Source organism: Rhodoferax sp. (genome assembly GCF_028714215.1).
Classification (GTDB): Bacteria; Pseudomonadota; Gammaproteobacteria; order Burkholderiales; family Burkholderiaceae_C; genus Rhodoferax.
This window is the reverse complement of sequence record NZ_JAQTMS010000037.1, coordinates 1-52,155: the sequence shown is the minus strand read 5'-3', so window position 1 is coordinate 52,155 and position 52,155 is coordinate 1. Positions and strand designations below refer to the sequence as shown.

51 protein-coding genes and 1 pseudogene are annotated in these 52,155 nt (G+C 62.0%); 15 read left to right on the top strand and 37 right to left on the bottom strand.

Annotation, left to right across the window (positions count from 1 at the left end):
- The 3 genes from PHS32_RS16280 to PHS32_RS16270 all read left to right on the top strand — a co-directional run.
- On the top strand, positions 1 to 375 hold a 375-nt coding region (locus PHS32_RS16280; RefSeq protein ID WP_301080102.1), incomplete at its 5' end, for an FAD-binding protein.
- A gap of 122 nt (positions 376 to 497) precedes the next feature.
- Positions 498 to 2,285: an acyl-CoA dehydrogenase gene (locus PHS32_RS16275; protein WP_301080101.1), complete on the top strand. Its 1,788-nt coding sequence runs from the start codon at positions 498 to 500 to the stop codon at positions 2,283 to 2,285.
- Positions 2,286 to 2,297: 12 nt separating this feature from the next.
- Positions 2,298 to 3,266 (top strand): nitronate monooxygenase family protein, encoded by a 969-nt coding sequence (locus PHS32_RS16270; RefSeq protein WP_301080100.1) that lies wholly within the window; start codon positions 2,298 to 2,300, stop codon positions 3,264 to 3,266.
- A gap of 38 nt (positions 3,267 to 3,304) precedes the next feature.
- Here PHS32_RS16270 and PHS32_RS16265 read toward each other — a convergent pair whose 3' ends face one another.
- Genes PHS32_RS16265 through PHS32_RS16250 form a run of 4 tightly spaced genes read right to left on the bottom strand, consistent with a single transcriptional unit; the run spans position 3,305 to position 5,417 of the window.
- Complete coding sequence (locus tag PHS32_RS16265) at positions 3,305 to 3,652, bottom strand: TfoX/Sxy family protein (protein ID WP_301080099.1); 348 nt, start codon at positions 3,650 to 3,652, stop codon at positions 3,305 to 3,307.
- A 3-nt stretch (positions 3,653 to 3,655) separates the two neighbouring features.
- Positions 3,656 to 4,042: a DUF488 family protein gene (locus PHS32_RS16260; RefSeq protein ID WP_301080098.1), complete on the bottom strand. Its 387-nt coding sequence runs from the start codon at positions 4,040 to 4,042 to the stop codon at positions 3,656 to 3,658.
- A 33-nt stretch (positions 4,043 to 4,075) separates the two neighbouring features.
- Positions 4,076 to 4,663, bottom strand: coding sequence for a uracil-DNA glycosylase family protein (locus PHS32_RS16255; RefSeq protein ID WP_301080097.1), 588 nt, complete (start codon positions 4,661 to 4,663; stop codon positions 4,076 to 4,078).
- A 46-nt stretch (positions 4,664 to 4,709) separates the two neighbouring features.
- Positions 4,710 to 5,417, bottom strand: coding sequence for a VIT family protein (locus PHS32_RS16250; RefSeq protein ID WP_301080096.1), 708 nt, complete (start codon positions 5,415 to 5,417; stop codon positions 4,710 to 4,712).
- Between the two features lie 138 nt (positions 5,418 to 5,555).
- On the opposite strand from PHS32_RS16250, the gene PHS32_RS16245 reads away from it, so the two are divergent.
- Complete coding sequence (locus PHS32_RS16245; protein WP_301080095.1) at positions 5,556 to 5,951, top strand: hypothetical protein; 396 nt, start codon at positions 5,556 to 5,558, stop codon at positions 5,949 to 5,951.
- 46 nt (positions 5,952 to 5,997) lie between these two features.
- Here PHS32_RS16245 and PHS32_RS16240 read toward each other — a convergent pair whose 3' ends face one another.
- The 8 genes from PHS32_RS16240 to PHS32_RS16205 all read right to left on the bottom strand — a co-directional run bounded on the left by PHS32_RS16240 (position 5,998) and on the right by PHS32_RS16205 (position 11,233).
- On the bottom strand, positions 5,998 to 6,462 hold the full coding sequence (locus PHS32_RS16240; RefSeq protein ID WP_301080093.1) for a BON domain-containing protein: 465 nt from the start codon (positions 6,460 to 6,462) through the stop codon (positions 5,998 to 6,000).
- Positions 6,463 to 6,507: 45 nt separating this feature from the next.
- On the bottom strand, positions 6,508 to 7,311 hold the full coding sequence (locus tag PHS32_RS16235; RefSeq protein ID WP_301080092.1) for a shikimate dehydrogenase: 804 nt from the start codon (positions 7,309 to 7,311) through the stop codon (positions 6,508 to 6,510).
- Between the two features lie 13 nt (positions 7,312 to 7,324).
- A complete protein-coding gene (locus tag PHS32_RS16230) occupies positions 7,325 to 7,567 on the bottom strand; it encodes a hypothetical protein (protein WP_301080091.1) in 243 nt (80 codons plus the stop codon).
- A gap of 118 nt (positions 7,568 to 7,685) precedes the next feature.
- Entirely contained in the window at positions 7,686 to 8,609 is a 924-nt protein-coding gene (locus PHS32_RS16225) for an alpha/beta fold hydrolase (protein WP_301080089.1), read from the bottom strand.
- Positions 8,560 to 9,084, bottom strand: a complete 525-nt coding sequence (locus PHS32_RS16220) for a hypothetical protein (RefSeq protein WP_301080088.1) — start codon at positions 9,082 to 9,084, stop codon at positions 8,560 to 8,562. Before PHS32_RS16220 ends, PHS32_RS16225 begins: the two co-directional genes overlap by 50 nt.
- Before the next feature lie 16 nt (positions 9,085 to 9,100).
- On the bottom strand, positions 9,101 to 9,481 hold the full coding sequence (locus PHS32_RS16215) for a DUF1161 domain-containing protein (RefSeq protein ID WP_301080087.1): 381 nt from the start codon (positions 9,479 to 9,481) through the stop codon (positions 9,101 to 9,103).
- A gap of 170 nt (positions 9,482 to 9,651) precedes the next feature.
- Entirely contained in the window at positions 9,652 to 10,386 is a 735-nt protein-coding gene (locus PHS32_RS16210) for a nitroreductase (protein WP_301080086.1), read from the bottom strand.
- Positions 10,387 to 10,462: 76 nt separating this feature from the next.
- Positions 10,463 to 11,233, bottom strand: coding sequence for a glucose 1-dehydrogenase (locus PHS32_RS16205; RefSeq protein WP_301080085.1), 771 nt, complete (start codon positions 11,231 to 11,233; stop codon positions 10,463 to 10,465).
- A gap of 206 nt (positions 11,234 to 11,439) precedes the next feature.
- On the opposite strand from PHS32_RS16205, the gene PHS32_RS16200 reads away from it, so the two are divergent.
- Positions 11,440 to 12,489 carry a serine hydrolase domain-containing protein gene (locus tag PHS32_RS16200; RefSeq protein ID WP_301080084.1) on the top strand — a complete coding sequence of 350 codons (1,050 nt, stop codon included), beginning with the start codon at positions 11,440 to 11,442 and terminating at the stop codon, positions 12,487 to 12,489.
- 33 nt (positions 12,490 to 12,522) lie between these two features.
- Here PHS32_RS16200 and PHS32_RS16195 read toward each other — a convergent pair whose 3' ends face one another.
- The 4 genes from PHS32_RS16195 to PHS32_RS16180 form a co-directional block, all read right to left on the bottom strand.
- Positions 12,523 to 13,101 carry a DUF1579 domain-containing protein gene (locus tag PHS32_RS16195; protein ID WP_301080083.1) on the bottom strand — a complete coding sequence of 193 codons (579 nt, stop codon included), beginning with the start codon at positions 13,099 to 13,101 and terminating at the stop codon, positions 12,523 to 12,525.
- Positions 13,098 to 13,499, bottom strand: a complete 402-nt coding sequence (locus tag PHS32_RS16190; protein WP_301080082.1) for a VOC family protein — start codon at positions 13,497 to 13,499, stop codon at positions 13,098 to 13,100. The genes PHS32_RS16195 and PHS32_RS16190 overlap by 4 nt, the downstream gene beginning before the upstream one ends.
- Positions 13,500 to 13,681: 182 nt before the next feature.
- Positions 13,682 to 14,143, bottom strand: coding sequence for an SRPBCC family protein (locus tag PHS32_RS16185; protein WP_301080081.1), 462 nt, complete (start codon positions 14,141 to 14,143; stop codon positions 13,682 to 13,684).
- Between the two features lie 137 nt (positions 14,144 to 14,280).
- Positions 14,281 to 14,946: a TetR/AcrR family transcriptional regulator gene (locus tag PHS32_RS16180; RefSeq protein ID WP_301080080.1), complete on the bottom strand. Its 666-nt coding sequence runs from the start codon at positions 14,944 to 14,946 to the stop codon at positions 14,281 to 14,283.
- 69 nt (positions 14,947 to 15,015) lie between these two features.
- On the opposite strand from PHS32_RS16180, the gene PHS32_RS16175 reads away from it, so the two are divergent.
- On the top strand, positions 15,016 to 16,026 hold the full coding sequence (locus PHS32_RS16175; RefSeq protein WP_301080079.1) for a saccharopine dehydrogenase NADP-binding domain-containing protein: 1,011 nt from the start codon (positions 15,016 to 15,018) through the stop codon (positions 16,024 to 16,026).
- Positions 16,027 to 16,077: 51 nt separating this feature from the next.
- Here PHS32_RS16175 and PHS32_RS16170 read toward each other — a convergent pair whose 3' ends face one another.
- The 7 genes from PHS32_RS16170 to PHS32_RS16140 all read right to left on the bottom strand — a co-directional run bounded on the left by PHS32_RS16170 (position 16,078) and on the right by PHS32_RS16140 (position 22,589).
- Positions 16,078 to 16,554 (bottom strand): cupin domain-containing protein, encoded by a 477-nt coding sequence (locus PHS32_RS16170; RefSeq protein ID WP_301080078.1) that lies wholly within the window; start codon positions 16,552 to 16,554, stop codon positions 16,078 to 16,080.
- A gap of 77 nt (positions 16,555 to 16,631) precedes the next feature.
- Positions 16,632 to 17,015, bottom strand: coding sequence for a VOC family protein (locus tag PHS32_RS16165; protein WP_301080077.1), 384 nt, complete (start codon positions 17,013 to 17,015; stop codon positions 16,632 to 16,634).
- A gap of 398 nt (positions 17,016 to 17,413) precedes the next feature.
- Positions 17,414 to 18,748, bottom strand: coding sequence for an alpha/beta hydrolase (locus tag PHS32_RS16160; protein ID WP_301080076.1), 1,335 nt, complete (start codon positions 18,746 to 18,748; stop codon positions 17,414 to 17,416).
- Between the two features lie 254 nt (positions 18,749 to 19,002).
- Positions 19,003 to 19,968, bottom strand: coding sequence for a helix-turn-helix transcriptional regulator (locus PHS32_RS16155; protein ID WP_301080075.1), 966 nt, complete (start codon positions 19,966 to 19,968; stop codon positions 19,003 to 19,005).
- A gap of 460 nt (positions 19,969 to 20,428) precedes the next feature.
- Positions 20,429 to 20,764 (bottom strand): hypothetical protein, encoded by a 336-nt coding sequence (locus PHS32_RS16150; RefSeq protein WP_301080074.1) that lies wholly within the window; start codon positions 20,762 to 20,764, stop codon positions 20,429 to 20,431.
- A gap of 117 nt (positions 20,765 to 20,881) precedes the next feature.
- Positions 20,882 to 21,520 (bottom strand): hypothetical protein, encoded by a 639-nt coding sequence (locus PHS32_RS16145; RefSeq protein WP_301080073.1) that lies wholly within the window; start codon positions 21,518 to 21,520, stop codon positions 20,882 to 20,884.
- A 475-nt stretch (positions 21,521 to 21,995) separates the two neighbouring features.
- Entirely contained in the window at positions 21,996 to 22,589 is a 594-nt protein-coding gene (locus tag PHS32_RS16140) for a hypothetical protein (RefSeq protein ID WP_301080072.1), read from the bottom strand.
- Positions 22,590 to 23,087: 498 nt separating this feature from the next.
- Between PHS32_RS16140 and PHS32_RS16135 the strand changes: the two are divergent.
- Together PHS32_RS16135 and PHS32_RS16130 are read left to right on the top strand one after the other, a co-directional pair.
- Positions 23,088 to 23,225, top strand: a pseudogene (locus PHS32_RS16135) (integrase); the annotation flags it as partial.
- A gap of 53 nt (positions 23,226 to 23,278) precedes the next feature.
- Complete coding sequence (locus PHS32_RS16130) at positions 23,279 to 24,376, top strand: PA0069 family radical SAM protein (protein WP_301080071.1); 1,098 nt, start codon at positions 23,279 to 23,281, stop codon at positions 24,374 to 24,376.
- Between the two features lie 7 nt (positions 24,377 to 24,383).
- Here PHS32_RS16130 and PHS32_RS16125 read toward each other — a convergent pair whose 3' ends face one another.
- From PHS32_RS16125 to PHS32_RS16085, 9 genes are all read right to left on the bottom strand, one after another.
- On the bottom strand, positions 24,384 to 24,929 hold the full coding sequence (locus tag PHS32_RS16125; protein WP_301080070.1) for a hypothetical protein: 546 nt from the start codon (positions 24,927 to 24,929) through the stop codon (positions 24,384 to 24,386).
- 15 nt (positions 24,930 to 24,944) lie between these two features.
- Positions 24,945 to 26,309 (bottom strand): MBL fold metallo-hydrolase, encoded by a 1,365-nt coding sequence (locus tag PHS32_RS16120; RefSeq protein WP_301080069.1) that lies wholly within the window; start codon positions 26,307 to 26,309, stop codon positions 24,945 to 24,947.
- 123 nt (positions 26,310 to 26,432) lie between these two features.
- Positions 26,433 to 27,566 (bottom strand): molecular chaperone DnaJ, encoded by a 1,134-nt coding sequence (gene dnaJ, locus PHS32_RS16115; RefSeq protein ID WP_301080068.1) that lies wholly within the window; start codon positions 27,564 to 27,566, stop codon positions 26,433 to 26,435.
- Positions 27,567 to 27,660: 94 nt separating this feature from the next.
- A complete protein-coding gene (gene dnaK, locus PHS32_RS16110; protein WP_301080067.1) occupies positions 27,661 to 29,616 on the bottom strand; it encodes a molecular chaperone DnaK in 1,956 nt (651 codons plus the stop codon).
- Positions 29,617 to 29,718: 102 nt separating this feature from the next.
- Complete coding sequence (gene grpE, locus PHS32_RS16105) at positions 29,719 to 30,300, bottom strand: nucleotide exchange factor GrpE (protein ID WP_301080065.1); 582 nt, start codon at positions 30,298 to 30,300, stop codon at positions 29,719 to 29,721.
- A 128-nt stretch (positions 30,301 to 30,428) separates the two neighbouring features.
- Positions 30,429 to 30,782, bottom strand: coding sequence for an FKBP-type peptidyl-prolyl cis-trans isomerase (locus PHS32_RS16100; protein WP_301080064.1), 354 nt, complete (start codon positions 30,780 to 30,782; stop codon positions 30,429 to 30,431).
- A 43-nt stretch (positions 30,783 to 30,825) separates the two neighbouring features.
- The gene (locus PHS32_RS16095; RefSeq protein WP_301080062.1) at positions 30,826 to 31,137 is read right to left on the bottom strand and encodes a winged helix-turn-helix transcriptional regulator; all 312 of its coding nucleotides are present in this window, start codon (positions 31,135 to 31,137) and stop codon (positions 30,826 to 30,828) included.
- Between the two features lie 214 nt (positions 31,138 to 31,351).
- Positions 31,352 to 32,179 carry an SDR family NAD(P)-dependent oxidoreductase gene (locus PHS32_RS16090; protein WP_301080061.1) on the bottom strand — a complete coding sequence of 276 codons (828 nt, stop codon included), beginning with the start codon at positions 32,177 to 32,179 and terminating at the stop codon, positions 31,352 to 31,354.
- A gap of 49 nt (positions 32,180 to 32,228) precedes the next feature.
- Positions 32,229 to 33,587, bottom strand: a complete 1,359-nt coding sequence (locus tag PHS32_RS16085) for a S41 family peptidase (RefSeq protein ID WP_301080060.1) — start codon at positions 33,585 to 33,587, stop codon at positions 32,229 to 32,231.
- Between the two features lie 169 nt (positions 33,588 to 33,756).
- Here PHS32_RS16085 and PHS32_RS16080 point away from each other — a divergent pair, with 169 nt between their 5' ends.
- Positions 33,757 to 35,361, top strand: a complete 1,605-nt coding sequence (locus PHS32_RS16080; RefSeq protein ID WP_301080059.1) for an alkaline phosphatase D family protein — start codon at positions 33,757 to 33,759, stop codon at positions 35,359 to 35,361.
- 159 nt (positions 35,362 to 35,520) lie between these two features.
- A complete protein-coding gene (locus tag PHS32_RS16075; RefSeq protein WP_301080057.1) occupies positions 35,521 to 36,564 on the top strand; it encodes a choice-of-anchor A family protein in 1,044 nt (347 codons plus the stop codon).
- Between the two features lie 6 nt (positions 36,565 to 36,570).
- On the opposite strand, the gene serB is transcribed toward PHS32_RS16075, so the two are convergent.
- Both serB and mfd read right to left on the bottom strand, forming a co-directional pair.
- Entirely contained in the window at positions 36,571 to 37,287 is a 717-nt protein-coding gene (gene serB, locus PHS32_RS16070; protein WP_301080056.1) for a phosphoserine phosphatase SerB, read from the bottom strand.
- 14 nt (positions 37,288 to 37,301) lie between these two features.
- Positions 37,302 to 40,820: a transcription-repair coupling factor gene (mfd, locus tag PHS32_RS16065; protein ID WP_301080055.1), complete on the bottom strand. Its 3,519-nt coding sequence runs from the start codon at positions 40,818 to 40,820 to the stop codon at positions 37,302 to 37,304.
- Positions 40,821 to 41,021: 201 nt separating this feature from the next.
- On the opposite strand from mfd, the gene PHS32_RS16060 reads away from it, so the two are divergent.
- From PHS32_RS16060 to ispF, 3 genes are read left to right on the top strand one after another with little or no spacing between them, the layout of a single operon-like run.
- Positions 41,022 to 44,486 carry an MASE3 domain-containing protein gene (locus PHS32_RS16060; protein WP_301080054.1) on the top strand — a complete coding sequence of 1,155 codons (3,465 nt, stop codon included), beginning with the start codon at positions 41,022 to 41,024 and terminating at the stop codon, positions 44,484 to 44,486.
- 33 nt (positions 44,487 to 44,519) lie between these two features.
- Positions 44,520 to 45,248 carry a 2-C-methyl-D-erythritol 4-phosphate cytidylyltransferase gene (gene ispD / locus PHS32_RS16055; RefSeq protein WP_301080053.1) on the top strand — a complete coding sequence of 243 codons (729 nt, stop codon included), beginning with the start codon at positions 44,520 to 44,522 and terminating at the stop codon, positions 45,246 to 45,248.
- 37 nt (positions 45,249 to 45,285) lie between these two features.
- Positions 45,286 to 45,768: a 2-C-methyl-D-erythritol 2,4-cyclodiphosphate synthase gene (gene ispF / locus PHS32_RS16050; RefSeq protein ID WP_301080052.1), complete on the top strand. Its 483-nt coding sequence runs from the start codon at positions 45,286 to 45,288 to the stop codon at positions 45,766 to 45,768.
- Positions 45,769 to 45,781: 13 nt separating this feature from the next.
- Here the strand turns inward: ispF and PHS32_RS16045 are convergent, their stop codons facing one another.
- Entirely contained in the window at positions 45,782 to 46,690 is a 909-nt protein-coding gene (locus PHS32_RS16045; protein WP_301080103.1) for a CoA transferase, read from the bottom strand.
- A gap of 257 nt (positions 46,691 to 46,947) precedes the next feature.
- Here PHS32_RS16045 and PHS32_RS16040 point away from each other — a divergent pair, with 257 nt between their 5' ends.
- Positions 46,948 to 48,204 carry a nitronate monooxygenase gene (locus tag PHS32_RS16040; protein WP_301080051.1) on the top strand — a complete coding sequence of 419 codons (1,257 nt, stop codon included), beginning with the start codon at positions 46,948 to 46,950 and terminating at the stop codon, positions 48,202 to 48,204.
- A 17-nt stretch (positions 48,205 to 48,221) separates the two neighbouring features.
- On the opposite strand, the gene PHS32_RS16035 is transcribed toward PHS32_RS16040, so the two are convergent.
- Together PHS32_RS16035 and PHS32_RS16030 are read right to left on the bottom strand one after the other, a co-directional pair.
- The gene (locus PHS32_RS16035) at positions 48,222 to 49,136 is read right to left on the bottom strand and encodes a stomatin-like protein (protein ID WP_301080050.1); all 915 of its coding nucleotides are present in this window, start codon (positions 49,134 to 49,136) and stop codon (positions 48,222 to 48,224) included.
- Between the two features lie 43 nt (positions 49,137 to 49,179).
- Complete coding sequence (locus PHS32_RS16030; RefSeq protein WP_301080049.1) at positions 49,180 to 49,605, bottom strand: NfeD family protein; 426 nt, start codon at positions 49,603 to 49,605, stop codon at positions 49,180 to 49,182.
- Positions 49,606 to 49,733: 128 nt separating this feature from the next.
- On the opposite strand from PHS32_RS16030, the gene PHS32_RS16025 reads away from it, so the two are divergent.
- Positions 49,734 to 52,022 (top strand): arginine/lysine/ornithine decarboxylase, encoded by a 2,289-nt coding sequence (locus PHS32_RS16025; protein ID WP_301080048.1) that lies wholly within the window; start codon positions 49,734 to 49,736, stop codon positions 52,020 to 52,022.
- The last annotated feature ends 133 nt before the right edge of the window (positions 52,023 to 52,155 follow it).

The window sequence follows — 52,155 nt, the reverse complement described above, 5'->3', positions numbered from 1 at the left end:
GACCGCCCGGAACTGACCGCCGCCAAGATCATCGTGGCCGGTGGCCGGGCCCTGGGTTCAGCCGAGAAGTTCACCGAAATCCTGACCCCGCTGGCCGACAAACTGGGTGCCGCCATCGGCGCCAGCCGGGCCGCGGTGGACGCCGGCTACGCGCCCAACGACTGGCAGGTCGGGCAGACCGGCAAGATCGTGGCGCCCCAGCTCTACATTGCCGCCGGCATCAGCGGCGCCATCCAGCACCTGGCCGGCATGAAGGACTCCAAGGTCATTGTGGCCATCAACAAGGACCCCGAAGCGCCGATCTTCAGTGTGGCCGACTATGGCCTGGAGGCTGACTTGTTTGTCGCGGTGCCGGAGTTGGTGGCTGCGCTGTAGGTCTGCCATTGCGGCCTTGAGCCGCAATCCACGCTGGCGCGCCCCGCTGGATCCCGGCCTGCGCCGGGATGACCGGGTGATCAGGCGTTGGGTATATTTGCCTTCCTATTTGGAGATTCGACATGAGCTATGTAGCCCCCCTCAAAGACATGTATTTCAATATCAAATACCTGGCCGATATTGAAAAAATAGCCCAGTTGCCAGGTTTTGAGGACGCCGGTTTCGAGACCGCTCAGGCGGTGCTGGAAGAAGCCGCCAAGTTCAATGAAGGCGTGCTCAGCCCGCTGAATTGGGAGGGCGACAAGAACCCTTCGAGCTGGCACGACGGCAAGGTCACCGCCACACCGGGTTTCAAGGAGGCGTTTCAGCAGTTCACGCAAGGCGGCTGGCAAGGCTTGCAACACCCGGTCGATTTTGGCGGCCAGGGCTTGCCCAAAACCATAGGCGCGTCGTGCGGCGAGATGCAGAACTCGGCCAACATGAGTTTTGCCCTGTGCCCACTGCTCACCGATGGCGCCATCGAGGCGTTGCTGACGGCCGGCTCGGACGAGCTCAAAGCGATCTACCTGGAAAAACTGGTGAGCGGCCAATGGACCGGCACCATGAACCTGACGGAACCGCAGGCCGGCAGCGATTTGGCGGCCGTGCGCAGCCGGGCCGAGCCGCAACCCGATGGCAGCTACAAGGTGTTCGGCACCAAGATCTTCATCACCTGGGGCGAGCACGACATGGCCGAGAACATCGTCCATCTGGTGCTGGCCCGCATCAGCGGCGCGCCGGAAGGCGTGAAAGGCATCAGCCTGTTCGTGGTGCCCAAGTTCCAGGTCAACAAGGATGGCTCGCTGGGCGCGCGCAACGATGTGCACTGCGTCAGCATAGAGCACAAGATGGGCATCAAGGCCAGCCCGACGGCGGTGCTGCAGTTCGGCGATCATGGAGGCGCCGTGGGTTACCTGGTAGGCCAGGAGAACCGCGGCCTGGAGTACATGTTCATCATGATGAACGCGGCCCGTTTTGGTGTCGGCGTGCAAGGCATTGCGATTGCCGAGCGGGCTTATCAGACCGCCGCTACATTTTCCAGGGAGCGGGTGCAAAGCCGCCCGGTCGATGGCTCCATCATGGCCAGCGCCGCCATCATTCATCACCCTGACGTGCGACGCATGCTGATGACCATGCGCGCCTACACCGAGGGTTGCCGTGCCATGGCCACGGTGGCCGCCGCCGCCTACGATGCGGCGCACCATCACCCGGATGCCGACACGCGCAAGCAAAACCAGCTGTTCTATGAATTCATGGTGCCGCTGGTCAAGGGCTACAGCACCGAGATGAGCCTGGAGGTCACCTCGCTGGGGGTGCAGGTGCATGGCGGCATGGGCTACATCGAGGAAACCGGTTGCGCCCAGTATTACCGGGATGCCAAGATTTTGACCATCTACGAGGGCACCACCGCGATCCAGGCCAATGACCTGATAGGGCGCAAGACGGCGCGTGACGGCGGCCGGACTGCGAAAGCGCTGGCGGCGCAGATCGAAGCGACGGAAGGCCAGCTCATCAAGAGCGGCAGCGCCGACGCCCAGACGGTGGCGAAACGTCTGAAGGCGGCACGCGAAGCTTTTGTCGACGTAGTGGACTTCGTGGTCGGCAACAAGGCCAGCCCCAACGCGGTCTATGCGGGCAGCGTGCCCTACCTGATGCTGGCCGGCAACTTGATGGCCGGCTGGCAGTTGGCGCGTGCCTTGCTGGTGGCGCAGGAGGAGATCGCCAAAGGGATCGATGTGCCCTTCATGCAGGCCAAGATCGGCACCGCGCGCTTCTATGCCGACCACCTGCTGACCAAGGCCCCCGGCCTTCGCGACGCCATCGTCGAAGGCGCCGACAGCGTGACGGCACTGGCGCTTGATTCATTCTGATCGGAAACAACCATGTCAAGACTTCCCGCGCCGCTGGATCGATTGCCCTTTCCGGTGATCGGCTCGCCCTTGTTCATCATCAGCACGCCCAAGCTGGTGATCGCCCAATGCCTTGCCGGCGTGGTGGGCTCCATGCCGGCGCTCAACGCGCGCCCGGCGGCGCAACTGGAAGAATGGCTGATCGAGATCACCGAGACGCTGGCGGCCTACAACCAGGCCCATCCGGAGCGGCCGGCAGCGCCGTTTGCCATCAACCAGATCGTGCACAAGAGCAACGACCGGCTGGAGCACGACATGGCGCTGTGCGTCAAGTACCGGGTGCCGATCATCATCACCAGCCTGGGTGCGCGGGAAGACATCAATGCCGCCGCCCACTCCTATGGCGGTGTGGTGTTGCACGACATCATCAACAACAAACACGCCCACAAGGCGATCGAGAAGGGCGCAGACGGCCTGATCGCCGTGGCGGCAGGGGCTGGTGGCCATGCCGGCGTCAAGAGCCCGTTTGCCTTGATCCAGGAAATCCGCCAGTGGTTCGACGGACCGCTGGTCCTGAGCGGTGCCATTTCCACCGGCGACGCGGTGCTGGCGGCGCAGGCGGCCGGCGCCGACTTTGCCTACATCGGCTCCGCCTTCATCGCCACGCAGGAGGCGCGCGCATCCGACGCCTACAAGCAGGCGATCGTGGACTCCAGCTCGGACGACATCGTCTACAGCAACCTCTTCACCGGCGTGCACGGCAACTACCTGGCGCCCAGCATCCGCAACGCCGGCCTGGACCCCGAGCACCTGCCGGAAAGCGACCCCAGCAAGATGAACTTCGGCGGTGACAAGTCCAAAGCCTGGAAAGACATCTGGGGCTGCGGCCAAGGCATTGGCGCCATCAGCCAGGTCCAGAGCACGGCCGACTATGTGGCCCAGCTCAAGCGCGAGTACGCCAGCGCGCGCCAACGCTTGCTGGCAATGAACTACGCCGGCTGACTTGCCGGCGTGGCGGTCACGCTTCGCCGTCCCGATATTTAAGCGCTTGACCGGACCTGTCGAAGATCTGATTCATGGGTCTCCAGCGCCAGCAGAAGGCTGGTGCGCTGCTCTCTGGCCACCGTCTGCCACGGGACCCCGGTCAAGGCGCCTTCGATGGCCCACAGGAGATTGAGACTGACCTTGGCGCCGGAGCGCTTGGTCATGACATAGGCGGCGATGGCGCCCAGTTGCGCAAGGTGCTGGAACGACCTGATGCCAGCGGCCGCCGACTTGGGTCCCAGGTTCGCCAGTTCCTGCAATTCGGTGGCGGCATGGGTCGCCGGGAGCGTCGCCGGCCCGCTTTTAACCCGCTGTTCAGGGGCGGAAATTGGTTTCGTGCTCATCAACTATTCAAGCTTGGCGCCTTTTTCGACCAGCAGCGCTCGCAGCACCGAACGGTGGCAGTGCGCCTCGTTCTCGCAGTAGCAGCCGACCGAAAAGTTGGTCTGGTGCGACAGCTGGGCCAGCAACTCGATGGCGTGGGCGTTGTCCGGTGTTGCCATCTCGCTGCGGTACTTTTTGCCGAATGCCGTCCACTGCGCCGCAGTGCCGGCGTGCTGCCCCAGCTTCATGGTTTCAACGCTGGGCGCCAGGTTGGGGAACCAGACGTCGTACCAGTTCTGTGCCGCGAACTGGGACTTTGGAACCCCTCTGGGCGGACGCCGCACGGTACCGATGCGGGTGCCTTCGTCCGCCGTCCTGGCGCTACCCAGCCGAACAACGCGAATGACCATGATTCATCTCCTTTGCCAAAGTTCAAAATAAAATTATCCGGCTTGCGCCAGCACTGCGGCGACGCGCTCGCGCACCAGGGGCAATAGCTCCTGCTCGAACCAGGGGTTGCGCCGCAGCCATCGATTGTTGCGCGGGCTGGGATGAGGCAAGGCCACCGTATCAGGCCAGTGCCGGCGCCAGGCCTGGACCACCTCGGTGACGGAACGGCCCTGGTGCGGCAGGTGATAAGCCTGCGCGTAGCGGCCGATGACCAGTGTGAAGCGGATGTTTTTCAGGTGCGACAGCAGCGCCGCGCGCCAGGCCGGCGCGCATTCCGGTCGCGGCGGCAGATCGCCGGCCCGGCCGGTGCCGGGGAAGCAGAAACCCATCGGCACGATGGCGACTTGCCTGGCGTCGTAGAACACCTCGCGCGAGATCCCCAGCCAGTCGCGCAGCCGGTCGCCGCTGACGTCGTTGAAAGGCAGTCCCGTTTCGTGGACTTTTCTGCCCGGTGCCTGGGCCGCGATCAGGAAGCGGGCCGACGCCGATGCCTGGAGCACCGGGCGCGGGCCCAGCGGCAAATGCTCGGCGCAAAGAGTGCAGGCGCGGACTTCAGTCAGCAGAGTAGCCAGAGAGGTCATATCAGTGCGCTGTCCTCCAGTTGATCTTGCATGAAGGCATGGCTGCTTAGGGCAAATCAACCGCACCGAACAAGGCCCCCACGCCAGCTGTGATCGCCATCGCCAGCGCGCCCCAGAAAGTGACCCGCCAGGCGCCGATCAGAATGGCGGCGCCACCAACCCGGGCGGCGACGGCGCCCAACAAGGCCAGGAACACCAGCGAGGTCCCGGACACCCAGGCCATCAGGCCGGTCGCGGGTGCCAAAGCCGTTATGGCCAAGGGCAGCAGCGCACCAACCGCGAAGCTGGCGGCCGAGGCCAATGCGGCTTGAACCGGCCGCGCACTGAGGGCTTCGGAGATGCCCAGTTCATCGCGCGCATGGGCACCCAGGGCATCGTGTTGCATCAGTTGCTGGGCCACTTGCCGCGCCAGATCGGGTTCCAGCCCCCGCGCAACATAGATGGCGGCCAGCTCACCGCGTTCGGCGGCGGGATCAAGTTCAAGCTCGGCGCGTTCACGCGACAGATCGGCACTCTCGGTGTCGGCCTGCGAATGGACCGAGACATACTCACCGGCGGCCATCGACATGGCTCCGGCCACCAGCCCGGCCACGCCGGTCAGCAAAATGGCGCCATGGCTGGCACTGGCCGCCGCCACACCGACCACCAGACTGGCGGTGGAGACGATGCCATCGTTGGCACCCAGCACGGCGGCGCGCAACCAGCCAATGCGGTCGGTGCGGTGACGTTCCCGGTGATGGCGTGATGATTTCATGGTGCTGCGTCTGTCCTGGGTCGAGGAAATTCAAGAGCCGTGCTGATTATCGGTTCGCCACCCGTCGCACTCGGTACGCGAGCGCACAGACGACGCGGGATTCCCGCCCTAAGCTGCAAGCACACTCAGGAGTCCATCATGTCCAGCACTTCAATCATGTTCTACAACCTCGTCCTTGCCGCGGCCGGCACCTTGCTTTGCGTCAGCACGGCGCTGGCGGTGAACGCGGGTACCGCGTCCGATGCCCAAGCGCGCTACCGGCAGGACATCGCGGTGTGCAACAGCGGAACATCAAACCAGGACCCCGCTACCTGCCGCCTGGAAGCGCGCAACGCCTTGGCCGAAGCCAGGCGCGGTGGTCTGAACGACGCCCCTGGCCAGTACCAGCAGAACGCCCTGCGACGCTGCGAGGCCCAGAAAGGCGATGACCGCATCGATTGCGAGGCGCGCGTGCGCGGCGAGGGCCATGTCGAAGGCAGTGTCGCTGGCGGCGGTATCCTGCGCGAGAGCGTGACCGTGGTGCCGGCCAAATAAAAGTCGATTGCCGATATTTCGGCAATGCGGAAGAGGCGATGGCGCGCTACCGACCGATGACGGTAAGCTGGTTGATCACGGCCTCGACATCGTCGATGTTGCGCACCAGTTGCTCGACTGCCAAAACCTGCTCCGGCCGGGCGACGCAGCCTTTCAACCAGACCCAGCGCCGCTGCCCCTCGACCCAGATGCTGCTGTCGGTGAAGCGGCCATCGGCCAGGATCGCCTGCTTGACCCTTGGGATGATTTCCTTGTCGTACAGGTACGAGTTGGGCAGGCGGCAACGGCCGGATTGATAGCAACTGGTGCCGCGTTCGGCCCGCCAATGGGTCTGCGCCCGCATCTCGGCCAGGGTGATCTTCGGTCCCTCCTGCTTCGGGCAGGCCGCCAGTGCGCCGGTCACCTGCAGAAAAGGATCTTCAAAATAGTTCTGCCGCTCAGGCTCCTCGGCGCTGGCGCCGGCGGTTGCCAGCAGCACCGCTGTCCAGAGGGCCAGGTGCGGCAATTTCATGGAATCTCCATCGCCTTGGTGGAAGTGCAACGGTCCAACGGCAACTCAACCGGCACCCATGAACGACAGCATCAAGTCCATCTGAGCTGCCAGCGTGGGAATCCCGGTGTGGATGGTTTTCCCCTGGCCGGGCGCCAGTGTCAGCAACTGCGTCATCTCCGGTGCCAGAACACATTCGGCCAGCAGATCACAACGCCCGACCTGCGAGGCGGAAAGTGGCAACTCATCGCCAGCCTTCATGCCCAGAGAGGTGCCATTGATGCCCAGGCGGTAGTGCGCGGCCGGATGGTCTTGCGTGGCTACCTTGACCTGCGGAAAAGCCTGGCTGACGCGCTGCGCCAAGGCCTGCGCCCGGTGCGGCGTGCGGTTCAGCAGGCACAACGAGGCACAGCCGTGTTTGGCCAGCGCAAACGCAATGGCCGACGCGGCACCGCCGGCGCCCACCAGAAGAACATCGACTCCCTGCACCATGTGCCCGGCACGCGCCAGCCCGGCCACAAAACCTTCGCCATCCAGCATGGTTCCCAGCAGGCTGCCGTCGGCGTTGCGGCGCACCACGTTGACGGCGCCGACCAGACGCGCCTCCGGCGTCAGTTCATCGACCAAGTCGCAGGCGACCACCTTGTGCGGCATCGACACGATGGTCCCGGCGAAATTCTGGAGGGTGCGCAAGCCTGCCATGAAGGCCGGAAAGCCTGCCGCAGCCACGTGCATCGGCAACAGGACGAACGAGCCAAAAAGTCCGCGCTGCTGGAGCAAGGCGTTGGCCATGGCGGGAGATCTGGCCTGGCTGACGGGGTCGGCCACCACGCCCAGTATCCTGCTGGCGCCGCTGACGGGTGTCTGCATGTCTGTTACCGCCTCATGCGTAAGGGATGTAGACGAACTCGTCCTGCCGGCTGTGCGCATGGCGCAGGGCCGAGACGGCGCCAGGCGCCAGCCGCGTCAGGTTGACGCCGAAGTTGCTCAGGCCGAACAGATCGCCCAGGGTGCGTTTCTCCCGGCCCGCCATGCGCGACGCGAAAGGTTCAGGGTAGACGGAGGGTTTGGTGCGGGCCGGCACCTCCATTGCGGTGACGGCGATAGGTCTTGTTTGTTCTGACATGTGAGCCTTGTGGGACGGGAAAAAAATAGCTGCCTGGACGGCGCCAAACTGCGTCCAGAGTTTATCCAAAAGACCCGAACCACGCGTCCCACGGCGCGGGCTGAGCATCACCTTGGGTTCAAGAATCCTTCAGGCTTCGGTCAAGGAAATCGAGTACCTCAGCGGGCAACTGCTGGTGAAACTTCTCGCGGTCAAAACCCGCCGGGTCGGTGGATGGGAGAAAGCCTGGATTTTTCATTTGCGGCGGGAACGGACTCAGGAAAGAAAAATGCCCCGCGTTTTCAACGACTCTGGAGGTGAGTTGAGCCGGGTCAGGAACGCGGTCCCGCACCACGTCGGTGTGCCACCTGGGCGTAAACGCGTCATGCTCCGCGACGAGCATGAGAATTGGAACATTCACATGACGCAACGAGTCTTCGGGAAGGTAGAACGCAGCGGCCGGCGCCAACAAAACGAGGGCGCGAATACGGGCATCGGCCACCACCTCCACTTTCTTCCGAGCCTCCGACCAGGGTGTGCCGCCTGCGACTGCCAGGGCGGTATAGCCGCCCAATGAGTGCCCGAGAAGCGCGACCTTGTGCTGTCGCAGACAAGCGCTGAACTGCGCATCGGCAATGAGCGCATCGATCGTCAGCCGGACATGCCGCGGCCGGTTTACCAGGTTCTCGTGAGTGCCCTCCAATTCATTGTTGTTCCGGTTGTTACCTGGATGCTCAAGCATGGCGACAACATAGCCGTTCTTCGCAAGATGGGTACCGATGGTTCGGTAGAGAAGATGCGAACCACCCGTTCCGTGGGACACCACTACCAGAGGAAACTGACCTTGTGCGACCAGTGCATCACGGCTGACGTCCATGGCAAATGGACCGAAAGCCGTCGGCCTGGAAGGCTCATCCGTCGGATACAGGACGACGGCAGGAAACGAGACGCCCTGGGTTGCGTCCTGGATCAGCATTTGACGACTGCCGACAAACATGGGTAGGCGTGAAGGGTCAGGCCCCAATGCCACGGCGGCCGAGGTGAGGGTGCGACGCTGGTTCATTGAGGCCTGAAGAGCTGGTCAACGTCGCCGGCGAGGTGTCCGCTGCAGGCCCTCCCACAGCGATGCGAACATCGGCAATCCAGTTGCGCTGGCGGCGTGCCAAGCGCGCCTCAAGTGCTTCGCTTTCGAAGTCGGCAGTTGCCCGGCGCAACCGGGAGGGGTCGACATTTTCCAGCGCGTTGACGTTGACCACCGCGTAAAGATGGTTCTCGATTTCAGTGGTCACCAGCGGCACGACGCCGCAGCGCGAGCAGACGTGAAACGTCGCGCTGCGGGTGCCAAAGAGGTAGCTTGACACCAGTGCGGCATCGCGCACGCGGACTGCCAGCCTGGAATGCGGGTTGGAGGTCCAGACGCCACCGTGCTTGACACAGAACGAACAGCCGCAAGCGCGCGCCGGAATCTCCACCGGGTCCCCTTTCCACTCAAGCTCAAAAGCGATATTGCCGCAGTGGCATTTGCCGTTAATGACCATGGCGATGCTCCGATTTCTACTTCCGGCAATCGCCACCGACCGAAACCGATCCGTCCTTGCATTCGGTCAGGATGGCCGACGAATTCGGCGAGGATGGTTTGGATCGGATGGGGGAGGGCGGTGCCGCGGGAGTCTGGTTGGCTGAAGGGTCTTTGTTGTAGACGATCTTTCTGCTGCCAAGGTCGCAGCTGCCGACGACCTTGCCCGGGGCGTTTGCGGCAGCATCGACAATGGTCAACGCGTATTTTTCAACGCCGGTGGTCTTGATTTTGGCGTCAATCCTGGCGCGGATGTCCTCGCAGTTGCCGGCGTGCGCCGTGGCGAATGCGAGCCAGAGAACGGCCGTCAGCGCGAGCGCTCTGGGCGCGCGGCTGGCAGGGCCTGATACGGTAGGCATGTCCATATTTCTGTACTCCGATGAATCTGGTGGCCCATCCGCCTCGATCCGGTCGCGTGCCGGGGCAGGCGAGGTGTTGCGCCGCAAATACTATAGCCCGAAAGCCGGGCCAGCTTAGGCCTGTGCCGGGTTCGGGTTGGCTGGGTCACAGGGATGCACAGGCGCAACGGTCAGCTGGTTGGAACCAGCAGTTGCCCGACATTCCCCCGCCCCGGGTTGTATTGATTGACCGGTGCCTGCGAAGGGTAACCCATGGATACGCCGCAGATGAGTTGGTACTGCGGCGGGATTCGAAATGCCGCGCGCACCGGACTGGCCCAGGTTGCCAGTGCGCCCTGGGCACAAGTGGCCAACCCATTGGCGTGGGCGGAGAGCATCAGCGTTTGCAGGAATACGCCGCTATCCAGCACAGAGAATTCATGCAGGCCCTTGTGCGCAAAAAGGAACAGCACGGTCGGCGCACCGAAGAACTCGAAGTTGCGCCGCATCTGCTGGTCGCGCGCGGCCAGGTCCTTGCGACCAATCCCCAGCAATTCGTAAAGCCCGCCGCCGGTGGCACGCCGGCGCGCTTGCAAGTCATCCGGGTATTTGAATTGGGTCGGGAAGTCGCCGTCCGGAATTCCGCGTCGGTTCAGCAGCAACTTCAGCTTGGCCCACAGGCCCCCTTTTTGAGCCGCCATGCCCAAGTCGAACAGTTCGCACAGTTCGGCGGAAAGGCGATCACGCAATTCGCCCGACGCCACTGCAACACGATAAGGCTGCGTGTTGGACCAGCTCGGCGCCCAGTTGGCGTCCTCCAGCACCGTTTTCAGCAAGTCCTCGGGTATCGCCCTTGGCGAAAAATCCCGGGCGCTGCGGCGTGTTCGGATCAGGGTGGACAAGGTGTCGGCGTCTGTTGTGGTCATGCTATTTTGTTGGCTACAGGGAGGTATCAGTCAGGTCACTTGAACGACTTGAATCGGCAATGCGTTGGCAAAAACTTCAGGCGTGCAGGCCGCCATCAACGACCAGGCTGTGACCGACCACGTAGGACGAGGTCGGGGAACTGAGCCAAAGAATCGCGTCGGCGATCTCCTCGGCCCTGGCCAGCCGCCCGATCGGGATGGCCTGGGACAGCCGCTCCTGATGGTCTCGTCGTTCCTGCGCGGTCAGGTGCGCCGTGCGGCGTTCGCGCCGCGGTGTTTCGGTTGCGCCGGGGCACACCGCATTGATGCGAATTCCACGGCCAACGTATTCCTTTGCCGTGGAACGGGTCAGGCCGATGACCGCGTGCTTGGCGGCACTGTAGACCGCTGCCGTGGGAGCGCCTGACAGACCGTTGACCGATGAGACGTTGACGATGGTCCCGCCGCTGTGCCGAAGCATGGCCTCGATTTCGTACTTCATGCAATGGAAGACGCCCAGAACGTCGACGGCAATGGCCTTGCCCGCCTCTTCGCAGGGGACTTCGTGTGCGGCGCAAGGCTGTGAATCGTAGGCGGCGCTGTTGACGGCGTGGTCCAACCGACCAAACCGATCCACCACAAACGCCACCAGATCCTTGACCGATGCCGGGTCGGTCACGTCGCACCTGTGGAAGGCTGCCTCGCCGCCAAGCCGTATGAGTTCCTGCTCCGCCTGAACACCCCGAGCCGAATTCCGCGCGGCCACGACCACCTTGGCGCCGCGGGCAACGAACGCCTTGGCTGAAGCGAGACCGATGCCGGTGGTGCCACCTGAAATCAAGGCAACTTGTCCGAGAAGGTCTTGCATAGGGGGTATTTCGGATCAACGCCCGGGATGGTAGGTTGAGTGTTCACAAGGGTTCTCATGATGAGCAGCGATTCTCGCTCGGATTGCAGCCGATCTGACAACTTTGAGCAGGAGTGCTGCTGTGGAGTGATACGATCCCGCCCCGGACAATAACGTGAAGGATGTAGAAGATGATGTTGGGCAGAGCATGGCGGCGGTGTTGCTTGGTGTTGGCGTTCGCGGCGGCCGCGTTGCCGCTGCATGCGGCACCACCCGCAGCGGACGATTTCGCACACCAGGCGCAGCGGCTGCTGGAGCAGACGTACGCCGCCGATGCGCCAGGCGCCGTGGTGTTGGTGGCGCGGGGCGACACGGTGCTGTGGCGCGCGGCACGCGGAAGCACCGAAACCGAAGCCGGCCGGCCACTGACGCCCAACGACCGCTTCCACATCGGCTCGCTGACCAAGCAGATGGCGGCGGTCGGTCTCCTGAAACTGGTCGAGGCCGGCAAGGTCTCGCTGGACGATACGCTGGCGCGCTATGTGCCGGACATTCCCAATGGCGACCGCATCGTCGTGGCCCAACTGCTCAACCACACCTCGGGCATCAGCGGCTTGCCGGACATGGCCCAGACGCCGCCCGGCCTGCTGCCGCTGCAAGCCAGCACCGACGCCTTGATAAACGCCTTCAAGAACCAGGCCCCAGCCTTCGCGCCCGGCGAGCGCTTCGCCTACAACGACTCGGGCTACATCCTGGTCGGGAAGATCATCGAGAGTGCCAGCGGCAAACCGTGGCACGCGTACCTGGAGGAAACGCTGTTTCGCCCGCTGGGCATGCGCGACACCTGCTACTGCACAGGCCCCTCGATTGTCTCCGGTTACGCACAGCGGGAGGGCCGGGTCCGGCGCGTGGCCCCCAACATCACATGGGAGCACGCGGCCGGGGCGCTGGTGTCGACGCTGGACGACCTGCTCAAGTGGAACCGCGCCCTGCATGAGGGTCGCGTGCTGACGCCGGCGACCTACCAGCAGTTGGTGACGCCGCGCGGGCCGGTCGGCAACTACGGCTTTGGCATCGATCACGGCCCGCTGAACGGCCGCGAGCAACTGAGCCACTCCGGCAGCGTCCCTGGCCACGCCGCGCACCTGCTCTACCTGCCCGGCCCCGGCCTGACGGTGGCGCTGCTGCGCAACCGCAACGACGGCCGCGAATACGAAGCCCTGGCCCGCCTCGCACGTCAGTTCGCGGCGATGGCGCTGGGCGAGCCGGCGCCGTAACCACGCCGGGTCCATTCCAGGAGCTGCCTGCAGTTACTGTGGCTGGACCGACCCGGCAACTGGCCAATCGGTGTTTCCGATGCGACGCAGGGTCATTTCAAAGGTCTTGACGGGAGGCCGACCTTCCACAATGCGCTCGCCGATCTCTAGCCAAACGCCGTCCTTCACTGTGGCCGTGTAGCGTAGCGTTGCAGGGCCGGCATTGATGGACCAGGTGAAGCCGTCGGACCTGACCTCGAGCGGGAAGTCTCCCGAATAGCCCTGCGCGTAGGAGCGGAAGTTGTACTTGGCGGTTTGTGGTGAGTACGAGATGACTGCGAAGGCATTGAATGGACTGGTTCCATCTGGCGCGTAGCCACGCCCCTCGATGACCCTGATGGTTCCATTCAGGAGGGCGCCGACGCGTTCGGTTTGCGTGATGTTGATCTCCTTGCCGTCAGCCCCAATGGTTTTTGCCGGACCGCGCCACGCACCATCGAAGATGCTCAGCGGCTGCATTGATTGACGCTGCGCGGCCAGGAGTGCGGCAGCATCCGTGGTGCCGGCGGCGAGCGATGCGGTGGAAAGCGCACACCCGATCAGGGTGCAAAGCGTAAGGCGATGGCGGTTCATAGAGTTTCTTTCTGAAGGATTAAGGCGCCCATTGCGCTCGGCCAGACATTGGCCCGCTCCGCGAAGTCCGGACGTTGAGGCCTCACGACACAGAAACGCTGCCCGGTGGGAGCCTCCATGACCCACCATGTTTTTACTTTTGCCACCCGCTTCGCGCCAAGCCTCTCCAGGCGTGCGGCCTCCGCTTCCACGTCGTCGGTTTCTATGTCCAGGTGGACACGGCTGGGATGCTGAACCGCTTGAACCAAGATCTTCATCTCGTCAGGCGGACCCTCAAGTTCCCGATAGGGCTCACTTGCATCGGCATCGACCTCCGCCGTCCGGCCGATCGCAGCCGACCAGAAGCGAGCGGCTGCGTCAATGTCGTCAGTCTGGCAGTCAATGATGATGTTGCTCAAACGGCTCCTGTGCATGGCTACCTCTTGCAGAATTGAAATATCGATCCAGCCGCCTATTTGCGAAGCGTCGCCGCTGGGGGCATGGCGCCGGGGCAGCGTGGCGGATGATAAACGAGGACGCCATGCGGCCCAGGCGCCATGCCGCAGCGGGTCAGCGCGACCAAGTGGTTGGACGACACGTTTTAACCACCTGCCTCGACAAACGCGGCAAGCTTCGCAAGTGCCATCCGCCAGCCGGTCTGGTTGTCGGTCGACGATACGCCGGGCGGGAGTCCATCGTGCACGGCGAGAAGATTGGTTCCACCGTCGGCATCGGTGAGCGTTATGGTGATGGTCATCTCGCCGCGGAGCGCGGGATCTTCCGTCTCGAACTCATCGACTTCGATGACCCGCTCGTTGGCCACGAGTTTCGGGAAGTGGCCGTGATACGTGTCGGTGTGCGCGGTTGTCTTGCCGGTACCTGTCGGCTTGTCGTAAGTCAGTGAGATTCGGAAAGAGCCGCCTTCGCGAGCGTCGAATGCATGCACGTGGCAGGTCATACCAGCGGGCACTTTCCAGATTGCGACCGCGCGTGGATCAAGAAGCGCGCGATAGACGCTTGCGCGGGGCGCCCTTATGTGCTGGCTGATGCGGGTAGAAGTCATCCTAGTCCGAGTAGAAGGGTTAGCCTCACGGCCCCTCCCTCCCACACCACCGGTCATGCGGGCCACATATCCGACGGTTCCTTGAAACTTCGGCTGCTTCATACTGCCTTTGCCGACGCCAGCCCGAGCAACCTCATTTAACCGCCTACTCGCGCCGCCACCAACAGCGCCTTTAGCGATCCGAGCAACACGTCAGTGGCTTCCTTTGGGCTGAGCAGGGCAGAACTGACGAAGGCGCCATTAACCAGCACCGCGAGCTGCGCGGCCAGTTGGTCGGGTCGGGGTGCGCCCAGCCGCTTGGCGATGTCTTTCAGGCGGCTTCGCAGTACCTGCATATGTCGCTGCGAGGCTTGGCGGGCCGGGTGGTCCTGCTCGGCAAACTCGGCCGCCACGTTGATCTGGGGACAGCCTCGGTAGTTCGAACGCGCCAGGCGTTCGCCGATCCAGCGCATGTGGGCGTCCAGTTCGCCAGCAGGGTCGTCAGGGTGTTGCTCGGCGACGCTGTCCCACAGCGCCCAAAACTCGAGATCCTCGCGCTCCAGGAAGGCAACGATGAGGTCGTCCTTGGTGGGGAAGTAGCGATACAGGCTGGTTTTCGCAACGGCGGCTTGCTGCACCACCAGATCGACACCGACGGCGCGCACGCCAAGCCGGTAGAAGAGGGTGGAAGCGGTGTCAAGAATGCGTTTGCGGACGTCCGGCGCCGGCTCTGCGGCCGCTTTCGGTGAGCGTTTCGACGCCGCGCCGGCGCGGCCGATAGATGCTGGATTTTGCGGAGAACGGAGGGCGGATGGGGTGCGCATGATTGACATACTACAGACTTGTCTGTAGTATTGGAAGAACAGACAGGTCTGTACTCTGGAAAGGATCACATGCATTCGACTGCCAAGTTCATCGCCGTGTATGGCGCCACCGGCCATACCGGTCAATTTGTCGTCCATGAAGCGCGGCGGCGTGGGCTACCGGTGGTAGCGATTGGGCGCAGCATCGTGCGGCTCAATGAGACGTTTCCTCCAGCAGTTACCCGGCGCATGGCGCTGCTCGACGACCCGGTCGGCCTCGAACAGGCCTTCGCCGGCTGTGCGGTGGTCATCAACTGTGCTGGTCCGTTTCTCGACACCGCGGCGCCTGTGGCGCGGGCGGCGCTGCGTGCCGGTTGCCACTACATCGACGTCACGGCAGAGCAGGCCAGCGCACAAGCCACCTTCGCCGACTTCGATGCACCGGCACGCGCCGCCAACCGGGTCGTGATTCCGGCGGCCGGCTTCTATGGCGGTTTGGCCGACCTGCTGGCCAGCACGCTGGCATCTGCCGGCAACATCGACCAGATCACAGTAGCGATCGGGCTCGACCGCTGGTGGCCCACCGTCGGCACGCGCAGGACCGGCGAGCGCAACAAGGTGCCCCGGGTGGTGGTGAGGAACGGACGCCTTGCGCCGCTGGCGCCATCAGCCGAGGTGCCGGACTGGGTATTCTCCCCACCGCTGGGTCGGCAGCCCATGGTCGAACTGCCGTTCAGCGAGATCATCACCTTGGCCCATCACCTGAAGGTCGGTGCGATCCGCTCGCTGCTCAACCGCTCGGCGCTTGACGACATCCACAATGCCTCCACGCCGGCGCCCACTGCAGTGGACGACAGCAGGCGTTCGGCGCAGCGTTTCGAGCTGGAGGTGCGTCTCGTGCAGAACAGCGTGACCAGGACGGCCAGCGTGCGTGGGCAGGACATCTACGCGGTAACAGCGCCCATCGTGATCCAAGCCGCCCTGCGTTTGCTCTCGCCCTCGTACCGGCACAGCGGCGCGTTGGCATTGGCGGAGGCGGTCGACCCCGTCGAACTGTTACGCGCGCTGCACGGCTGGGCGCTGGACGTGTTCGTAGACTGAAGTTCGACTTGGTCCACGATTTCGGCCGCCCAGCCACGCCATGCACCACGTTCACACCTCGTCCACCCAGTAGTCGAGGCCGTGACCCGCGCGCGCCATGTGACGCAGTCCACCGCCGAAAGCTCCGATTTTCTTCGAATCGGGATACTCGCAGACCTCCGCCGGTAACATGGTGCTGACGGACAGGTAGGTAAGTTCGGCATCGGAGTCGTTGATGATCTGGTGCGCCGTTTCCGGGCCACCCGTCGGGCAGCAGATTACGTCACCCGCGCGGATCTTCCGTGTCTCGTCGCCGTAGCGCAGCGTGCCTTTGCCCTTCACGATAAAGAACATCTCTTCTTCCCCGCGATGACTGTGGAAAGGGCACGAGCGCTTTCCGGGGGGAACGACATCGTAGGAATAACCGAGTTCTTTCGCTCCGAGGAGCGGGCCGATGCGTACGGCGTCACTCTCGAATTTATCGCCTTTTGCGAAATGCTCGAGCTTCAATTGGTCGATGTTTGTGACTCTTGAGTCGATTACGTTCATTAGTCTATTTCTCCGTACAAGATAGCACAGCGGATACCCTTTTCCAAGACGCCCAACGGGCGGCAACGCGTCACAGGTCAGCCTTCACGGAAGACTGCCTCCATGTTGTTGCCGTCCGGATCGATCACGAACGCGGCGTAGTAGCCCGGCGGGTAGCCTTTGGATGTGTAGCGAAGCCCGGGAGAACCATTATCTGTTCCACCTGCCTTAAGAGCCGCCGTGTAGAAGGCGTCAGCCTCCGTGCGGCTCCGCGCCACGAAGGCTGTGTGCTGCTTGACGCTGTGAGGATGAAAGCGGTCAATCCAGAAGACTGGGTAATCGAGGCCGTAGCCGACAGCATCGGCACCATCGTTCTCGGGAAGTTGCATGACTCTGCGGAGATCGATTGCCCCCAAAGCCGCATCGTAAAAAGCTGCGGAACGGGCGATATTTGCAACGCCGATGCCTGTATGGTCAATCATGTGGACTCTCTTTCACATGATGCCCAATCGGGATAGGAAGAAGCCTCACGGCCCCTCCCTCCCACACCACCGGACATACGGGTCACGTATCCGGCGGTTCCTTGAAACTTCGTTAATCTCATGCGGCCTTGGCCGGTGCCAGCTCGGGCAGCCCCATTTGTCGATTTCGCGCAGAGGGCTCAACACTTCGGCTATACCGAAATATGCTTTCCACCGGGTCAGGGCGGTCTTCAACTCTTGCATGATGTCGTTCAGCCGGTGATCGCGCGTGCGTGGGATGGTTGCGGCGCATCGATGGGCGAGGGTGTTGAGGTCGAACCGGATTGGGACTTGGCCAATCAATGCGAAAAGGCCCTCTTGCGAGGGCCTGAGTCAGAGTCGCAAGACAGTCAGCCAACCTAAAATCCGGTGAACGTCGCCGTCTCCCAGGCTGTTTCGGCATTCGGATACAGAACGATGCCAGCACCGCCAAGGGCTGCCGATGCAGTCGTCGCCGACAAATTCCCCTTGATGAAGGCATCGATCAGGCGCGCCGTCTCCAGCGGTTTCGCCACTGGGAAGCCATGGTCGTATCCCTGGTTCGGATTGATCATCACCGCGGTCACCGTTGCGCCGGCCTGCTTCAGGTCGTACTTGGTGGTGGCCGTGTAGTTGTCGTAGATGACCTGATCGCCTCTCCAGTTTGCAAAGTCGGTAGTTGCCTTGACCAGCATCGCCTTCTTTCCGGCAAGGAGGCTGCCCAGGCGGCCGTCGCCCGGAATTGTGACCACCGTGCCGTCCGCATTCGGCGTCGGCTTGACCACGTTCAATGGCGAGACGTTGAACTTGTGCGAGTAGTAAAGCGACTCCGGCATGTACTGGATGTTGAAGCCGTCGAGCAGGGAATTGGTGTAGTTCGGTGTCGTTGTGAACGTAAGGTCGGTCACCGCGGCGGCAGTGAACGCCTTGCTGATGTCGTACTTCAGGATGTCGTTGTACACCACCAGATCCCAGGTGGCCTTGACGTTGCCGAAGGTACGCTGGTCGCCTTGCCACGAGCGTTGCTGGAATTCGGCGCCGATGGTGCCATTGGTGTCGTTGCTGACTTTAAGCCAATCGCCGTTGGCCCAGACTTGTCCGGCCCGATCGGTACCGGCCTGGCCGGCATTAAAGCTGACCCGGATGCCGCGCGTGCCGATGCCGGTCAGGCTGACGATGTTGGAATAGCGCCCGGGATTGGCGATCAGCATTTCCAGGCCGGCGCCGAATCCCATCGAATAACCGACCAGCGTTACGCCGGAGGTCGGGAAGTTGGTGATGTTGTTCATCACCTTTTCAAAATCCGTTGCGAAGTCTTTCAACGAGCTTATCTTCTTGTTGTAGCTGGACTTGCCGCTGCCACGATAGTCGAAGGTGTACACGGTGTAGCCGTCGTTGAACGCATCGACCGATCGGAAAAATCCCATGATGCCGTCGAAGGCTGCGCCGGAAGTATTGTTGCCGGGAACCAGCACGATGGTTTGCGGGCCGTGTCCGACCTTGCGCACATAGATGCTTTCCTTCGGATCACCCGGCAGCACGCCGTCGATGATGATCGCGCCTTCGCCGATGGTGGCGATGGCCTCGGCATTGGTGCCATTGGTGCCATTGGTTCCGGCCGGACCCTGCGGGCCGGTCGAACCGCCACCGCAGCCTTGGATCAGCAGCGCCAGCGACAGGAACAACAGGTATAGATATTTCTTGCTTGCTTTCATTGGAGGTCTCCTTGGTTTATTGCTCGTTCAGGCGCGCGTTGATCCAGGTCGGATGGACCTCGTTCGGAGGACGACCAAGGATCAGGGCTTGCCTGTCCAGATTTACTGAAATCGGTACGGAGTTCGGGAATGCGCGATCGAACTTGAACCGACAGCCCACTGTAGAGCTGCAGGCGGGGAGGGGGAATCACCCAAATGTACTATGCGCAACCAAAGACTTGGCGGGTTGCGCGGAGCAGGGTTTCATCGATGTCTTACGGCTCATGCCGGCGCGCTTTCGTTAATGACGACGCCAGCATCGCCTTGTCATTGATCTCCAGCTTTTGATACACGCGTGCCAGTTGCGCACGCACGGTGTTGGGGGAAATCCCGAGCATCGCCGCGATCTCCTTGCTGCTGTGGCCGCTGGAAAAATACTCGGCCACTTGGGCTTCACGCGGACTCAGGCGGCTGCCCGCCTTTTGCGCGCGCGCTTCGCACAACACATAGTCGCCGCGACGGGAGAAACGGATCTCCAGAGCGCGGCCGACAAATGCTTTGCCGGATTGCATGGCAGGCACGGCCGCCGCCGGCAGATGAGTTGCCGGCAGGTCGCGCCATTCGGCTCGCATCAGTTTCAGGAACGCCGGATCGGCAATTTCAAATGCACCGGAATGGCTGACAAGCGCGAGCGCGCGTCGCCCATCCGGCAACGCGTGCAGGTCGAGCGTGCGCGCGCGGTTCAGTTCCAGTGCGCACAGGACATGGTTCCATGCGGCAGACAGGCGTCTGGATTCATACGCATCGAAACCTTTCCTGGTGCCGCGATACAGGACGATCCAGCGCAAGCGGCTGCGATCGCTTGTTTCTTCGCCGAGCAGCAGCAGGTGGCGCAGGTCGTGGTTGCTGGAAAACTTTGCCACCGGCCGATTTTCCTTGCCGGTATACACGGACTGGGTATCGACGTTCATGAGGGCGCCGGGCGTCTGCATGAATCTTTGCGTGGTGGGGTCGGTGTGCGAGACTTGCTCGTAATCCTGCAGGATCGCCGGATCGCGGTTGTAGATGGCGGAGCTGCCGATCTTCAGTGCTTTCGCGCCCGATTCGCCAAAGCCGAATACGGCGCCGTCGAAGGCAATCCAGTCGCGCAACTGGGTGACCACGCGTTCCGGAAATTCTTCAACCGATGCCGCGCTGGCGAGGCGGTACAGGCGCGATAGTTCACCGACAAATGCTTCCATGCGTGCCCTCCACGTGAGGAAAAGCGTGGAAAATTCTATCGCAAAGGCACGACCTTCCCTGGACTCCGTTCGACGGAAGGAAGTTGTAGAAGAGGCGAAATGTCGAGGAGCTGAGAAGATCGGGAGTCCAAGAATCGCACTCATGGCAGACACCCCAGATGTGTCCGCACGAAGGGCAGCGAGCAAGCATGCCATCGGGCTCAGGGCAGCACTTGAAAGCACCCTGATTTACCTGTGTGCCAAATACAAGCGCGTGGTTCTTTGGTTCGATGTCCGACATATTGACTTGGCGGTCAATCGGGATAGGAAGAAGCCTCACGGCCCCTCCCTCCCACACCACCGGACATACGGGTCACGTATCCGGCGGTTCCTTGAAACTTCGTTGATCTCATGCTGCCTTGGCCGGTGCGTGTCCGCGTCGAACGACCTGTTAGACCGCAGGGGCGTAGCTCTCACGGACTTACTTCTTAGACACGGTCGTTACGGGCGGAACTATGGGAATGGTGAACTCAACTCGACTCACTTCGGTCGATTCTGTGGTGCCCGAACCACTAGCTCCTAGCCTGACACCGACTACCTTTATTCCTCCATCAACTTGGCCCGTCACCTTCTCTACCACCGTCACCGCAACGTCGAAGTGGACGTTCTGAAGTTGCCCTGAACCGACGTCTTCGTGTGTACCCCATACCGGGTTTATCACGCCGGTCACACCAGTGGCAATGGTGCTCTTTATCGCCGACTCGACACCCTTCTGAATCTCGCTAAGAGTCGCGGCGATGAATTCGCTGAGGTCCATGAACAGGCTCCTTAGTAAAGTGCGGTCAACGTAAAGATGACCGGACCACCAACACAAGCGGCGAAGCCGCCTCCTGCTGTTGTGGGTCCGTGTCGATTGACAAGTTAGAGGGCGCCCTCACTCTACAGCCCCAGTCGTGGCCATTGCCCAATGTGTCTGGTGCAGCCGATAGATCCAAAGGCTGCAGTCGGCGTCTTCCGCGACAACTCCCCATCGATACACACAGGCTTCTTCGCCGATTGTCTCAACTTTGAGCATCCGAATGTCTTCATTGTCCATATTAGGCGTGCCAGCTAGGATCGTGACCTCCACCGGCACAGCGGCTGGAAGTATGCGACCCGTATGGAAGAAATAGAGACCGCGGGTTGTGCGCTCAAAGACCCTCTGGTACGTGCTGATAGGTACACGGAACGCCACTCTAGTAACAGGGACGCCATCTTCCCCAATGACGGTCATCTCTCCGGCAGTTGACACAAACGCTTCTCGAAGCTTCCTCTTTCGCAAGATGGTTTTGTGAGCACCATCCTCCCAGAGCTTTTTTGTCGCTGCTGTTTGCTTGCCTACCTGGGCGCTTATAAAGAAGCGAATGTCTTCGTCGTCGGACGATGCGCCATTGTTGCAAGTGCAACATGCCGGCACCGTTCGCAGCTGCGCGTTCTCGACTCCTTTGAAGAAGCCCTTGGGCGGAACGTGATCAACGGTTTCTGCGGGTCTCACGCCACAGATAACGCAGATTTCACTCTTCGGTGGCTGCATGTGATAAGCCCTCTAACGTGAAGATGACCGGATCACAACAACTTGCGGCGAAGCCGCCTGCTGCGGTTGTGGGTCCGTGTCGAGTGACATACTAGCGCTCACGCCATCAACCTCATAACCACCCCGGCAAGCATCAATGGATAGCCCACCAATGTCAGGACAACAGAGGTTTTGGACAAAGGACGCGGGGTGAACTTCAAGGGGCTACGGAACCTCGGCGGCGCCTCAAACCAAATTGGGGCCACAACGATGGCGCCCACAGTCGCCACGAGATAGGCAACGTTGCGCTCCAGGAGCCAGCCAACAATGAAACCGGCGCATACGGCGGCAATTGACAGCAGGCCCGCTATCGATGAGGCGCGCGACGTGGGGAAGGTGGAGCTAGGCAGCATCGCTTGGACTTTAGCGTCTGAATTCACCGGCGCTGCGCGGCTTCATCGCGCAGCGTCCGGTGGAATGATGGGTTGGACATCGGTCACTTCCCGTAGATGTAGAGTCGCGCATCTTTGAGTTTGACGTCGAACTGGCTGGCACTAGTTACTTCTCCGGCCACTCGTATTCGTGCGCCCCTTGGCAAGACGCCAAGTTCACGATACTCGTTGAAAGGAACTTCGCACCAAATGGTGTTGGAACCCACTACGTTATCCGTTGTGAGTAACAACATGATCAAATCGTTTTCTCGACGAGAGCCACTCTTGAAATATGTGTCCCATTCGACCCGGAGGCCAACGTAACTCTTCTCGACGAGCTCTTGCTGGAGTGGTGGCGCTTTGCTGATTGCTTCTCTTATCTCGTCAAAGGTAATTCCGCTCACCCGCTCTATGGATACCGGCTTCAAGTCATTGAGAGTCGGCTCGGTAGTGGCTGTCACGGTATCGTTCCTTGTGACTTGGATTACTACCTGAGGTTGAGCTATTGCTTGTTCAGGAATCTTCGGGCCGAACTTCTTTCGTATCCAGGAATAGCATTCTTCACCTGCCTTCTTCAAAAAGCCGGTACCAAACGCGCCTATTACGCCAAGGGCAACGCCCCAAATGAGACTCGTAAGATCAGAGGGAAGGAGAGTCATGGCTAGTGCGATGTCCAACGTCGGCCGTGAGTGGACCGCAACGGCGTACTCAGTTGCGAAGAATGGCAAGAGCGTGGCCCGCCGTTGCGGGTCCAATCGACGAACCTGTTAAAAGGGCGAGCAGAGAAGATCATCGCCTGTCTCAGCCCGCACGCCGATGGCGAAATCTTCGCTGCATTGCCGCCCACCAGGTTCCACCAACCACGCCGGCGACTGCAATGGCAACCACGGTCTCAACGCTGGAAAGTTCACGACCTACAAACACATACGCTAGCAGCGCGACGGCCAAGAGGGCCGCACCAATCGCAACTCCGAGGCTGCCAATGGTAAAAAAGAGATTACGCATTCGGTGCCGCCTTTTAACGTAATGTCCAGAGCAAAACCTGCTCGTGATACTGGGCGTTGCTCGATAAACTGGACATTGAATCCTCCTGAAGACGGCTTGCAGCCTTGGTTCTTATTGTATATACTGGATAAACATCCAGTTATAAATTTTCCATGAAACCCGGCAACCCTCCGCTGCAATCAACCCGCCTGTTGGATCAGTTGCGCGAGCGCATCCGGTACATGCACTATAGCCTCAGTACCGAGCGGGTCTACCTTTATGGGGTCCGGATTTTCATTCGCTGGTCCGGGCGCGATGGTCAAATGCTGCATCCTGGCAACATGGGTGCGCTGACCGCCCTGGCATGAGTGAATGGGTCATTCCCCTCCACGCCATCAAGGGCCGGGGTGCCGCGACGCGGCTGGCGCATCGCTTCGAATCGGTGGCGCGCGACGCGTTTGACGATGGTTGGGGCAGCTTGGAAGATGCCACGCGGCATGGGGTGCCCTCGGATACCGGGCTGCCAACCGAGGTCCAGTATGAAGACGCCAAGAGCGCCATCACGCGCAACCGCTCGCCCGATATTCACTTCGACTATGGCCTCAATCCGTACCGGGGTTGCGAGCATGGCTGCATCTACTGCTACGCGCGGCCCACGCACAGCTACCTGAACCTTTCGCCGGGGCTGGACTTCGAGACCAAGATCATCGCCAAGCGCAATCTGGCCGCCGTGCTGGCGCGCGAGTTGGCGGCGCGCAGCTATGTGCCGCAGCAAATCATCATCGGCTCGGCCACCGATGCCTACCAGCCGCTGGAGCGCAGGCTGCGCATCACGCGCGGCGTGCTGGAACTGCTGCAACGCTGCCATCACCCGCTGGCACTGGTGACCAAGGGCAGCGGCGTGGAGCGTGATCTGGACTTGCTGGCACCGATGGCGGCGCGCCGTTTGGCAGCCGTTTACGTCACCATCACCACGCTCGATGGCGAGCTGGCGCGCAAGCTGGAGCCGCGTGCTGCCGCGCCGCAGCGGCGCCTGCGCGTCATCCGCACCCTGGCGGCGGCGGGCGTGCCGGTGGGCGTCAGCGTGGCGCCGCAAATCCCGTTCATCAACGACGACATGGAGCAGGTGCTGACAGCCGCCTTCGAGGCCGGCGCGCGCAGCGCTTTCTACAGCGTGCTGCGCCTGCCGTGGGAGTTGAGTGCGCTGTTTCAGCAATGGCTGGCACTGCACTACCCGCAGCGTGCCGCCCGCGTGATGGCGCGCCTGCGGGAGATGCGCGGCGGCCAGGATTACGACAGCAACTTTGCCACGCGCATGCCGGGCCACGGGCCGTGGGCCGATCTGATGCGGCAACGCTTCGAGAAAACCTGCGCCCGGCTGGGCCTGAACCGGGAACGGCTCGAACTCGACGTGAGCCAGTTCCGGCGCTCGCTTTTGTCGGGCCAGGCGAGCCTTTTTTGAGCAGCGCTTATCTGAAGCGGCGCACCATGAAAATGGCCAGCCACAGCAGCGCCGTCAGCTCGTACACGGCACTCAGGACATGCTTGACGCTGGTGAAGAAGGAGGCCAGCGCAACCTGCCGGGCCGAGATGTCGGGGAACTGCAAAAGCAGGGTGGTGATCTGGGCGTTCTCGCACAAGTCCCAGGCGCCGGCAAAAACCGGGATGAAGGCCAGCAGCCACAGGCGCTCGCTGGGCCGAAAGCGGTACAGCAAGCCGGCAAAAAACGTCACGTACAGGATCGGAAACAAGGTGTCCACGGTCGGGCTGGCCAAGGCATAGACGGCGCGGCCGTGCGGCCCGTATTGCAGCATCGCGGCCTGCGCCTCGGCCAGGCTGTAGGACAGCTTCACATCCAGCAACTCGCCACCCACCGGCAGCATCGGAAAGACCAGCAAGGCCATCAGCAGGACGCCGATGAAGCTGACGATCAGCGGCTTGGTGCCGGCGGCAAACTCGAAAAATTTGCGCCAGCCCGGTGTGCCGGCGTCGGCGCTTGGCAGGATTTCAGGCATGTTGGATCACCCTCCTCACGTGGGCCAGGTGGAGCCGTGCTCCGGCACCATGGCACGCCAGCCCAGTTGGTGCTTGATGCGCTTGCGCAGCTCGTCTGCCGCATTCAATTCGCCGTGCACCACGTAGACCTGGTTGGGCGCTTGCGGCATGCTGCGCAGCCAGGCCAGAAGCTGCGGGGCATCGGCGTGCGCCGAGGCCGACTGCAATTGCACTACTTCGGCATTGAGTTCGACGTCGCGCCCATGAATCCGCACCGACTTGGCGCCACTGGCCAGCGTGGCGCCGCGGGTGCCGGGCGCCTGGAAGCCGGTCAGGATGATCATGTTGCGGTGGTCGCCGGCGTAGAGGGCCAGGTGGTGCAGCACGCGCCCGCCGGTGGCCATGCCGCTGGCCGACAGAATCACCATCGGGCCGTGGCGGCTGGCCAGGGCGCGCGACTCGTCGGTGCTGTTGATCATGGTGGCGCTGTGCGTCAGGGCACGCGTCTGCGGGCTGCTCAGCCGGTGCTCGCCGAGGTGGTGTTCAAACAGATGGGTGGTGTGCACCGCCATCGGGCTGTCCAGAAAAACCGGTAGCGAATGGGGGATGTCGCCGCGCAGCTTGAGCAGATGAATGGCGTGCAGCAAGGCCTGCGCCCGCCCCACGGCAAACACCGGAACCACCGCCACGCCGCCGCGCTTGGCCAATTTCTTCAGCGCCGGCCCCAACTCGGCCAGCACGTCTTCCTTGGGGTGTTCGCGGTCGCCGTAAGTGGACTCGATCAATACCGTGTCGGCCAGCGGCGCCTTGGCCGGCGGATTCATGATCAGGTCGTCGGTGCGACCCAGATCGCCCGAGAACAGGATGCGCCGCCCGGCTACTTCCAGCAGCACGCTGGAGGCGCCCAGAATGTGCCCGGCAGTGGAGAAGGTGACACGCCAGCCGGGGATCGGCTGGAATGTGACGCCTTCGTCAACAGCCTTGAGCAAATGCAGGCAATCCAGCGCGTCCTGGCGCGTGTACAGGGGCAACGCCGGCGCGTGCTTGGAGAAGCCATGGCGGTTGGCAAAGGCCGCATCTTCTTCCTGGATGTGGCCGCTGTCGGGCAGCAGAATGCGGCACAGGTCGCGCGTGCCGGCGCTGGCGTAGACATGGCCTTTGAAACCCTCCTTGGCCAGCACCGGCAAGTAGCCGCTGTGGTCCAGATGGGCGTGGGTCAGCAGCACGGCGTCGATCTGGTCCGGGGCTATCGGCAGGGGCGTCCAGTTGCGCAGGCGCAGCAGCTTGTAGCCCTGGAACAGGCCGCAGTCCAGCAGCAGGCACTTGCCTTCGTGGCGCAGCAAATACTTGGAGCCGGTGACGGTACCGGCGCCGCCCAGAAAAGTAATGTTGACGCTCATGTCGATAGCCCCTCACTTGCTTGCCGCCAAGATGCCACTATGCACAAAAAAATGCCGCGAAGTGGTTTTTATCCTTCGCGGCATTGATTGGACGTCACTTTTGATGACGAAGCGTGATTTTCGTCAACTGAAGAAACTTTTCAGGCGGTCGGTCCAGCTGTCTCCGCTGGGCGAATGTTTGCTGCCGCCTTTTTTCAGCGACTCGTCGAGTTCCTTGAGCAGCTTGCGCTGGTGCTCCGTGAGCTTGACCGGTGTCTCCACCGTGATGTGGCAGTACAGGTCGCCCGGGTAGCTGGCGCGCACGCCCTTGATGCCCTTGCCGCGCAAGCGGAATTGCTTGCCGGTCTGGGTGCCCTCGGGGATGTCGATGGCGGCCTTGCCGGCCAGTGTCGGCACGTCGATTTCGCCGCCCAGGGCGGCGGTGATCAGGCTGATCGGCACCGAGCAGTGGATGTCGTCGCCATCGCGCTCGAAGATGTCGTGCTTCTTGAGGCGAATTTCGATGTACAGGTCGCCCGGTGGGCCGCCGTTGGTACCGGGCTCGCCGTTGCCGGCGCTGCGGATGCGCATGCCGCCGTCAACGCCGCCGGGAATCTTGACTTCCAGCGTTTTCTGTTTCTTGATCTTGCCCTGGCCGTGGCAGGCGGTGCAGGGCTCGGGGATGACCTTGCCAGCGCCGCGGCAGGTCGGGCAGGTTTGCTGCACGCTGAAAAATCCCTGGCGCATCTGCACCGCGCCGGAGCCGCCGCAGGTGCCGCAGGTCTTGGCCTGGGTGCCGGGCTTGGCGCCGCTGCCGTGGCACGGCTCGCAGGTTTCCCAACTGGGAATGCGGATCTGGGCATCCTTGCCGCGGGCCGCTTCTTCCAGCGTGATTTCCATGGCATAGCTCAGGTCGTTGCCGCGAAACACCTGGCGCCCGCCGCCGGAGCGGCCGCGTTGCTGGCCGAACATGTCGCCAAAAATATCGCCAAAGGCTTCGGCAAAGCCGCCGTAACCTTCCGCGCCGGGACCGCCCCGCATATTCGGGTCGACGCCGGCGTGGCCATACTGATCGTAGGCGGCTCGCTTTTGCGGGTCCGACAGCATTTCGTAGGCTTCCTTGGACTCCTTGAATTTTTCCTCCGCCACCTTGGAGGAGTCACCCTGGTTGCGGTCCGGGTGATGCTTCATCGCATGCTTGCGATAGGCCTTTTTTATTTCTTCATCGGAAGCGTTCTTGGGAACGCCCAGGACTTCGTAGTAGTCTCTTTTAGCCATGGTCTTTCAATGCTTGGGTTCAATACAAACGCCGCGTTGAACTTCCGGAGGTTTCAACGCGGCGCCTGCTAACGGTTTTCGGCGTTAGTGTCGGTTAGGGTTTCTTGACTTCCTTCACCTCGGCGTCGACCACGTTGTCGTCCGCGGCATGGGCCGAAGCACCTTGGCCGCCGGCCGCACCGGCATCGCCGCCGCCGCTGGCCGCTGCTTCAGCCGCCTGCTTGGCTTGCATGTCGGCATACATTTTCTCACCCAGCTTCTGGCTGACGGTCATCAGGGCCGTGCTCTTTTCGTCGATCGCGGTCTTGTCCTCGCCTTTGAGAGCGTCTTCAACCGCCTTGATGGCGGCTTCGATCTTTTCCTTTTCGCCGGCCTCGAGCTTGTCGCCGTATTCGGTCAGGCTCTTCTTCACGCTGTGCACATTGGCTTCGGCCTGGTTCTTGGCCTGCACCAGTTCGAGCTTCTTCTTGTCGTCGGCGGCGTTGAGTTCGGCGTCTTTCACCATTTGCTGAATTTCCGCTTCGCTCAGGCCGGAATTGGCTTTGATGGTGATCTTGTTCTCTTTGCCGGTGCCCTTGTCCTTGGCGCCGACATGCAGGATGCCGTTGGCGTCGATGTCGAACGAGACTTCAATTTGCGGTGTGCCACGGGCGGCCGGCGGAATGCCTTCCAGGTTGAATTCGCCCAGCATCTTGTTGCCGGCGGCGATTTCGCGTTCGCCCTGGAACACCTTGATGGTGACGGCCGGCTGGTTGTCATCGGCGGTCGAGAAGGTCTGCGCGAACTTGGTCGGAATGGTGGTGTTCTTGGAGATCATCTTGGTCATGACGCCGCCCAGCGTTTCAATGCCCAGGCTCAAAGGCGTCACGTCCAGCAGCAGCACGTCCTTGCGGTCGCCGGACAGCACCTGGCCCTGGATGGCGGCGCCGACGGCGACGGCCTCATCCGGATTGACGTCCTTGCGTGGCTCGCGGCCGAACAATTCCTTGACCTTTTCCTGCACCTTGGGCATGCGTGTCATGCCGCCGACCAGAATCACGTCGTTGATGTCGGACACGCTGACGCCTGCATCCTTGATGGCGGTGCGGCAGGGCGCAATGGTGCGCTCGATCAACTCTTCTACCAGGGCTTCCAACTTGGCGCGGGTCAGCTTGATGTTCAGGTGCTTGGGGCCGGAGGCATCGGCCGTCACGTAAGGCAGGTTGATGTCGGTCTGCGCGCTGCTGGAGAGTTCGATCTTGGCTTTCTCGGCCGCTTCCTTCAGGCGCTGCAGGGCCAGCACGTCCTTGCCCAGATCCACGCCTTGCTCTTTCTTGAACTCGGCAATGATGAAGTCGATGATGCGCTGGTCGAAGTCCTCGCCACCGAGGAAAGTGTCGCCATTGGTGGAGAGCACTTCAAACTGCTTCTCGCCGTCGACGTCGGCGATTTCGATGATGGAGACGTCGAACGTGCCGCCGCCGAGGTCGTAAACGGCAATCTTGCGATCGCCTTTTTCATTCTTGTCCAGACCAAAGGCCAGTGCCGCGGCGGTCGGCTCGTTGATGATGCGCTTGACGTCCAGGCCGGCGATGCGGCCGGCGTCCTTGGTGGCTTGGCGCTGGGCATCGTTGAAGTAGGCCGGCACCGTGATGACGGCTTCAGTCACCGCCTCGCCCAGATAGTCCTCAGCGGTTTTCTTCATCTTGCGCAGGATGTCGGCGCTGACCTGTTGAGCCGAAATCTGCTTGCCGCGCACTTCGACCCAGGCGTCGCCATTGTCGGCGGCGGCAATCTTGTAAGGCATCAGGTCGATGTCTTTCTGGACTTCCTTTTCGGTGAACTTGCGGCCGATCAGGCGCTTCACCGCATACAGCGTGTTTTTGGGGTTGGTCACCGCCTGGCGTTTGGCCGACGCGCCGACCAGTACTTCGCCGTCTTCCTGATAGGCGACGACGGAGGGGGTGGTGCGCGCGCCTTCGGCGTTTTCGATTACCTTGGGCGTGTTGCCTTCCATGATGGAGACGCAACTGTTGGTGGTGCCCAGATCAATACCAATGATTCTTCCCATGATTCTTCCTTATGCAGTCCGCGGCTTGTCCCGCAGGGGTTTCAAAATTGAACTATTTTTAACTTGTGGATAACTTGAAGTTTTTCAAGTCGAAAAAAGGGGCTATTTTGCGGCGGCGACCGTGACCAGGGCCGGCCGCAGCACGCGCTCGGCGATCAAGTAGCCTTTTTGCAGCACCGTCACCACCGAGTTGGCCTCCAGCTCCGACGGCACCACGCTGATCGCCTGCTGCTGATGGGGGTCGAATTTGCTGCCGGCCGCCGGGTTGATGACGATGACCTTGTTGCGTTCCAGCGCCGCCAGCAACTGGCGCAGCGTGGCCTGGGCGCCTTCGCGAATCTGCTCGGTGGTGGCATCCTTGAGCAGCAAGCCGGCCTCCAGGCTGTCGACCACCGGCAACAGGCTGTCGGCGAAGCCCTCCACCGCAAACTTGCGGGCCTTGGCTATTTCCTCTTCGGCGCGGCGCCGGGCGTTGTCCGCCTCGGCCTTGGCGCGCAGGTACTGGTCCGCCAGATCGGCACTTTTGGCCTGCAGGTCAGCCAGATCGGCCTGCATGTCAGCCAGGTCGGCCTGGCCGCGTGACAGGGCATTTGATTCGTCCGCAAATTGAGCAGCAAGCGCTTCTTCGGCGCTTTGTTTGCCGGTTGGCGCGGGGTAAATAGGGTTTGGATTGTTTTCAGACATGCTATTGAGCCAGTAATTTTACGAGGACGCCCCTGAAATGGGGGCGCGCGCAGGCAATTCAAGAGCCGCCGATAGGCGCGCCGGAACGCGTCTGCCGGGGACTTGCCACGCCGCGGGCAAGACCGCGTTCAGTCCGAGACGCCCAGCAGCTCGACGTCGAATTTCAAGGTGGCGTTGGGCGGGATCACACCGCCGGCGCCGCGCGCGCCGTAGCCCAGCGCTGCCGGGATGATGAGAGTGCGGGCACCACCGACCAGCATGCCGGCGACGCCTTCGTCCCAACCGCGGATGACCATGCCGGCGCCAAGCGCAAAGACGAATGGGTCGTTGCGGTCTTTGCTGGAGTCGAATTTGGCGCCCTGCACGCCGTCGTTGTAGAGCCAGCCGGTGTAGTGGACAGTGACGCTGTGGCCTTTGCTGGCCGGCGCGCCGGTGCCGACCACGCTATCTTCGTATTGCAGGCCGGAGGGGGTGGTGATCATGTTTCAATCCTTATATGCTATTAAATAGATAGCTTTGTTAAGTTTAAGCCGTTTTTTTGGCCTGACCGGCGGCCCATTTCAGCGCGAATTGCGGCAGTTCGTGCAAGCGCTTGAGCAGCTCCGCACCGGTCGCCGTCACCACGTAGCCGTCCTTGCCGTGACTGACCAGACCAGCCGTGCGCAATTCCTTGATCCGGGTGTTGAGCGTGTTGGGCGTGATGCGGCCAACGCTGTCCTGCAACAGCCGGAAGGTCTGGGCATGGCCATCCTTCAGCGCCCACAGCACCTGGATGGCGTAGCGGGACTCCAGCAATTCCAGCAATTGACAGATGGCCGCCTTTTCTTTTGCGCTCATATAAACAGCTCTCCTCAATGCACTCATTGCCAGCCAGGGTGATTCAATTCGTGCACGGTGTCGCAGTCTGCATGGGCCTCAGGCGTCCCTATTTTCCGGCGCGAGCGGAAACTATAACGCAGATTTTTGCTTGCTACTGGTTTCATAGCTGACAGTTGCCATCTATTTCTTTTGCGGCTTTCCAGGGCCGCCGGCCGAGGGGCCTTTCAGGCGTCTAAAGCTGATCCAGGCCGAACATTTTTTGCAGCTTGCGGTCCAGTACCCGGGTCGGCAGCCAACGCTTGAGCAAGGGCAGCCGGGTGCTTTGGGCGCCGCTGCGGCAGATGGCTGGCGGATCGGCACGCAGCAAATGGTCGGCCACTTCCCGTGCGAAGTCGGCAACCGGTGTGGCACCCCGTTGCGACAGCTTGGCGCGTCCCAGCACAAAGCGCGAAATCGGTGTGTAGAGCGAGCCTGGCGGCAGCGTCACGTGGGTCGCACCGGTGTCGCCAAAGCTCGACACAATGCCGCCGGGCTGAATGGTGACGACGCGCACCCCCAGCGGTGCCAGTTCCATCCGCATGGCGTCCGACAGGGCGTGCAGGGCCGCCTTGCTGGCGCAATAGACGCCGGCAAACGGGGTCGTGGCGATGCCTGAGATGCTGCCCATGTTGGCAATGCAGGCGGCCTTGCTGCGGCGCAGCAGCGGCAGGGCGGCGCGGGACAGCGCCACCGGGGCGAAGACATTGGTTTCGAACTGGCGCCGCAAGTCCTCGGGTTGGGCGTCCATGACGGCGCCAAACTGGCCGTAGCCGGCGTTATTGATCAGCAGGTCGAGCTGCCCGGTCTCGCCTTGCAGGGCGGCCACCGCAATGGCAATGCTGGCGTCATCGGTGACATCCAATGCCAGCGTGCTCAGACCCTGGGCCGCCAGTGCCGCCAGCGATTCGATGCGCCGTGCGCTGGCAAACACCCGGTGTCCGCGTTTGTGAAACTCCTGCGCCAGGGCGGCGCCTATGCCGCTGGAGCAACCGGTGATGAGAATGGTTTTGCGGGTTGTCATTTTTCAAGTCTCCTGATTTGGCTCACTGCTGGCGTGGGCGATCTCAACGCTACTTCAGAATCCGGTTCTCGCGCCATGGCGCCCGGTAAATTTCGCGCAGCCCTTGCGGGGCGTGCAAAGCGGACTTGGCCTGCGCCAGGGTGCCGGCCGGACAGGCACCGGCGCTCTGATAAGCCAGGGCCGTGCTGAGCAGTCGTTCATTGCTGTCGCCGAACTGGTGCGCCAGGTCGTCGGCGGCGGCGCAGACCGGGGAGAAGCCATTGATGTAAGCCCCTTGATTGACGGCATTCACGCCATCGAATTGAATCGCAAAGTAAGCGGTGCCGCAATTGTTCTTTTGGTTGAAGCCGTAGGGCTTGCCGCAGCTGGTGCCGCCAATCGTGATGACGTTCAGAAACGGATTCAAACCGTTGATGATGGACTCGCTGGCGGAACAGGTGCCCGGCCCGGTCAGCACGAACACCCGCTTCAGCCCCAGCGTCGGCAGAGGCTTGTCGCCGGTGTCGGTGTCGAAGAACGGCACCGTGCTGGCCGGGTTGTTGGTCTTCTCAGGATGCTTATCGTTATAGCGCAGACGCTCGAACACCTGGCCCCGGGTTGCGGCACCGCCAATCATGTAGCCCAGTTCGCTGGCGATGTACAGGTAGCCGCCGCCGTTGTAGCGCAGGTCCAGCACCAGATCGTCGATGCCGGTCGCGGCAAATTGCGCTATGGCCTCGGACAAGGGTGCTTCGGCATTGGCGGTCTGGTCGTTAAACACCATGTAGCCCACTTTTTTGCCGCTGGGGAGTGAATACACCTGGTTTTTCAACACCGGTGTGCCGTTGACCAGGGCCGCCGTCAGCGTCACATTGCGGGTGTTGCCGGTGCCGGGGTCCATTACGTCGAAGTTGTTGCTGTCGCCGATCCCGACAGGATAGAGCGCCGCGAGAAAGGCGGCACGGCCGAGCTGCCCTTCCGGCCGGCCGTTGATGTTGACGATCCATGAACCCCGGTCAATACCGGCCAGACTGGCCGGCGAGTTGGGCTCGGAGTAAGCAACACGCAAGCTGCCGTCACTCGCCCGGACAAAGGTGGCACCGTAGCCGATGACCTGCCCGGATTGAAAATAGGCATCGACCACGGTCTGCGCCTCGGCAAAACTGAAACGGTCTTTGGTCTTGACCAGCAGGGCAGCGAAATAGTCGACCGGCGTGGCGTAGCTCGCCGCGTTCACGTCGACGATGTCAAGGTACCAAAGGTATACGTCGTCCAGGTAGGCGCGCACCCAGGTTTTTTCGTCGGTCGGCGTGCAAACACTGCTTGCCGGGTAGGCCGCGCGCGCGCCAGCGGAGCTGTTCCCGCCACCGCCGCCGCAGCCGGCCAGGGCCCATGCGGCAAGACCGCACAGAAGCCAGTTTTTTGTCATTTTTGCCTCCGCTTTTTTTATTCAATGAACATTATCACGGACGAATTGGCAGCGCCGGGGACCGGTTCATGTGCCCAGTGCAAACTGGCAGCCATCGGGCCGGGTTCAATGTGCCGGCTGCTCTGCCACAATTTGCCTGCTGCCCGGCGCCAACAGGCGCGGAAAACTCATGAACTACCCGGAACTGCAAAACCGTCGCCGTCTGCTCCAGCTTCTGGGCGCCAGCGCCGCGACCTGGTGCTTGCCGCGCGGCGCCTGGAGCCAGCCGCGCTTTGCCAGCAATCCTTTCACGCTGGGCGTGGCCAGCGGTTCGCCGACCTCTGATTCGGTTGTGTTGTGGACGCGCCTGACCGGCCCGGGAACTCCGGCCAGGGCGCTGGGGCACGGCGCCCTGACGGTGCGCTGGGAAGTGGCGCATGACGAGCAGTTCTGCCACATCGCGCAAAGCGGGCAGACGCTCGCCGCACCTGAGCTGGCGCATGCCGTGCATGCCGAAGTTGCGGGACTGGAGTCCGACCGCTGGTATTTTTACCGTTTCATGGTTGGCGATGCCATCAGCCCGGTGGGGCGTACCCGCACCGTCCCGCAACCCGATGCGGCGGTGGCCAGTTTACGGCTGGCCTATGCCTCATGCCAGAAATGGGAGGACGGTTATTTCACGGCGTGGCGGCATATGCGGGAGGAAAACCTGGACGCGGTGCTGTTTCTGGGCGACTACATCTATGAATACCCCGGCACCAGCAGCAAACTGCGCCATCCCATGGGGGGCTGGGTACTGACGCTGGACGACTATCGGCAGCGCTACGCGCAATACAAGGGCGACGCCGATTTGCAGGCCATGCACGCCGCCTGTCCGTGGTTGATCACCTGGGACGACCATGAGGTGCAGAACGACTATGCCGGTTTGCAGGCCGGCAACAGCGGTGTTGCCGACCCTGCTTCGGCGGTCGACTTTTTGGCCCGGCGGGCCGCGGCCTATCAGGCTTGGTACGAGCACATGCCGGTTCGCGCTTCGGTACTGACCGAAGGCTTGGCCGGCTTGTCGAGCGGTGCCGAGATGCGCATCTACCAACGCCTGGACTATGGGCGCTTGGCCTCCCTGTACCTGCTCGATGCCCGGCAATACAAAGATCCGCAGGTTGGCAACCCGGGTGATGGGTTGGGTTCCAGCCGAGTGAATCCGGCCACCTGCGCCCAATGGCATGACGCAGGGCGCAGCTTGCTGGGGCCAGCGCAGGAGCGTTGGCTGTACGCGCAATGCGCCAGATCCCGTTCGCGCGAGGTGAAGTGGAATGTGCTGGGCCAGCAGACCTTGTTCGGTCAGCGCGATCTCAAGGTGGGCGCCGGACAGCTGTTCTGGAACGACGGTTGGGACGGCTACACTGCCGCCCGCAGCCGCCTGACCGATGCCCTGCGCCAGCACCTTGTGGCCAGCCCGGTGCTGCTGGGCGGCGACGTGCACGAAAACTGGGTCGGCCATGTCAAGGCCGATTATGCGGACCCGCGCAGCGTCAGCGTGGGTGTCGAATTTTGCGGCACCAGCATCACCTCGCGTTCCGGTGGCAACGCCAAAACGGCCGAGCGCTTGGCCAGAAACCCGCATTTTGTGTTTGCCGAGGCGCAGCGCAAAGGCTATGGCGTGGCCCAGTTCACGCTGGGCCAGCTGAGCGTCAGTCTGCGCGTGCTGGAGGACGTGAGCCGGCAGGACAGCAGGATTGAAACGCTGGCCAGTTTCGCGGTGCCGGCCGGCAAGCCTCTGTTGGAACAAGTCTGAGTTGTGTAGTACTTGACTACCAGGTCCGCGCCATCGGATTGGGCTTGAAGCTACTAGTCAAACAGTGCGCCAAAACCATTCTCATGTTGTCGTAAATGGCTAACAATCAGCCTCAAGTACAAGACCATCGGCCGAATGACAAATTACAATTTGAGCACCATGAATCACTCTCTGCACCGCTTTATCGCCCCGGCCTGGCTGGCTTCACTGACTCTGGTCGTGGCACCGTTGGCGCAGGCAGACCCTGGCGCCGGCCTGGGACTGGCAGCCGGCCTGAACCTGCTGTCTTTCGGAAATTTTGTTGTACCCAGTTCCGACGTTCAAGGGCGGGTCGCGGTAGCTGGCAATGCCAGCATCAGCAGTTATTCCATCAACACAACCAACGGCTCGCAGGCCTCTTATGGCGGCAGCGGTTTGACGGTTGGCGGTAATCTTGACTTTGCCGGCGGCACCATTTGGGGCAACACCGTGGTCGGCGGCAACTTTTCCGCCGGACAAGGTACCTCTTTTGTCGGGAACCTCGAGGTCGGCGGCAACTTGAATGCCAATAACAACTGGCTGTCGGCCACCTCCATTAGCTATGGCGGCAGCGTTTCGGGCTTGAACCCGTGGCAAAGCCCGTCACCGGTTCAGGCAAGTTCGGGCAGTATTCAACTGGGCATCGATTTCGCAGCCGAAAAGCAAAGGCTAAGCGGTCTGTCCCAGAGCTTCGACACCTTGGCCAACACGGGTAGTGCTGCCATGGGGAGCGGCACTTTGGCGCTCGACGCCCATGGTGCCAACCTGGCGGTCTTTGACCTGAGCAGTTCCGATGTTGCCAACAACCTGCGTCTGGACAACCTCGCTGCCAACACCACCGTGATCCTCAACGTGCACGGTCAAACGGTTGATTTCGGGCAGCATGGCTACCAGAACTTCACGCTGGGCAATGTCCTTTTCAATCTGCCGGAAGCAACTCAGATTACTTTTGCCAGTGGCGTCAACGCGTCTTTTCTGGCCCCCTTGGCCAACTTCAGCTCGTCCGGTGGCCTGATCAACGGGCAGGTTGTTGTCGGCAACTGGTCTGGCTCCACGCAACTCAATGACGCCGCCTTCACTGGCAACGTTACCCCTGTGCCAGAGCCGCAAACCTATGCGCTGATGCTGGCCGGTTTGGCCGCAGTGGCCACTATCACCCGCCGTCGTCGCACCATCGCGGCCTGATGGCACTCAGCGCTGGAACAGCGTCAGCAGCCGGTCCAGGCCGCCCGCGTTGATGCAGACCTGGGCCGCCTCGCGCACCGCCGGCTTGGCGTGATAAGCCACTGACAAGCCGGCTTCGCCCATCATCGGCAAATCATTGGCGCCGTCACCCATGGCAATCGCCTGGCGTGGCGAGATGCCCAGGCGGGTGCAGGTTTCCAGCAGCATCCTGCGTTTTTCGGCGCCGTCGCAGATGTCGCCCCAGGCCTGGTCCAGCAGACGACCGGTGAGCCGGCCGTCTTGTACTTCCAGCACATTGGAGCGGGTGTAGTCGATGCCCAGACGGTCGCGCACGCGATCCGTGAAGTGGCTGAAGCCGCCCGAGACCAGCAGCACCTTGAGCCCGGCTTGTTTGCAGGCCGCGACCAGCTCCGCCGCGCCCGGGTTGAGCCGCAAACGTTCCTGGTAAATCTTTTCCATGTTGGCTTCGCTGACACCCTTGAGCAAGGCCACGCGCCGGCGCAGGCTTTCCTTGTAGTCCTTGATTTCACCGCGCATGGCGGCTTCGGTGATGGCCGCCACTTCGGCCTTGCGACCCACCGCATCCGCGATTTCATCCACGCACTCGATGTTGATGAGGGTGGAGTCCATATCGAAGGCGATCAGCTTGAAGTCATTCAGGCGCAGCGGCGGGGTGCCGCTGCGGATGCTGAGGCCGGGGGCGATTTCGGTTACAGGGTTCATGGTCAATGGGGTGCTCAGGCGGGAGTGGATTCGGTTTTGGGTTGCCCCAGGGCGCGCAGTACGTCGCGCACCGCTTTCGAGCGGTCTTTCGGCTCCGGCAGGGCGCGTTCGATGCGCAACTTCTCGTTGCCGGCCAGTTTGATGTGCCGGTTTTTCTGGATCATCTCGATGATCCGCATGGGGTCGATCGGCGGGTTCTTTTTGAAGGTGATGGTGATGACGGAGGGGGCGGCATCGACTTTCACGACGCCGTACGGTTTGGCGATGACGCGCAGGCGGTGCACGTCGATCAGCGTTTGCGCCTGGGGCGGCAGTTTGCCGAAACGGTCCACAATTTCTTCCAGCAGCGCGTCGACCTGGTCGGTGTTCTTTGCCGTTGCCAGCTTCTTGTAAAAGGACAGGCGCAAATGCACGTCGCCGCAGTAATCGTTGGGCAGCAGGGCCGGCGCGTGCAGGTTGATGTCGGTGCTGACGTTGAGCGGGTTGAGCAAATCCGGCTCGATGCCGGCCTTCAGGCAGCGTACCGCCTCGGCCAGCATTTCGTTGTACAACTGAAAGCCGATTTCCATCATGTTGCCGCTCTGGTTCTCACCCAGCACTTCGCCGGCACCGCGGATTTCCAGGTCGTGCATGGCGAGGTAGAAACCCGAGCCCAGTTCTTCCATCTGCTGAATGGCGTCGAGCCGCTGCTGGGCCTGCTTGGTCAGACCTTCCAGATCGGGCACCATCAGATAGGCATAGGCCTGGTGGTGACTGCGGCCGACCCGGCCGCGCAGCTGGTGCAGTTGGGCCAGGCCGAACTTGTCGGCCCGGCTGATGACGATGGTGTTGGCGGTGGGCACGTCGATGCCGGTCTCGATGATGGTGGAGCACAGCAGCAGGTTGAAGCGCTGCGCCACAAAGTCGCGCATCACCGACTCCAGCTGGCGCTCGGGCATCTGGCCGTGCGCCACCGCGATGCGGGCTTCGGGCAGCAGTTCTTCGAGCTTGGCGCGGCGGTTCTCTATGGTCTCGACCTCGTTGTGCAAAAAGTAGACCTGGCCGCCGCGCTTGAGCTCGCGTAGCACGGCTTCGCGGATCACGCCGTTGCCCTCGGTCCGGACGAAGGTTTTGATGGCCAGCCGGCGCTGCGGCGCGGTGGCAATCACCGACAGGTCGCGCAAGCCCTCCAGCGCCATGCCCAGCGTGCGCGGAATCGGCGTGGCCGTCAGCGTCAGCACATCGACCTCGGCGCGCAGGGCTTTCATGGCCTCTTTGTGCCGTACACCAAAACGGTGTTCCTCGTCGATGATGAGCAGGCCCAGATCCTTGAAATGGGTGTCCTTGCTGAGCAGCTTGTGGGTGCCTACCACGATGTCGATGGTGCCGTCGGCAATGCCTTTCATGGCCGCGCTAACTTCCTTGGCCGAGCGGAATCGGCTTACCTCGGCCACCTTCACTGGCCATTTGGCAAAGCGGTCCACCAGTGTCTGGTAATGCTGCTCCGCCAGCAGCGTGGTGGGAGCCAGGAAGGCCACCTGGCGGCCGCCGGTGATGCCGATGAAGGCGGCGCGCAAGGCCACCTCGGTCTTGCCGAAGCCGACGTCGCCGCAGATCAGCCGGTCCATCGGGCGCGGGCTGATCATGTCCTGGATCACGGCGTGGATGGCGGCGCTCTGGTCCGGTGTTTCCTCGAAGCCGAAGTCGTTGGCGAAGGTCTCGTAATCGCTCGCCGAATAGCGGAAAGCATGGCCTTCGCGGGCGGCGCGGCGGGCGTAGATGTTGAGTAATTCGGCGGCGCTGTCGCGTACCTGTTCGGCCGCCTTGCGCTTGGCTTTTTCCCACTGGCCGGATCCTAAGCGGTGCAGCGGCGCTTCATCGGCGCTGACGCCGGTGTAACGGCTGATCAGCTGCAACTGGCTGACCGGCACGTACAAGGTGGCCTGGTCAGCGTATTCCAGGTGCAGGAACTCCTGCAGTTCCGGCTCGCCGTTGGCCAGCCGGTTACCCAGATCGAGGTTGATCAGCCCCCTGTAGCGGCCAATGCCGTGGGCCGAATGGACCACCGGGTCGCCGATATTGAGTTCGCTCAGGTCCTTGATCAGTGCCTCGACATCGCTCACCTGTTCCTGTTTTTTGCGCCGGCGCGCCGTCGGACCGGCGGCGAAGAGCTCGGTCTCGGTGATGAAATCGATGCCCGCTTCAAGCCAAGCGAAGCCGATGTTGAGCGATGAGGTGGCGATCCCCAGCGGCTCGTCGCTGAGCTCGAATTCGGCCAGGGAGTCGAAGGACGGTGGCGTCAGCTGGCTGCCATGCAGGAAGTCCAGCAGGCTGGTCTTGCGACCTTCGCTCTCGGCCAGCACCAGGACTCTGTGCCGGCTGCGGCCAAGGTGCTCTTTCAGGCGCGCCAGCGGCTCGTCCGCGCCGCGCACCACGGTGAGCGCAGGCAGCGCTTCGAACGCGACGTAAGCGCTGGACTTCTCGAACACCGATGGATCCCGGGTCGAGCCCGGGATGACAGCCATGGGCCGGATCGCCAGTTGCGCATGCTGATTGACACGGGCATAAAACTGCTCGGTTGCCATGAACAGCGCCTCGGGTGCCAGGGCCGGGCGTTCCGGGTCGGCCTGCACCAGCCGGTAGCGCTCTTTCGCGTCCTGCCAGAAATGTTGGAAGGCAGCTTCCAGGTCGCCGTGCAGCACCACGGTGGCTTCGGCGCCCAGGTAGTCGAACACGGTGGCGGTTTCTTCAAAGAACAGCGGCAGGTAGTACTCGATGCCGGCGGTGGCGACGCCGTTGCCAATGTCCTTGTAGATGCGGCTCTTGGTCGGGTCGCCTTCCAGCAGTTCGCGCCAGCGGTTGCGAAAGCGCGCGCGCGCCGCGTCGTCCATCGGGAATTCGCGGCCCGGCAGCAGCCGCACTTCCGGCACCGGGTACAGGCTGCGCTGACTGTCCGGATCGAAGGTGCGAATGCTGTCGATCTCGTCGTCGAACAAATCGACCCGGTAGGGCACGGCGCTGCCCATCGGGAAAAGATCGATCAGGGAGCCGCGCACCGCGTACTCGCCGGGGCTGACGACCTGGCTCACGTGGCTGTAGCCGGCCAGCGTCAGTTGGGACTTGAATTTGACTTCGTCGAGTTTTTGTTTGACCTTGAAGTGGAAGGTATAGCCGGCCAGAAAAGCCGGTGGCGCCAGCCGGTAGAGCGCGGTGGTGGCCGGCACGATGACAAGATCGGCCCCGGTTTCCTTGTCGTGCTGGCTGATGCGCCACAAGGTCGCCAGACGTTCGCTGATCAGGTCCTGGTGCGGTGAAAAAGTGTCGTAGGGCAGGGTTTCCCAGTCGGGGAAGAGGGCGCAGCGCAGGGCCGGCGCAAAGAAGGCAATTTCATCGATCAGGCGTTGCGCGTCGGCGGCGTCGGCCGTGACGATGGCCGTCAGCTTGCCCGCGCCCTTCTCGCGCAAGCCCAATTGAGCCAGCAGCAGTGCATCGGCTGAGCCGGTGGGCCGGGGCAGGGCGTAGCGTTTGCCGGGTAGCAGTTTGGGTAAGTCCATCGAGCGCAGAAATACAAAACACCCCCCGCTACTTCAAGCGGGGGGTGTCCAGATGTTGACAAAGGTCTAATTTTAGCTTCGACGCCTGCAGTTTGTCGGTGATTTCCACGCCAAGTCATCTAAGATCAGAGAAGTTCAAGAAATTGCAGGTTTGTCGTCAGTTGGCCGCAAAATGGGCCGAACGCAGCAAAGGGATTTCATGTGAACGATACCGACTTGCCCGACTCCTCAACGTTGGTCCAGGAAGTCCGCATCCCACCACTTAAAACGGTTTTGCCCTTGTTGGTGACGCCGCTGGTCGTTGCCGGCATTTGCGTGGCCGCCAGCCGCGTCAATTACCTGCTGTTTCACACCCTGGTCGAGCTGTTTTCCATCATCATCGCGCTGACGGCATTGGTGGTGGCTTCGACCTCGCGCGATTTCACGCGCAATCATTTCACCGTCTACGTGGCGGTGGCCATAGGGTGGTGCGCGGCACTCGATCTGGTGCATACGCTGGCCTACAAAGGTATGCATCTATTCGGGCCGGACGATGCCAACCTGCCGACGCAGTTGTGGATTGCCACGCGTTTCATCCAGGCCTTGGCGCTGCTGGCCTCGCCGCTGTTCCTGCGGCGCAATGTTCGCATCGGGTATTTGCACGCCGCTTTCGGACTGACGGCCGTGGTTGTCACTTCATGGATTTTTTCCGGTACTTTTCCAGCTGCGTTCATTGAGGGGCAGGGGCTGACAACCTTCAAGATCGACGCCGAGTACCTGATCATCGTGATGCTGACCGGCAGCGCCGTGCTGCTGTGGCGGCGGAGGACGCAAATGTCGCCCGGGCTGTTCCTGAGCATGCAGGCGGCGTTGCTCATGATGATCCTGTCCGAGCTGGCCTTCACGCGCTATGTCAGTGTCTATGGCCAAGCCAATTTAATGGGGCACATCTTCAAGATCTTTGCCTACTGGTTTGTTTACCTTGCGCTGGTGCAAAGCACCTTGCGCGAACCGTTCAGCATGCTCACCCGCACGGCCAGCACCTACGATGCCGTGCCAGACCCGACCTTCGTGATCCTGGATGACGATGGCCTGATCCGTCAGGCCAACCGGGCGGCAGCCCGTTATGCCGGCATGCCGCCGGAAGACCTGATTGGTCACCCGATGCATCCCTTGTTCCACGCCCCCGCCGTGCGCCCCGAGGACTGCCCGGTGTGTGCCCGCATCGCCCGTGGCGAGTCCTTGTTTTCGGTCGAAATCGACCGGGGTGGGGCGGCTGGCGTGGTCGAGTGCAGCGTGGCGCCGTTTGCGATCGAGGGCAAGCATCGCAGCAACGTGCAGGTGGTGCGCGACATCACCGAGCGCAAGGAGTTGGCGGCCGAGCGTGAGTTGCTGCTGCATGACCTGGGCGAGCGCGTCAAGGAGTTGCGTTGCCTGTATGCAATCTCCAAGCTGATCGAAAAGCATGAACTGGACGTCCCCAGCCTGCTGGCCGGCGTGGTGCGCGAGTTGCCAGCGGCTTTCCTGTACCCGAAGCAGGCCCATGCCCGCATTGACGGCGATTGGGGGGTGTTCGAGACGCCTGGCCCGTCTTGCGGAGCCCGCTGCCTTGAGTCTGGCTGGCTGGTCAATGGTCAGCCCGCCGGAACGCTCAAGGTCGGTTATCCCGACGATTTGCCGATCCACGGCGAACCCTTCCTGCCGGAGGAGCAGAGATTGCTGGCTACCGTGGCGCAACGCGTCGGCGAGGCGATAGCGCGAATCCAGGCGAACCTTCAAGTCAAGCGCCTGACCTACTTATACGACATGCTCAGCGCCACCAACCGGGCGATCGTGCGCTGTCGCAACAATGACGAATTGCTGCGGCGTGTGTTTGATGCGTTGATCCGGCATGGCGCTTTTCCCATGTTGTTCATCGCGCTGTCCGAGGCCGGCGCCGCGCCCCTGCAGGTGGTTCACTCGCATGGCATTGAGGTCGAAAAACTGGCGCAGCTCGATGCCGTGCTGGCCGACCCGCAAAGCCCATTCGGGCAGTCCACCGATCAGCTGCGCAAGGGCCAGGTGATCTGGTCGACCTTGTCGCGCGGCGGATCGCAGGACCAGTGGCTGGACTATCTGGGCGCGCATGGCATCACCGAGAGAGCGATCCTGCCGCTGGTGCGCGAAGGCCAGTTGTTCGGCGTGGTGGGCTTGTACGCCCCCGGCCCGGCGGCATTTTTCGATCAGGCCCAGTTGAACCTGCTCGACGAGATGACCGCCGATCTGGCCTTCGCCCTCAATGGCATCGCGGTGAACGAGCGCCGGGAGCTTGCGGAGCAACGGGCAACGGTTTCGGAATTGCGCTTTCGCGAGGTGTTCGAGGAATCGCCGGCCCCGATGCAGATCCAGTCCCTGTCGAGTGGAGCGCTGCGCGCGATCAACCGGGCTCATCAGCAATGGCTGGGCTATGCGCCACAGGACATCGCCACGCAGGAGGCCTGGTACAGACAGGTTTACCCTGACCCGCAACTGCGCCGGCAACTCGATGAACAATGGAAGCAGGCGATCGAGACGGCACGGGGTTCCGGTGCCGGGGTTGCCTCACCCGAACTCAGCTTGCGCTGCAAGGATGGCAGCCAGCGCATCGCGCGCGGCACCATGACCGTGGTCGGCGACGATGCCATCATCGCCTGGACCGATCTGACCGAAATCCGGCGTGGCGAGCAGGCTTTGCGTGACAGCGAGCAGCATTTCCGCAGCATGATCGAGCAGACCATTACCGGCATTTATGTGCTGCGCGACGATCTGCTGGTGTATGCCAACCCGCGCTTTTGCGAGATTGTCGGCTGGTCGGTCGATGAGCTGATCGGCCAGGATCTGCTGGGCGTCATCGGGGCCGACCCGCCGGTCCGACAGCAGTTGCACCAGGCCCAGGCAACACTGCGCTCGGGCCAGCGTAGCGTGACGATTTCGATCCCGCTGCGCCGCAAGGATGGCGTCACCATCGAATTGGGCCTGCATGCCACGCTGGGCGAATGGGATGCTCAGGTGGCGGTGATCGTGATGGTGCAGGATGTTACGGAACGCAAGCGCGCCGACGAGAAGATTGCCGGTTATGTGAAACAGCTGGAAGTTTCCATGCGCGGCACGCTATTGGCGGTCTCCAACATGATTGACCTGCGTGATCCGTACACTGCCGGGCACGAACGGCGGGTCGCAGAGATCGCCAGGGCGATTGCCCGCGAGATGGGTTGGCCCGCTGAACGTTGCCAGGTGCTGGAGATGGTGGGTCTGGTGCACGACATCGGCAAGGTTGCGGTGCCGGCCGAGATTCTGTCCAAGCCGGCCTACCTGACCGACATGGAAATGGAGTTGGTCAGGGGTCATGCGCAAGCCGGCTACGAGATCCTCAAGGACGTGCCCTTTCCCTTTCCTGTGGCCGAGATCATTCGCCAGCACCATGAGCGGCTCGATGGCAGTGGTTATCCGCGCGGACTCAAGGGCGAAGACATCCTGCCCGAGGCCCGGGTGCTGGCGGTGGCGGACGTGCTGGAGGCGATTTGCTCGCACCGGCCCTACCGGCCGGCACAGGGACTGGATGTGGCGCAGGAGGAACTCGAAAGCGGGCGCGGCACGCTCTTTGATCCCTTGGTGCTGGACGCCACCTTCAGACTGCTGCGCGACAAAGGGTATACGCTGCCTCCCTGACAGGGCCAATTTAGAATGGCGGCACCGCGCACCATGGATTCACCCGCCCAAGCTTCTCCCTCGCCTCGTTTCTGGGGCCTGATTCCGTGCGCGGGTAGCGGCTCGCGTGCCGGCGCTGACGGCCCCAAGCAGTATCAGTTGCTGGCCGGCCAGCCGATGGTGATGCACACCCTGGCGGCCTTCGCCGCTGTTTCCGGAATTGCACAACTGGTCGTGGTGGTGGCGCCGGGCGACGAATTCTTTACTTCCCACGCGGCGCCCTGTCAGGTAGCGGTTTGTGGCGGCGCCACCCGGGCCGCCAGTGTTTTGAATGGCCTGAAATTTCTGCTGCGCCAAGGCGCTGCCGGCAACGACTGGGTGCTGGTGCATGACGCCGCCCGCTGCCTGGTGACGGCGCGGCAAATCGAAGCCTTGATCGATGTCTGTGGCGCCGACCCGGTGGGCGGACTGTTGGCCCACAAGTTGCCCGACACCTTGAAGCGTGAGGTCGGCGGTCGCGTGGCGCAGACCCTGGACCGAAGCGACAAATGGTTGGCCCAGACGCCGCAGATGTTTCGCATTGGCCAACTGATGGAGGCCATGGCGCAGAGCGCTGACCATCTGACCGATGAAGCCAGCGCCATGGAGGCCATCGGCTTGCAGCCCCTGTTGGTGCCGGGCAGCGCACAGAACTTCAAGGTGACCTACCCGGAAGACTTTGCCTTGGCCGAGGCCGTTTTGAAGGCGCGCAGTGCGGTGGATGGCGGACCAGGTACGCCATGATGGTCTTGACATGACGCAACGTTAAGAAGTGAATGACATGAATTTCAGAATCGGTGAGGGCTGGGATGTGCACGCTCTGGTGGCCGGGCGAAAGCTGATCCTCGGTGGTGTGCAAATTCCCTTTGCCCTGGGCCTGCTGGGGCACTCGGACGCGGATGTGCTGCTGCATGCCATCACGGATGCCTTGCTGGGCGCCGCGGCGCTGGGTGACATTGGCATGCATTTCCCGGACACCGACCCGCGCTTCCAAGGCGCGGACTCCCTGCTGCTGTTGCGCGAGGCGGCGCGGCGCGTGCGCGAGGCGGGTCATCAGATCGGCAACATCGACAGCACCGTGGTGGCGCAAGCGCCCAAATTGATGCCCTACATTGCCGCCATGCGCGAGCAGATTGCAGCGGCCCTGGCGCTGCGGCTGGAGCAGGTCAATGTCAAAGCCAAGACGGCGGAAAAGATGGGGCCGGTCGGTCAGGGCCAGGCAATCGAAGCGCGCGCCATCGTCCTGCTGTGCAAGCCAGGCTGAATTGACTCCGGTCCTAGCCTGCCAGGGTGTAGAGCGGAATGTCTTTTTCGATGGCCAACCGGTCCAGTGCCTGGCGCGTCATGCCCAGCAGGTAGCCGGCAATCAACTGATGGGTCGTTGGCGACAGCATGGTCAGGATATTGGCGTACTGAATCCCCGCCGCCGCGCACAAGGCCTTGGCAAAGTGCGGCTCCAGCGCTGCCACGGCGACGCGGCCATCCTGGCAGGGATAGACCCGATAGCCCGCGTGGCCACCGCCCACGGCGGCGCCGGCCCGGGTCAAGCCCCAGGTGCGCGGCAAGGCCAGATAGCCGGCGGCTTGCGCCAGGGCCACTTCAAAGAAGCTGCCCTTGCCCTTTTTACACTGAAGCAACTGGGCTTGCAGTACCGCCTCCGAGGCCATCAGTGAACCGCCCATGTCGGCATACAAGGTGGCGGGTAGTTCCAGACCGGCAACCAGGTCGTTTTCCGCCAGGTAGGTGAGATCGTGTCCCGGTTCTTCAGCGCGCCCGCCTGGCGCGCCCACAATCGCGACCTGTGACAGGGTGGGATAGCGCTGCTGCAGCAGTTTCCACTCCAGGCCCAGTTTTTTCAGGGCCGAAGGGCGGAACGAGGTCAGCAAAACATCGGCCTTGGCCAGTTCGCGGTGCAAGGTCTTCTGGCCCGGCTCGGTCTTCAGATCGGCCACCGCCACCCGAACACCGGCGTGCAACTGCTGGTAAGCCGACCGGTTGTACAAACCCATCGGGTCGCCCGAGGCGCCGGCAGCCGCGCCAGGGGGGGCGGGGGGCTCCAATTTGACACAGGAAGCGCCCATTTGCCGGCAGCGCATCAAGGCCGCCGGGCCGGGCAGGTTCAGGCTCAGGCTGAGCACACGCACACCCTTGAGCGGCTGGGGAAGTTTGCGGGATGAAGAGGCCATGCTGGTGAAAGTGTCAATGACTTTGTTATTCAATCGGGAGCGTCTTCGCACTTGCAGTGCGAAATCAGCGCTAATTTAGCGCATGGAGCCGGAACGAACTGTCGCCCAAGCGCATTTGGGCTGCGGATTTGAAATGTGGGAAGGGTAGAATTCCGGCCGTGCAAAGCCGGACTGGCTTGCGATTTTTTCTCTCTGGGCTTGCTTGGGCGATCGGCCAAGAAGGTTGCCAGGTTTGCCAAACAGGCCCAAGGAATTTGATGAAGCGTGTTGATGACTTCCGTCTGACGTTCGGAAAAAAGCAGTTTGTGCCGATCATGATCGGTGGCATGGGGGTTGATATCTCCACCGCGGAGTTGGCCCTGGAAGCGGCGCGGCTGGGCGGCATAGGACATATCTCCGACGCCATGGTGACCGACGTTTCGGATCGGCGCTATCACACCAGTTTTGTCAAAAACAAACTCCGGCTCTACAAGCACAACATCGACAACTCCGACAAATCCATCATCCACTTCGACCTGGGTGTGTTGGCCGAGGCCACCAAGCGCCATGTCGAAGCCACGATGCAGGCCAAGCGCGGCGAGGGTTTGATATTTGTCAATTGCATGGAAAAGCTGACCATGAACGCCCCGCGCGAGACGCTGCAGGTGCGCATGGCGTCGGCACTGGATGCCGGCATCGACGGCATCACCTTGAGCGCTGGTTTGCATTTGGGCTCGTTTGGCTTGCTGGCCGAGCACCCGCGTTTTCGCGATGCCAAGCTGGGCATCATCGTATCGTCGTTGCGGGCGCTGCAGATTTTCCTGCGCAAGAATGCCAAACTGGACCGGCTGCCCGATTACGTGATCGTGGAAGGCCCCCTGGCCGGTGGCCATCTGGGTTTTGGCATGGATTGGGCGCAATACGATCTGGCCACCATCATTGCCGAGATTGTGCAGTACCTGAAGACCGAACAGCTGGCCATTCCGGTGATCGCCGCGGGCGGCATTTTTACCGGCAGCGATGCCGTGTCATTTCTGGAGAATGGTTCGGCCGCGGTACAGGTTGCAACGCGTTTTACCGTGGCCGATGAATGCGGCTTGCCGAAGAAGGTCAAGCAGGAATATTTCAAGGCCAGCGAAGCCGACATCATTGTCAACACCATTTCGCCGACCGGCTACCCGATGCGCATGCTCAGGAACACCCCCGCCATCGGCGCCGGCATCCGGCCCAATTGCGAAGCCTACGGCTTTCTGCTCGATGGCAATGGCGGTTGCGCTTACATCACGGCCTACAACAGCGAGGTGGCCCGGCACCCGCAGGCCAAGACCTACTCGGTGATGGACAAGACTTGCCTGTGCACGCACATGCGCAACTTCAATTGCTGGACCTGCGGGCAAACCACTTATCGCCTGAAGGACACGACGCGGCGTCTGGAAGACGGCAGCTACCAGACTTTGAGTGCCGAGCACATCTTCAAGGATTACCAATTCAGCGTTGATCAAAAAGTGGCTTTGCCGGAATTGGCCAGGAAGTAGCCTGCGCGCCAGGCGGGCTAGGTGGAACGCTGCAGCTGTACCATTTTCATGGCCGAGGCAATCAGTGCCGACACTTCGGTCATGTTGCTGGGCACTATCAGTGTCGTGCTGGAGGCCGCCGCCACCCTGGAGTAGGCCTCCACCGCTTTTTCTGCGACCTTCAGTTGCACGGCCTCGGCGCCGCCGGGCTGGCGAATCGCCGCCGCCACGGCAGAAATCGCCTGGGCCGTGGCTTCGGCGACCGCCAGGATCGACTGCGCTTCCCCCTGCGCCTTGTTGATCACGGCCTGCTTCTCACCCTCCGAGCGTTGAATAAAGGCTTCCCGCTCGCCGGTGGCGATGTTGATCTGCTCCTGGCGCCGGCCTTCGGAGGCGGCAATCAGCGCGCGCTTTTCGCGCTCGGCGGTAATCTGCTGCTGCATGGCGTGCAGGATCTCTTTCGGCGGTGTCAGATCCTTGATCTCGTAACGCAACACCTTGACGCCCCAGTTGAGAGCGGCTTCGTCGATGGCTTGCACCACCTGGGCGTTGATGATGTCACGCTCTTCAAAGGTTTTGTCGAGTTCGAGCTTGCCGATGACGGAACGCAGCGAGGTCTGTGCCAATTGCGAAATGGCCACGATGTAATTGCTGGAACCGTAGCTGGCCCGCATCGCGTCGGTCACCTGAAAATACAGAATGCCGTCGACTTGCAACTGCGTGTTGTCGCGCGTGATGCAGACCTGGCTGGCAATGTCCAGGGGTATTTCCTTGAGCACGTGTTTGTAGGCCACCCGGTCCACGAACGGCAGCAGAAAACTCAAGCCGGGCGTCAAGGTTCCGTTGTACTTTCCGAGGCGCTCCACCACCCAGGCATGCTGTTGTGGCACGACCTTGACCGCCTGCGTGACAAACACCAGCGCGATGACGAACAGGATGATTCCAATTTCCATTAAATTCTCCAGTGAGCCGCAACAGTATCCTGAGGAGGCGTAGTTACAGTTTCTTGACGACCAGTCGGCTACCCACCACTTCCACAATGCTGTGCAAACCGGATACCGCCGCGGCGCCGGCGACCAGCGATACGCTCCAGTTGGCACCGCGGTACTTGACAGAACTGGTGCCGTCCGGGCGCCACGCGTCAACCTGAACGGTCTCGCCAACGTCCATGTTGACGTCGCGGTTGGCGCCGGCGGGAGCGGCGGAAGGTGTTTTTTGTTTGTAGCGGCGCCAGACCAGGACAAACCCGCCGCCGACCACTGCCGCCACCACCAGTTGCAGCGCAGCCGTGGCACCCAGATGGGCGGCGATGGCGGCAGCCACCAGCCCGAGGGACAGCATCAGCAAATAAAACGTTCCGCTCAGCAATTCGACCGCGATAGCGGCCCCTGCAAGTACCCACCAGATCGTTGAATCGGCCATATCCGCCCCCAATGTGTTGGTATCGCCACATTTTGCGGCAAAACACGGGACGCGCAAGCGATGCGGGCAAATAAGTCCTTACACTTCGCGCCTGCTTTAATTTTTTCCTGGTTTCGCTGGAGGTTCTCATGAAATTTCGTTTTCCGATTGTCATCATCGACGAGGATTTCCGCTCCGAGAACACCTCGGGTCTGGGTATTCGGGCGCTGGCTCAGGCGATAGAGTCGGAAGGGCTGGAGGTGCTGGGGGTTACCAGTTATGGTGATCTGAGCCAGTTCGCGCAGCAACAAAGTCGTGCCAGTGCGTTTATCCTGTCGATCGACGACGAGGAGTTCACACCCGGCCCCGATCTGGACCCGGCGGTTCTCAACCTGCGCCATTTCATTGAAGAAGTGCGCCGCAAGAATCTGGACGTACCGATCTACATCTATGGCGAGACCAAGACCTCGCGCCACGTGCCCAACGACATTCTGCGGGAACTGCATGGCTTCATTCACATGTTCGAGGACACGCCCGAATTCGTGGCGCGCCACATCATCCGTGAAGCCAAGAGCTACCTGGAGGGTGTGCAGCCGCCTTTTTTCAAAGCCTTGCTGGACTATGCGGAGGACGGCTCCTATTCCTGGCACTGTCCGGGGCATTCCGGCGGCGTCGCCTTTCTGAAAAGCCCGGTCGGGCAGATGTACCACCAGTTCTATGGCGAGAACATGCTGCGCGCCGACGTCTGCAACGCGGTGGAAGAGCTGGGCCAGTTGCTGGACCATGACGGCGCCATTGGCAAGAGCGAGCGCAATGCGGCGCGCATCTTCAATGCCGATCACTGCTTTTTTGTCACCAACGGCACCAGCACCAGCAACAAGATGGTGTGGCACCACACGGTAGCGCCCAATGATGTGGTGGTGGTGGACCGCAATTGCCACGTCTCCATCCTGCACGCGATCATCATGACCGGGGCCATTCCGGTGTTCCTGAAACCGACGCGCAATCACTTCGGCATCATCGGCCCGATCCCCAAGAGCGAATTCGAGCCGGCCGCCATCAAGGCCAAGATCGTGGCCAATCCCCTGATCCGCAAACACCTGCAAGGGGTGGTGGCCAGTCAGATCAAGCCCCGGGTCCTGACGCTGACCCAGTCGACCTATGACGGTGTTCTGTACAACACCGAAACGGTGAAAGGCATGCTGGACGGCTATGTGGAGAACATCCACTTTGACGAGGCCTGGCTGCCGCATGCGGCGTTTCACCCGTTTTACGGCAGCTACCACGCCATGGGCAAGAACCGCGCGCGCCCCAAGCATGCCATGGTCTATGCGACGCAGTCGATTCACAAACTGCTGGCCGGCATCAGTCAGGCCAGCCAGGTGCTGGTGCAGGATTCGCAAACCGTCAAGCTCGACAAACACCTGTTCAACGAGGCCTATCTGATGCATACCTCGACCTCTCCGCAGTACAGCATCATTGCCAGTTGCGACGTCGCGGCCGCCATGATGGAGCCACCCGGTGGCACCGCCCTGGTGGAGGAAAGCATTGCCGAGGCGCTGGATTTTCGCCGCGCCATGCGCAAGATCGACGAGGAGTATGGCGACGACTGGTGGTTCAAGGTCTGGGGGCCGGACAAGCTGGTGGACGAGGGCATCGGTCGCGCCGATGACTGGATCATCAAGGGCGAATCGGCGAAAGCCAAGGCCGGCGTCAACTGGCATGGCTTCGGCAAGATGGCGGCCGGCTTCAACATGCTGGACCCGATCAAGTCGACGGTGGTGACGCCGGGCATGGACTTGAATGGCAAGTTCGCCAAGACCGGCATTCCGGCCAGTATCGTGACCAAGTTCCTGTCCGAGCACGGGGTGGTGGTGGAGAAAACCGGGCTCTACAGCTTTTTCATCATGTTCACCATCGGCATCACCAAGGGCCGCTGGAACAGCATGCTGACCGCCTTGCAGCAGTTCAAGGACGACTACGCCAAGAACCAGCCGATGTGGCGGATATTGCCCGAGTTCTGCCAGAAATACCTCAAATACGAAAACATGGGACTGGCCGACCTGTGCCAGCACGTGCACCAGCTCTACGCCAAATACGACATTGCGCGGCTCACCACCGACATGTACCTGAGCGACCTGAGTCCCGCCATGAAGCCCAGCGATGCCTACGCTCACATTGCGCTGCGCCAGACCGAGCGCGTCGAGATCGATGAACTGGAAGGCCGCATCACGGTGGGACTGGTGACGCCTTACCCGCCGGGAATTCCCTTGCTGATTCCGGGCGAGGTGTTCAACCGCAAGATTGTTGACTACCTCAAATTTTCACGTGAGTTCAACAACCAATGTCCGGGTTTTGAAACCGACATTCACGGCCTGGTGGAGGAGGTTGACGCCGACGGCCAGCGCCACTATTACGCAGATTGCGTCGGGGCTTGAACAGGTCCTAATCAAATGGGAGATCCCCCGGCTTTGCCGGGGTGGCAGTAGGAGTTTGACATATACGTAGGTGTCCATCGCAGAAACTACCAATCGTGAGCCGCCAAGCAAACGAAAGGAGAAACTGGATGGA

Excerpts from the sequence above, each read along its gene's own strand:
- PHS32_RS16175 (WP_301080079.1), top strand. The coding sequence starts at position 15,016 with ATGCATTCGACTGCCAAGTTCATCGCCGTGTATGGCGCCACCGGCCAT.
- PHS32_RS16085 (WP_301080060.1), bottom strand. The coding sequence starts at position 33,587 with ATGACAAAAAACTGGCTTCTGTGCGGTCTTGCCGCATGGGCCCTGGCC.
- grpE (WP_301080065.1), bottom strand. The coding sequence starts at position 30,300 with ATGTCTGAAAACAATCCAAACCCTATTTACCCCGCGCCAACCGGCAAA.
- PHS32_RS16185 (WP_301080081.1), bottom strand. The coding sequence starts at position 14,143 with ATGACTTCTACCCGCATCAGCCAGCACATAAGGGCGCCCCGCGCAAGC.
- PHS32_RS16035 (WP_301080050.1), bottom strand. The coding sequence starts at position 49,136 with ATGGAAATTGGAATCATCCTGTTCGTCATCGCGCTGGTGTTTGTCACG.
- PHS32_RS16215 (WP_301080087.1), bottom strand. The coding sequence starts at position 9,481 with ATGCCTACCGTATCAGGCCCTGCCAGCCGCGCGCCCAGAGCGCTCGCG.
- PHS32_RS16260 (WP_301080098.1), bottom strand. The coding sequence starts at position 4,042 with ATGGTCATTCGCGTTGTTCGGCTGGGTAGCGCCAGGACGGCGGACGAA.
- ispF (WP_301080052.1), top strand. The coding sequence starts at position 45,286 with ATGAATTTCAGAATCGGTGAGGGCTGGGATGTGCACGCTCTGGTGGCC.
- PHS32_RS16240 (WP_301080093.1), bottom strand. The coding sequence starts at position 6,462 with ATGAAATTGCCGCACCTGGCCCTCTGGACAGCGGTGCTGCTGGCAACC.
- PHS32_RS16275 (WP_301080101.1), top strand. The coding sequence starts at position 498 with ATGAGCTATGTAGCCCCCCTCAAAGACATGTATTTCAATATCAAATAC.
- PHS32_RS16180 (WP_301080080.1), bottom strand. The coding sequence starts at position 14,946 with ATGCGCACCCCATCCGCCCTCCGTTCTCCGCAAAATCCAGCATCTATC.
- PHS32_RS16030 (WP_301080049.1), bottom strand. The coding sequence starts at position 49,605 with ATGGCCGATTCAACGATCTGGTGGGTACTTGCAGGGGCCGCTATCGCG.
- PHS32_RS16155 (WP_301080075.1), bottom strand. The coding sequence starts at position 19,968 with ATGGAAGCATTTGTCGGTGAACTATCGCGCCTGTACCGCCTCGCCAGC.
- PHS32_RS16195 (WP_301080083.1), bottom strand. The coding sequence starts at position 13,101 with ATGAACCGCCATCGCCTTACGCTTTGCACCCTGATCGGGTGTGCGCTT.
- PHS32_RS16160 (WP_301080076.1), bottom strand. The coding sequence starts at position 18,748 with ATGAAAGCAAGCAAGAAATATCTATACCTGTTGTTCCTGTCGCTGGCG.
- PHS32_RS16225 (WP_301080089.1), bottom strand. The coding sequence starts at position 8,609 with ATGAACCAGCGTCGCACCCTCACCTCGGCCGCCGTGGCATTGGGGCCT.
- PHS32_RS16250 (WP_301080096.1), bottom strand. The coding sequence starts at position 5,417 with ATGAAATCATCACGCCATCACCGGGAACGTCACCGCACCGACCGCATT.
- PHS32_RS16080 (WP_301080059.1), top strand. The coding sequence starts at position 33,757 with ATGAACTACCCGGAACTGCAAAACCGTCGCCGTCTGCTCCAGCTTCTG.
- PHS32_RS16270 (WP_301080100.1), top strand. The coding sequence starts at position 2,298 with ATGTCAAGACTTCCCGCGCCGCTGGATCGATTGCCCTTTCCGGTGATC.
- PHS32_RS16040 (WP_301080051.1), top strand. The coding sequence starts at position 46,948 with ATGAAGCGTGTTGATGACTTCCGTCTGACGTTCGGAAAAAAGCAGTTT.
- PHS32_RS16245 (WP_301080095.1), top strand. The coding sequence starts at position 5,556 with ATGTCCAGCACTTCAATCATGTTCTACAACCTCGTCCTTGCCGCGGCC.
- PHS32_RS16095 (WP_301080062.1), bottom strand. The coding sequence starts at position 31,137 with ATGAGCGCAAAAGAAAAGGCGGCCATCTGTCAATTGCTGGAATTGCTG.
- mfd (WP_301080055.1), bottom strand. The coding sequence starts at position 40,820 with ATGGACTTACCCAAACTGCTACCCGGCAAACGCTACGCCCTGCCCCGG.
- PHS32_RS16045 (WP_301080103.1), bottom strand. The coding sequence starts at position 46,690 with ATGGCCTCTTCATCCCGCAAACTTCCCCAGCCGCTCAAGGGTGTGCGT.
- PHS32_RS16140 (WP_301080072.1), bottom strand. The coding sequence starts at position 22,589 with ATGACTCTCCTTCCCTCTGATCTTACGAGTCTCATTTGGGGCGTTGCC.
- PHS32_RS16220 (WP_301080088.1), bottom strand. The coding sequence starts at position 9,084 with ATGGTCATTAACGGCAAATGCCACTGCGGCAATATCGCTTTTGAGCTT.
- PHS32_RS16090 (WP_301080061.1), bottom strand. The coding sequence starts at position 32,179 with ATGACAACCCGCAAAACCATTCTCATCACCGGTTGCTCCAGCGGCATA.
- PHS32_RS16150 (WP_301080074.1), bottom strand. The coding sequence starts at position 20,764 with ATGGACCTCAGCGAATTCATCGCCGCGACTCTTAGCGAGATTCAGAAG.
- PHS32_RS16170 (WP_301080078.1), bottom strand. The coding sequence starts at position 16,554 with ATGAACGTAATCGACTCAAGAGTCACAAACATCGACCAATTGAAGCTC.
- dnaK (WP_301080067.1), bottom strand. The coding sequence starts at position 29,616 with ATGGGAAGAATCATTGGTATTGATCTGGGCACCACCAACAGTTGCGTC.
- PHS32_RS16255 (WP_301080097.1), bottom strand. The coding sequence starts at position 4,663 with ATGACCTCTCTGGCTACTCTGCTGACTGAAGTCCGCGCCTGCACTCTT.
- PHS32_RS16145 (WP_301080073.1), bottom strand. The coding sequence starts at position 21,520 with ATGCAGCCACCGAAGAGTGAAATCTGCGTTATCTGTGGCGTGAGACCC.
- PHS32_RS16075 (WP_301080057.1), top strand. The coding sequence starts at position 35,521 with ATGAATCACTCTCTGCACCGCTTTATCGCCCCGGCCTGGCTGGCTTCA.
- PHS32_RS16130 (WP_301080071.1), top strand. The coding sequence starts at position 23,279 with ATGAGTGAATGGGTCATTCCCCTCCACGCCATCAAGGGCCGGGGTGCC.
- PHS32_RS16165 (WP_301080077.1), bottom strand. The coding sequence starts at position 17,015 with ATGATTGACCATACAGGCATCGGCGTTGCAAATATCGCCCGTTCCGCA.
- PHS32_RS16025 (WP_301080048.1), top strand. The coding sequence starts at position 49,734 with ATGAAATTTCGTTTTCCGATTGTCATCATCGACGAGGATTTCCGCTCC.
- PHS32_RS16210 (WP_301080086.1), bottom strand. The coding sequence starts at position 10,386 with ATGACCACAACAGACGCCGACACCTTGTCCACCCTGATCCGAACACGC.
- PHS32_RS16265 (WP_301080099.1), bottom strand. The coding sequence starts at position 3,652 with ATGAGCACGAAACCAATTTCCGCCCCTGAACAGCGGGTTAAAAGCGGG.
- serB (WP_301080056.1), bottom strand. The coding sequence starts at position 37,287 with ATGAACCCTGTAACCGAAATCGCCCCCGGCCTCAGCATCCGCAGCGGC.
- PHS32_RS16230 (WP_301080091.1), bottom strand. The coding sequence starts at position 7,567 with ATGTCAGAACAAACAAGACCTATCGCCGTCACCGCAATGGAGGTGCCG.
- PHS32_RS16120 (WP_301080069.1), bottom strand. The coding sequence starts at position 26,309 with ATGAGCGTCAACATTACTTTTCTGGGCGGCGCCGGTACCGTCACCGGC.
- PHS32_RS16125 (WP_301080070.1), bottom strand. The coding sequence starts at position 24,929 with ATGCCTGAAATCCTGCCAAGCGCCGACGCCGGCACACCGGGCTGGCGC.
- PHS32_RS16205 (WP_301080085.1), bottom strand. The coding sequence starts at position 11,233 with ATGCAAGACCTTCTCGGACAAGTTGCCTTGATTTCAGGTGGCACCACC.
- PHS32_RS16100 (WP_301080064.1), bottom strand. The coding sequence starts at position 30,782 with ATGATCACCACCCCCTCCGGCCTGCAATACGAAGATAGCGTGGTCGGC.
- dnaJ (WP_301080068.1), bottom strand. The coding sequence starts at position 27,566 with ATGGCTAAAAGAGACTACTACGAAGTCCTGGGCGTTCCCAAGAACGCT.
- PHS32_RS16235 (WP_301080092.1), bottom strand. The coding sequence starts at position 7,311 with ATGCAGACACCCGTCAGCGGCGCCAGCAGGATACTGGGCGTGGTGGCC.
- ispD (WP_301080053.1), top strand. The coding sequence starts at position 44,520 with ATGGATTCACCCGCCCAAGCTTCTCCCTCGCCTCGTTTCTGGGGCCTG.